Source organism: Rhizobium sp. BK418, from assembly GCF_004341105.1.
Taxonomy (GTDB): domain Bacteria; phylum Pseudomonadota; class Alphaproteobacteria; order Rhizobiales; family Rhizobiaceae; genus Rhizobium.
Window position 1 is genome coordinate 281,611 of sequence record NZ_SLZK01000001.1, and the last position, 57,671, is coordinate 339,281.

Genomic DNA, 57,671 nt, shown 5'->3' on the forward strand with positions numbered 1-57,671 from the left:
GAGAAGCCAGCCGCTCCCGACGATCTCAAGATGATCTCCGGTGTCGGTCCGAAGATCGAGGCAACGTTGCATGAGATCGGCATCTTCACCTTCGCGCAGATCGCGGGCTGGAAGAAGGCTGAACGTGAATGGGTCGATGGTTTCTTGAATTTCCGCGGCCGCATCGAGCGTGACGACTGGGTCAAGCAGGCCAAGGCGCTCGCCAAGGGCGGCGAAGCGGAATATATCAAGGTCTTCGGTAAGAAGCCGCGGTAAGAGGTGTGAGACATGCTGCAAGATAAAGACCGCATCTTTACCAACATCTACGGCCTCAAGGATAAGTCCCTGAAAGGCGCGATGAGCCGCGGCCACTGGGATGGTACCAAGCAGATCCTGGAAAAGGGCCGCGACTGGATCATCGACGAGATGAAGGCTTCCGGCCTTCGCGGTCGTGGCGGTGCAGGCTTCCCGACGGGCCTCAAGTGGTCCTTCATGCCGAAGCAGAGCGATGGCCGCCCGCATTACCTCGTCGTCAATGCCGACGAATCGGAGCCCGGCACCTGCAAGGACCGCGACATCATGCGAAACGATCCGCATACGCTGATCGAAGGCTGCGTGGTCGCAAGCTTCGCCATGGGCGCCAATGCCGCCTATATCTATGTGCGCGGCGAATATATCCGCGAGCGCGAAGCCCTGCAGGCTGCAATCGACGAATGCTATGATGCCGGTCTTCTCGGTAAGAACAACAAGCTCGGCTGGGACATGGATATCTACGTCCATCACGGCGCCGGCGCTTATATCTGCGGAGAAGAGACCGCACTGCTCGAAAGCCTTGAAGGCAAGAAGGGTCAGCCGCGCCTGAAGCCGCCGTTCCCGGCGAATATGGGTCTCTACGGCTGCCCGACGACTGTCAACAACGTCGAATCGATCGCCGTTGCTCCGACCATTCTGCGCCGTGGCGCCGGCTGGTTCTCGTCCTTCGGCCGTCCAAACAATGTCGGCACCAAGCTCTTCATGCTCTCGGGCCACGTCAACCGCCCGTGCACAGTCGAAGAAACCATGGGCATTACGTTCCGCGAACTGGTGGACAAGCACGCCGGCGGCATCCGCGGCGGTTGGGACAACCTGCTCGCCGTCATTCCGGGTGGCGCATCGTGCCCGATCGTTCCGGCCAAGGACATCATCGACTGCCCGATGGACTTCGATGGCCTGCGCGCTGTCGGCTCCTCCTTCGGTACGGCCGCCTCGATCGTCATGGACAAGTCCACCGATGTCATCAAAGCGATTGCCCGCATCTCGGCCTTCTTCAAGCATGAGAGCTGCGGTCAGTGCACACCATGCCGCGAAGGTACGGGCTGGATGTGGCGCGTGATGGAGCGTATGGCCCGCGGCAACGCGCAGAAGCGCGAAATCGACATGCTGTTCCAGGTCACCAAGCAGATCGAAGGCCACACCATCTGTGCGCTCGGCGACGCTGCCGCATGGCCGGTCCAAGGTCTGATCCGCAACTTCCGTCCGGAAATCGAAGCCCGTATCGACCAGTACACGGCCAATGCCCTCGATCATGGGGCGGTTCTGGAGGCGGCGGAGTAAGCGCATGACGACCAGCACATCCGATAGCAAGGTGAGGGAAGGGGCAGCCGATTTCGCGGCTGACTTCGGCCGACTTGCTGCCGGTATGCTGGAAAATGCGCGTGTAATGCCTATTCATCCGCTAATGGCCCACCCAGCTGCGGCATTTGCCGCGGCAACGGCGATCGGTTTCGGCCTTTCCAGACAGATGGCCGGCATTTTCTTCGGCGCGCTGCAGGGTGCACTCGAAACGGCGAACATGGCAGCCGCAGCACTCGACGAAACGCCGCCGGACGAAGAAGTGCCGGAAATCGATATCCGTCCGGAAAATATCCGCCGGCCAGCTGAGAAGACCGAGCCGGCACGCAAGGTGGCAAAGCCGAAGCTGACGGTAGTTTCCACCAAGCCTCCGGCGGAGAAGAATACCAAGCCGGTAGCGGCTGCCAAGAGCAAGCCGGCCGCAAGGTCCAGGAAGGCTGATGACCTCAAGCTGATCGCCGGCATCGGTCCGAAGCTCGAACAGGTGCTGAACGCAAGAGGTATCCGCGCCTTCGCCGATATCGCCGCCTGGAGCGATCAGGACATTGCGAGCCTGGATGCCGAACTCGGCTTCGAAGGCCGCATCCTCCGCGACGATTGGGTCGGCCAGGCGAAGGTACTGGCGACGCGGGGTCGCAGGAAGAACTAGATTTCCGGCCACATGTGACGGCCGGAGGAATGGCGGATCGATCAGTGGGGCAGGGGCTCCGGATCGCAATGCCGCTGGCGGGTTTCGGGTCTCGGAACCGGCGAAGGAAAATTTGGGCAATACCAGCGCCAGGACGGAATGAAATGACCGCCTTGGCAATATGGATGTTGCAAAAATAGGTTTGTTTGCCGGTACCCGGCGAATGGGAAACAGGACTGAGTGACGATGGTTAAACTGAAGATTGACGGCAACGAGATCGAAGTTCCGGATCATTTCACGCTGCTGCAGGCGTGCGAAGAGGCTGGTGCTGAAGTTCCGCGCTTCTGCTTCCATGAGCGCCTTTCGGTTGCCGGCAATTGCCGCATGTGCCTCGTCGAGGTTAAGGGCGGTCCGCCGAAGCCGCAGGCTTCCTGCGCCATGGGCGTGCGTGATATCCGCGGCGGCCCGAACGGCGAACTGCCGGAAGTCTTCACCAACACGCCGATGGTCAAGAAGGCCCGCGAAGGCGTGATGGAATTCCTGCTCATCAATCATCCGCTCGATTGCCCGATCTGCGACCAGGGCGGCGAATGCGACCTGCAGGACCAGGCCATGGCCTTCGGCATCGACACCTCGCGCTATCAGGAAGACAAGCGCGCCGTCGAAGACAAATATATTGGCCCGCTCGTCAAGACGGTGATGAACCGCTGCATTCACTGCACGCGCTGCGTCCGTTTCACGACAGAGGTTGCCGGCATCTCCGAGCTCGGCCTGATCGGCCGCGGCGAAGACGCCGAGATTACCACCTATCTCGAGCAGGCCATGACCTCCGAGCTGCAGGGCAACGTCGTCGACCTCTGCCCGGTCGGTGCTCTGACCTCCAAGCCCTTCGCCTTCACGGCGCGTCCGTGGGAGCTGAACAAGACCGAATCGATCGACGTTATGGACGCCGTCGGCTCCGCGATCCGCGTCGATACGCGTGGCCGCGAAGTCATGCGCATCCTGCCGCGCGTCAACGAAGCTGTGAACGAAGAGTGGATTTCCGACAAGACCCGCCACGTCTGGGACGGCCTGAAGACACAGCGCCTCGACCGTCCTTACGTCCGCAAGGACGGCCGCCTGCAGCCGGCAACCTGGAGCGAAGCCTTCGGCGCCATCAAGGCCGCCGTTTCGGCAACGTCCGGCGACAAGATCGGTGCGATCGCCGGTGACCTCGCTTCGGTCGAAGAAATGTATGCCCTTTCCGAACTGGTGAAATCGCTCGGTTCCGAGAATCTTGACTGTCGCCAGGATGGGGCGGCACTTGATCCGTCGCTCGGCCGTGCGAGCTACCTCTTCAACCCGACCATCGCGGGCATCGAACAGGCCGACGCGTTGCTCATCATCGGCGCGAACCCGCGCTTTGAAGCTGCCATCCTGAACGCCCGTATCCGCAAGCGCTACCGTCGCGGCGGCTTCCCGATCGGTGTGATCGGGGAGGGCGGCGAGATGCGCTACAAGTATGACTACCTTGGCGCTGGTCCGGATACGCTGAAGGATATTCTCGATGGCGGCCACGCCTTCGCCGAAGTCCTCTCCAAGGCTTCCAAGCCGATGATCATCATCGGCCAGGGCGCCTTGACCCGCACGGATGGCGCTGGCGTTCTCGCAACGGCTGCCAAGCTCGCCGTCAATGTCGGTGCAATCGCTGAAGGCTGGAACGGTTTTGCCGTGCTGCACACTGCTGCATCCCGCGTCGGCGGCCTTGATCTCGGTTTCGTCCCGGGCGCCAAGGGCGTCAATGCCGCCGAAATGCTGAAGGCGATGGACGTGCTCTTCCTGCTCGGTGCAGATGAGCTCGATTTCTCGGCCAAGGCTGCGAAATTCACGGTCTATATCGGTTCGCACGGCGACAATGGCGCACATGGCGCGGACGTCATTCTGCCGGCCGCTGCCTACACCGAAAAGTCCGGCACCTGGGTCAATACCGAAGGCCGCGTCCAAATGGGCAACCGCGCCGGTTTCGCACCGGGCGACGCCCGCGAGGACTGGGCTATCATTCGCGCCCTTTCCGATGTGCTCGGCAAGAAACTTTCCTTTGATTCTCTCAGCGAGTTGCGCGCCAAGCTCTATGCGGCATTCCCGCATTTTGCGGCCATCGACGAGATCGCTGAGGGCGACAGCGCCCAAATTGCCGCACTGGCGAAAAAAGCCGGTAAGATGAACAAATCCGGGTTTGCGTCGCCGGTCAAAGACTTCTATTTGACGAACCCGATAGCGCGTGCCTCGGCTGTCATGGCCGAGTGCTCGGCATTGGCCCGCAACAATTTCAAAGTCGCGGCAGAGTAAGGGCAGGAACTCATGGATTCTTTCTTCTCGACCTATGTCTGGCCGGCGATCATCATGATCGGTCAGTCGCTGCTGCTGCTCGTCTGCCTGCTGATTTTCATCGCCTACGTTCTTCTTGCCGATCGCAAGATCTGGGCCGCCGTTCAGCTGCGCCGCGGTCCGAACGTCGTCGGTCCCTTCGGCCTGTTCCAGTCCTTTGCCGACCTTCTGAAATTCGTATTCAAGGAACCGGTCATTCCGGCCGGCGCCAACAAGGCAATCTTCCTGCTCGCCCCGCTTGTCACTGTGCTCCTGGCGCTGTCGACCTGGGCAGTCGTGCCGCTCGCCGACGGATGGGTGATCGCCAATATCAACGTCGGCATTCTGTACATCTTCGCGATCTCATCGCTCGAGGTTTACGGCATCATCATGGGCGGCTGGGCTTCGAATTCGAAGTATCCGTTCCTCGGTGCGCTGCGCTCCGCCGCGCAGATGGTGTCCTACGAAGTCTCGATCGGCTTCGTCATCGTCACCGTTCTCCTCTGCGTCGGTTCGCTGAACCTGACGGATATCGTCAATGCCCAGCGCACCGGCCTCGGTACGATGATCGGCCTGCCGAACTCGTTCCTCGACTGGCACTGGCTGGCGCTGTTCCCGATGTTCGTCGTCTTCTTCATCTCGGCGCTCGCCGAGACGAACCGCCCGCCTTTCGATCTGCCGGAAGCAGAATCCGAACTCGTCGCCGGCTTCATGGTGGAATACGGCTCGGCTCCGTATATGATGTTCATGCTCGGCGAATATGCGGCCGTCGTGCTGATGTGTTCGCTGACGACGATTCTCTTCCTCGGCGGCTGGCTGCCTCCGGTCGATTTCTGGCTCATTAACTGGGTGCCTGGCATCATCTGGTTCATGCTGAAGGCGTGCCTGGTGTTCTTCATGTTCGCCATGGTCAAGGCTTTCGTGCCCCGTTACCGCTACGACCAGCTCATGCGTCTCGGCTGGAAGGTCTTCCTTCCGCTGTCGCTCGCCATGGTCGTCATCGTTGCATTCGTGCTGAAACTGACGGGATGGGCAGGCTGATGTCCAACCTCGTTTCCGGCAAAATTGGAGATTGAAGATGGGAAGCCTATCCGCCTCCATCAACTCGCTTTTCCTCAAGGAATTCGTCGGCGCCTTTTTCCTGTCGATGCGCTATTTCTTCAAGCAGAAGGCGACGATCAATTACCCGTTCGAAAAAGGTCCGGTCAGCCCGCGTTTCCGCGGCGAGCATGCTCTGCGCCGCTATCCCAACGGTGAAGAGCGCTGCATCGCCTGCAAGCTGTGCGAAGCAATCTGTCCCGCTCAGGCGATCACCATCGAAGCCGGCCCACGCCGTAATGACGGCACCCGCCGCACGGTGCGTTATGACATCGACATGGTTAAGTGCATCTACTGCGGCTTCTGCCAGGAGGCATGTCCGGTCGATGCGATTGTCGAAGGCCCGAATTTCGAATTCGCCACCGAAACTCGCGAAGAGCTCTACTTCGACAAGCAGAAGCTGCTCGACAACGGCGATCGGTGGGAGCGTGAAATCGCTCGCAATATCGCGATGGACGCGCCGTACCGTTGATTGAAATTTGAAATGCCGCGGAAGGGCGCTTTGCCCGCTGCGGTCAACATGCACCGGGGCTTTGCCGGCGTAAGCTGTGTGAAGTCCTATCGGGCAGGGAAACTCCCGGCTGCCCGGGGGAAGATGAAAAAGGCACCAACATGGGTCTGCAGGCTCTATTTTTCTATCTTTTCGCCTTTGTCGCGATAGCGTCGGCGTTCATGGTCATCTGGGCGAAGAACCCGGTTCACTCGGTTCTGTTCCTGATCCTGGTGTTCTTCAATGCGGCCGGTCTCTTCCTGTTGCTGGGTGCCGAATTCCTGGCGCTGATCCTGCTTGTCGTTTATGTGGGCGCGGTCGCGGTTCTCTTCCTCTTCGTGGTGATGATGCTCGACATCGACTTCGCCGAGCTTCGCGCCGGTGTCCTCGAATATGCGCCGATCGGCGCGCTGATCGGCCTCATTCTCGCAGCCGAACTGATCGTCGTGATCGGCGGCAGCGCGATCTCGCCCGAGGTCGCCAAGACGGTCGCCATGCCGATCCCGGCGCTCACCGAACGTACCAATACGGCCGCACTCGGCGACGTGCTCTACACGAATTACGTCTATTTCTTCCAGATCGCCGGTCTGGTCCTGCTGGTCGCCATGATCGGCGCAATCGTGCTGACGCTGAAGCACCGCACCAACATCAAGCGGCAGAATATTTCCCGCCAGGTTGCCCGTACGCCCGCGACCGCCGTCGAGGTGGTCAAGGTCAAGGCGGGCCAGGGCGTGAACTGAACCGAGAGGTCAAGGAGAAAAGAACATGGTCATCGGACTTTCCCATTATCTCACGGTCAGCGCCATCCTCTTCACCATCGGCATGTTCGGCATCTTCCTGAACCGGAAGAACATCATCGTCATCCTGATGTCGATCGAACTGATCCTGCTGTCGGTCAACATCAATATGGTCGCCTTCTCGTCGTTCCTCAACGACATCGTCGGCCAGGTGTTCGCATTGTTCATTCTGACCGTTGCTGCTGCTGAAGCGGCGATCGGTCTCGCAATTCTCGTTGTCTTCTACCGCAACCGCGGTTCGATCGCGGTCGAAGACGTCAATATGATGAAGGGCTGAGCGGCTCATGTTCCTCTATAAGGCTATCGTCTTCCTTCCCCTGATCGGCGCGATCATCGCCGGCCTCTTCGGCCGCGCGATTGGTGCCAAGGCGTCGGAATATGTCACCAGCGGCCTGATGATCATCGCCGCCGTTCTCTCCTGGGTCGTCTTCTTCACGGTTGCGCTCGGCCATCCCGAAGGCGCTATCAAGGTCGAGGTTCTGCGCTGGATCCAGTCCGGCGGGATCGACGTATCCTGGTCGCTGCGTGTCGATACGCTGACCTCGGTCATGCTGATCGTGGTCAACACGGTCTCGACGCTGGTGCACATCTACTCGATCGGTTACATGCATACCGATCCGCACCGCCCGCGCTTCTTCGCCTATCTCTCGCTCTTTACCTTCGCCATGCTGATGCTGGTGACCTCCGACAACCTTGCCCAGATGTTCTTCGGCTGGGAAGGCGTTGGTCTGGCCTCGTATCTGCTGATCGGCTTCTGGTACAAGAAACCCTCGGCATCGGCCGCGGCAATAAAAGCCTTCATCGTCAACCGCGTCGGCGATTTCGGCTTCGTGCTCGGCATCGCGACCGTCTTCGTGCTGTTCGGTTCGATCAACTTCGATACGATCTTCGCCAATGCTGCGACCTTCGCTCCAGCGGAAGGTGGCGGTGCGGCCGGTGAAGTCGTGTTGAACCTCTTCGGCATGCATCTTGACAAGGCTCATGCGCTGACAGGCGCCTGCCTGCTGCTCTTCATGGGCGCGATGGGTAAGTCGGCGCAGTTCCTGCTGCACACCTGGCTTCCGGACGCCATGGAAGGCCCGACGCCGGTTTCGGCTCTCATCCATGCCGCAACCATGGTTACCGCTGGTGTCTTCCTCGTCGCCCGCATGTCGCCGATCTTCGAACACTCGCCGGATGCGCTTGTCGTCGTGACGATCATCGGTGCGATCACTGCCTTCTTCGCCGCGACCGTCGGCCTCGTGCAGAACGACATCAAGCGCGTCATTGCCTACTCGACCTGCTCGCAGCTCGGCTACATGTTCGTTGCTCTCGGCGTCGGTGCCTATGGCGCGGCAATCTTCCACCTCTTCACCCACGCCTTCTTCAAGGCTCTGCTGTTCCTGTGCGCCGGTTCGGTCATTCACGCCGTCGATGGCGAGCAGGACATGCGCTACATGGGTGGCCTGCGTCCGCACATCAAGATGACGTTCTGGATGATGATCATCGGCACGCTGGCGATCACCGGTGTTGGCATTCCCTTCACCCCGGTCGGCTTTGCAGGCTTCTTCTCGAAGGACGTCATCATCGAGGCTGCCTACGCGTCGCATTCGCCGGCTGCAGGCTTCGCCTTCACACTGCTGGTCATTGCCGCTCTCTTCACGAGCTTCTATTCCTGGCGCCTGATCTTCATGACCTTCTATGGCCGGCCACGCGCTTCGCATGAGGTCATGCATCACGTCCACGAATCGCCGCAGGTCATGCTGGTGCCGCTCTACCTCCTCGCCATCGGCGCAGTATTTGCCGGCGTGCTCTTTGAAGGCCGCTTCTACGGCGAAGAATATGCCGAGTTCTGGAAGGGCGCGCTCTTCACTGGCGCCGAAAACGAGCTGGTGGAACAATTCCACCACGTTCCGGCCTGGGTCAGCCTCAGCCCCTTCATCGCCATGTTGCTCGGCTTCGTGACCGCCTGGTATATGTACATCCGGTCGCCCTCGACGCCGCGTAAGCTCGCTCAGCAGCATCGTGTGCTCTACCAGTTCCTGCTCAACAAGTGGTACTTCGACGAACTCTACGACTTCCTCTTCGTCCGCACGGCCAAGGCGCTCGGCAACTTCCTGTGGAAGAAGGGTGATGTCGGCGTCATCGATACCTACGGTCCGAACGGCGTCGCTGCCCGCGTGGTCAACGTGACCGATCGCGTCGTACGCCTGCAGACCGGCTACCTCTATCACTATGCCTTCGCGATGCTGATCGGCGTTGCGGCGCTCGTTACCTGGATGATGCTCGGGAGTTCCTTCTGATGACCGATTGGCCCATTCTTTCAACGGTCACCTTCCTGCCGCTCGTCGGCGTGGTGCTCCTGTTGCTGATGAACGGCGAAACCGAGAACGGCCGTAAGAACGTGCTGTGGATCTCTTTGATCACCACGGTCTTCACCTTCATCCTGTCGCTCTTCATCTGGATCGGTTTCGACAACGCCAATCCTGGCTTCCAGATGATCGAGCAGCATAACTGGCTCGGCACTGGCATCGGCTACCATGTCGGCGTCGACGGCATCTCCATGCTGTTCATCATCCTTTCGACCTTCCTGATGCCTTTCTGCGTGCTCGCAAGCTGGCTCTCGATCGAGAAGCGGGTGAAGGAATACATGATTGCCTTCCTCATCCTCGAAGTGATGATGGTCGGTGTCTTCGTCTCGCTCGATATCGTTCTCTTCTACGTCTTCTTCGAAGGCGGCCTCATTCCGATGTTCCTGATCATCGGCGTCTGGGGTGGTGCTAGCCGCGTCTATGCGAGCTACAAGTTCTTTCTCTACACGTTGCTCGGCTCCGTGTTGATGCTGCTTGCCATCATGGCCATGTACTGGCAGGCCGGCACGACGGATATCGTCCAGCTTCTGAACTACAAATTCCCGCCGGCGATGCAGACTTGGCTGTGGCTGGCCTTCTTTGCCTCCTTCGCGGTGAAGATGCCGATGTGGCCGGTTCATACCTGGCTCCCGGACGCGCACGTCCAGGCGCCGACGGCCGGTTCCGTCATCCTGGCAGGCGTACTCCTGAAGCTCGGCGGCTACGGTCTGATCCGCTTCTCGCTCGGCATGTTCCCGGTCGCATCAGACTATTTCGCGCCACTCGTCTTCGCCATGTCCGTAATCGCCATCATCTACACTTCGCTGGTTGCGATGATGCAGGACGACATCAAGAAGCTGATCGCCTATTCCTCGGTTGCCCACATGGGCTACGTGACGATGGGAGTCTTTGCGGCCAACGCACAGGGTCTGCAGGGTTCGATCTTCCAGATGCTGTCGCACGGCATTGTCTCCGCCGCGCTCTTCCTTTGCGTCGGCGTCGTCTATGACCGCACCCACACCCGCGAGATCGCGGCCTATGGCGGCCTCGTCAACAACATGCCGAAATACGCCGTCGCCTTCATGGTCTTCACCATGGCGAATGTCGGCCTGCCGGGCACTTCGGGCTTCATCGGCGAATTCCTCACCCTGATCGGCGCCTTCCGAGCCAATACCTGGGTTGCGCTCTTTGCCGCAACCGGTGTTATCCTCTCGGCCGCCTATGCGCTCTGGCTCTATCGCCGGGTTATTTTCGGCGCACTGGAGAAGGAAAAGCTGAAGGCTTTGCTCGACCTCTCGCCGCGTGAACAGATCATTCTCTACCCGATGATCGCGCTCACGATCTTCTTCGGCGTCTATCCGGCTCCGGTCTTCGATGCGACCGCAGCTTCCGTAGACCATCTGATCAACAGCTATTCGGCCGCAGTGCAGGCAGCGCAGAATGTTGCGCTGTCGATGAAATGACGGGATTTTAGGACATGACCGCTGAAACAATATCCCTGAGCCTGTACCTGTCCGCGCCGGAAATCATCCTCGCGATCGGTGCGCTCGTCCTGCTCATGATCGGCGTCTTCTCGGGCGAGCGGTCCGGTCCGCTCGTCAGCGTGCTGGCGATGATCGTGATTGCGATCTCCGGACTGTGGCTGGTCTTCGTTCCGGGCGACGGCCTCGCCTATGGCGGTGTCTACCTCGCCGACGGTTTCGCACGCTTCATGAAGGTTCTGGCGCTGATCGGCTCGTTCATCGCCCTGTTCATGTCGATGGGCCTGGCGAGGGAAAACCAGCTCGACAAGTTCGAGTTCCCGGTTCTCCTCGTGCTCTGCACGCTCGGCATCATGCTGATGATCTCGGCAAATGACCTGATTGCACTTTACCTCGGCCTCGAGCTGCAGTCTCTGGCGATCTACGTCATCGCGGCGATCAACCGTGAGAGCGTGAAGTCGACCGAAGCGGGTCTGAAATACTTCGTCCTCGGCGCCCTCTCGTCGGGCATGCTTCTCTATGGCATGTCCTTGGTCTACGGCTTCACCGGCCACACGCATTTCGCAGACGTTGCCCAGGCTCTGACTGTCGAAGGCGGAAGTTCACTCGGCCTGATCTTCGGCCTCGTCTTCATCCTGGCCGGTATCGCCTTCAAGATCTCGGCCGTTCCGTTCCACATGTGGACGCCCGACGTTTATGAAGGCGCGCCGACCCCGGTCACTGCGTTCCTCGCGAGCGCACCGAAGGTTGCCGCCATGGCGATGATGACCCGCATCGTCATCACCGCGTTCCAGCCGATACTGACCGAGTGGCAGCAGATCATTGTCTTTATCTCGATTGCCTCCATGCTGCTCGGTTCCTTTGCTGCGATCGGCCAGAAGAACATCAAGCGACTGATGGCCTATTCTTCGATCGGTCACATGGGCTATGCACTGGTCGGCCTCGCAGCCGGCAACCAGACGGGCGTCACCGGCGTCATGCTCTACATGGCGATCTACATGGTCATGACGCTCGGCTCCTTCGCAATCATCATGTCGATGCGCCGCAAGGACGGCACGGTCGTTGAAAACGTCAACGATCTTGCTGGCCTGTCGACGACGAACCCCTTCATGGCTGTGGTTCTGACCGCACTAATGTTCTCGCTCGCCGGCATTCCGCCGCTCGCAGGCTTCTTCGCGAAGTACTTCGTCTTCGTCGCCGCCATCGAGGCCAAGCTTTACGCGCTTGCCGTCATCGGCGTCCTGGCGTCGGTCGTCGGTGCTTACTATTATCTGCGCGTCATCAAGCTGATGTGGTTTGATGAGGCGACTGACGAATTCGCTCGTGTCTCCGGCTCGATGCGTCTCGTCTTCGGTCTCTCCGGTCTCTTCGTTGCCGCCTATGTTCTCATCGGCGGTCCGATCGGCGGCGCGGCCGAACTCGCTGCGGCAACGCTCTTCTGATGGCTTCCGACAAGCGGCGCCGGATATCGCTCGGCGATGTCAGGCACGAGGCCTTGTCGGAAACGTCCTCCACCAATACGGAATGCCTTGCCCGCGCGCGGGTAGGGGACCCCGGTCTCCTCTGGGTGACCGCCGAAAGGCAGACCGGCGGCCGCGGCCGCCGTGGCCGTCCCTGGGTTTCCGAGCGCGGCAATCTCTACGCTTCTCTTCTCCTCATCGACCCGGCACCGATGGAGCGCCTTGCCTCCCTGCCGCTCGCAATCGCCGTCGCGGTTCATCAGGCCGTCCGCAGCGTCTTGCCGCCGGGCGCCGAGCCGCTGGAGGTGAAGTGGCCGAACGATATCCTGATCGGACGCAAGAAGACCTGCGGTATCCTCGTCGAGGGGGAGCGGCTGGCGAATGGACGCCATGCCGTCGTGATCGGTATCGGCATCAACGTGTCCGTCATGCCCGAGAACCCACTCTATCCCGTCACTTGCCTGCGCGATCAGGGAAGTGCAGCTTCGCCTGAGGAGCTCTTCGCCCATCTCTTTGCCTCCATGACCGAGGCGCTGAATGTCTGGGACGAAGGTCGGGGCATTGCCGAGATCACTGCGCGATGGCGTGCGGTTGCCTGTGGTATTGGCGAAAAGATAACTGTGAACTTGCCCGACAGGTCGATTTCCGGGTTTTTCGCCGGAATTGATGATAATGGCCTGTTGATGCTCGATACGGGCACAGGCAGGATGATGCCGATTGCGGCCGGCGATGTATTCTTTGGATAGTGGAAAAAACAAACATTATGGCGAAACAGGACGAACTGGTATTCCTGCCTCTGGGCGGCGTCGGCGAGATCGGCATGAACCTCGCACTGTACGGTTTCGGTCCTTCCGATCATCGCCAGTGGATCATGGTGGACTGCGGCGTCACTTTTCCGGGGCCGGATCTGCCGGGCGTGGATCTCGTCTTGCCGGACATCCGCTTCCTCGCCAATGAGCGCAAGAACCTCAAGGCGATCATCATCACCCACGCCCATGAGGATCACTACGGCGCTCTCGCCGATCTCTGGCCGGGCCTCAATGTGCCGGTCTATGCCTCGCCCTTTACGGCTGGGCTCCTGGAAGCCAAGCGCAATTTCGAGAAGGATGCGATCGGCGAGGTGCCGGTGACCATCTTCAAGGCGGGCGATACGATCAATGCCGGCCCTTTCAGCATTGAGGGTGTGGCCGTCAATCATTCGATCCCCGAGCCGATGTCGCTGATGATCCGCACACCGCTCGGCAATGTCATCCACACCGGCGACTGGAAGATCGATCACGAACCGTCGCTCGGGCCGCTGACAGACGAGATACGTTTCCGTCAGCTCGGTGATGAAGGGGTGCTGGCGCTTCTCTGCGATTCCACCAATGCGCTGCGCGACGGTGTGTCGCCCTCGGAGAAGGATGTCTCGGAGAGCCTGCGCAAGATCATCGAAGATGCCGAAGGTCGCGTGGCGATCACCACCTTCTCCTCGAATGTCGGCCGTATCCGTACCATCGCCGAAGCCGCCGAAGCGGCTGGCCGCGACGTCCTGCTGCTCGGCAGCTCGCTGAAGCGCGTGTGCGATGTTGCTCAGGACATCGGCTTGATGGAGGGCATAAAGCCGTTCATTTCCGAAGAGGATTACGGCTTTATTCCGCGCGACAAGGTCGTTGTCATTCTGACCGGCAGCCAGGGCGAGCCGCGCGCCGCCCTTGCCAAGCTTTCCCGCGATGAGATGCGCAACGTGGCCTTTGCCGCCGGCGATATTGTCGTCTTCTCCTCGCGCGCCATTCCCGGCAATGAGAAGGCGATCCAGGACATCAAGAACGGACTGGTGGAGCAAGGCGTCCATGTGATCACCGATTCCGAGGCGCTGGTGCATGTCTCCGGCCATCCGCGCCGCAATGAATTGCAGAAGATGTATGAGTGGACGCGCCCGAAGATCGTTGTGCCTGTGCACGGCGAGGAGACGCACCTGACGGCACACAAGGAACTTGCCGAACAGTCCGGCATCCCGATGGTGCCGCGTGTGCGCAATGGCGATGTGCTGCGCTTGGCGCCCGGTCCTGCCGAGGTGATCGACGAGGCCCCGCACGGCCGCATCTACAAGGATGGGTCGCTGATCGGCGACTTTGATGAGATGGGGATCGGTGAGCGCAAGAAGCTTGCCTATGTCGGCCACGTCGCCGCCAGCATCGTGCTCGACAGCCGCTACGACATCATAGGCGAGCCTGATCTCGTGGCCATCGGACTGCCTGCCTATGACGATGAGGGCGAGGATATGGAAGATGCTCTGTTCGATGCCGCAATCGGCGCGATCGAAAGCATTCCACGTGCCCGCCGCAAGGATATCGACATGGTGCAGGAGGCCGTTCGCCGCGCCGTGCGTGCCGCTGCAAATCATGCCTGGGGCAAGAAGCCCGTCGTCACCGTTTTCGTCACCAGGGTCTGACCGATGCTTGGCCGGGTGAACCACATCGCTATCGCAGTGCCGGATCTTGCCGCTGCCGCTGCAAGCTATCGTGGTACGTTGGGTGCCAAGGTTTCCGCGCCGCAGGCACTGCCGGAACATGGCGTGACGGTCGTCTTCGTCGAACTGCCGAACACCAAAGTGGAATTGCTGGAACCGCTCGGCGACGCCTCGCCGATTGCCGCCTTCCTCGAGAAAAATCCTTCCGGCGGCATGCACCACATCTGCTACGAGGTGGACGATATCCTAGCCGCCCGCGATAGACTGGCGGCAGATGGAGCAAGGATCCTTGGTAACGACGAGCCGAAAATCGGTGCCCATGGCAAGCCGGTGCTTTTCCTTCATCCCAAGGACTTCTTCGGTACGCTCATCGAGCTGGAGCAGGTCTGATCGCTGCGGCAGAGTGACCTAAATTGTCCACGGCCTTTGAATTGGCCGTCATTCCCGCTTATAAGCACGCAAACGAAGCGCCAAGGCGCTATACGACGGGAACCAACATGTTTCAGGCCTTCCTCCAGGGATTCGCAGTCTATTTCATCATCTGGTGGATCACGCTTTTTGCGGTCCTGCCGATCGGCCTGCGCACTCAGGCGGATGACAATGATATCGTGCTTGGCACCGTGCCTAGCGCGCCGACCCGCTTCCGTCCGGTCTTCGTCTTCTCGCTGACGACACTGATCTCAGGCGCCATCTACGGGATCTGGTATGTCGGCTCTACCTATTTCGGTCTCGGCTTCGATGCACTTCCACAAATAGGGCCTAGCTTCTATTAGGAATGGCTTTTGCTCGAACTTTGAGCAGATGTAAATGCAACCCCGAAAAAACTTGTCATACGCACGTCATGCAAGTGAGGCAAAGAGCTTGCCTAACGGAATGCGGGCTTACCTAGGGGAAGGGCGGCTTGTTTTTCAGGGGCAGTGAGAGCCGAAAAAGCAAAAAAAAACAAGGCTAAAAGCCTTGTTTTAAGTATCGCGTGATCCTTAACCGTTGCCGGGGCAGCGACGAGCGCGCCTAAGATCTGATCCTCCCAAGACTTGACCGCGAATTCGGCAAGAATTTAGCCTTCTTGCCTGTTTTGTGAGCTAAAACTAGCTCAAAGATTGTGCTTTGTCATCAGCTTTTTTTGCATTTTTGCTACACTCGCGCAAAATTTTTCTGTTGACAAGATTTGCCTACAAGTCCTTATAAATACGCGCTTTTTCGCGCTTTCTGAATTTATGGGCGCTAACATGCGTCTGCGGGAGGCCACTCGCGCCGGTCGCGGGTTTCCTTCCTGCCGCGAAGCGGCTATGAACGCTCTCATCTTTAACAAAGACCGTCGATTCCGCTTGGGTATAAGCGGCGTCTCAACTGTACCGGAATCCGCCATGCGTCTGTCCCGCTTCTTCGTGCCCATCCTCAAGGAAAATCCCAAGGAGGCGGAAATCGTCTCCCACCGGCTGATGCTGCGCGCCGGCATGATACGTCAGCAGTCGCAGGGCATCTATTCCTGGCTGCCGCTGGGCAAAAAGGTGCTGGACAAGGTCAACAATATCATCCGCGAAGAGCAGAACCGCGCAGGCGCCATCGAGCTTCTGATGCCGACGCTGCAGTCTGCCGAGCTCTGGCAGGAGAGCGGCCGTTACGACGCCTACGGCAAAGAGATGCTTCGCATCAAGGATCGTCAGGACCGCCCGATGCTCTATGGTCCGACCAACGAGGAAATGGTGACGGATATTTTCCGTTCCTCCGTCAAGTCCTATAAGGATCTGCCGCTCAATCTCTATCATATTCAGCTGAAGTTCCGTGACGAGATCCGTCCGCGCTTCGGCACCATGCGTTCGCGCGAATTCATGATGAAGGACGCCTATTCCTTCGACCTGACGCGCGAAGGCGCTGAGCATTCCTACAACAAGATGTTCACCGCCTACCTGCGCACCTTCGATCGTCTCGGCCTGCGTGCTATCCCGATGCGCGCCGATACCGGCCCGATCGGCGGCAATCTCAGCCACGAGTTCATCATCCTTGCCGAGACCGGCGAGTCCGAAGTTTTCTGCCATAAGGATTTCGTCGATTTCGACATTCCCTCGGAGAACACGGATTTCGACAGCGTTGAAGGCCTGAAGTCGATCTTCGACAAGTGGACGTCGCTCTATGCAGCGACTTCTGAGATGCACGACGAGGCAGCCTTCAACGCCATTCCGGAAAGCGAGCGTCTTTCTGCGCGCGGCATCGAAGTCGGCCATATTTTCTACTTCGGTACGAAATATTCCGAGCCGATGGGCGCTAAGGTGCAGGGTCCTGACGGTAAGGAACATTTTGTTCACATGGGTTCCTACGGGATCGGGCCGACGCGCCTTGTTCCCGCCATCATCGAAGCATCGCATGATGAGAACGGAATCATCTGGCCGGAGTCCGTTGCGCCCTTCGATGTCGTTGTGATCAACATGAAGGCTGGCGACGAGGCCTGCGACGATACCTGCGAGCTGATCTACGCAGCGCTGACCAAGGCGGGTAAGGATGTGCTCTATGACGACACGGACGATCGCGCCGGTACCAAGTTTGCGACCGCCGACCTGATCGGCGTGCCGTATCAGATCATTGCCGGTCCGCGCGCAGTCGCGAACGGCGAAGTGGAAGTGAAGGACCGCAAGACCGGCGCCCGTGAAACGATGACCATCGAGGCGGCGATCAATAGGTTCGTGGCTTAAGAAAGACGGAGGCGAAATGGCAGAGGCAGCAGTGGACCGGAGTTCAAAATCCGGCTTGGGTCCGGCTGGCAAGCCATTCTCCACCTTCGAACGCCTCGTGGCGTGGCGCTATCTGCGCGCCCGCCGCAAGGAGGCCTTCATCTCGGTCATTGCCGGCTTTTCCTTCGTCGGTATCATGCTGGGTGTCGCGACGCTGATCATCGTCATGGCCGTGATGAACGGGTTTCGCACGGAGCTCGTCTCTCGCATCCTCGGCATCAACGGCCACATGATCATCCAGCCGGTCGATGGTCCCTTCACTGATTACGCCGATCTCGTGAAGAAATTCGAAGCCGTACCCGGCATCAAGATGGCGCTGCCCCTGGTGGAAGGCCAAGTCCTTGCTTCTTCGCAGACGGGTGGCAGCACCGGTGCTCTGGTGCGCGGCACGCGTGCCGAAGATCTGAGCAAGCTCAAGACGGTCTCCGACAACATCAAGTCCGGCGATATGGTAGGCTTTGCCGCGGGCGACGGAGTTCTCGTTGGCACGGGCATGGCCGACCAGCTCGGATTGCGCGTCGGTGACCTGATTACACTGACGTCACCGGAAGGTGATGTGACGCCGATGGGTGTCAATCCGCGCATCAAATCCTACAAGATTTCCGGCCTCTTCAAGATCGGTATGTCAGAATACGATTCCTCGATCATCTACATGCCGCTCGAGGAATCACAGCTCTATTTCAATGCCGACGGACTAGTGCAGTCGATCGAACTCTTCGTCAATAACCCTGATGACATCGACAATCTCAAGCCCAAGGTCGAAGAGGCGGCCGGCAGACAGATCCTCATTACCGACTGGCGCCAGCGAAACCAGACCTTCTTCTCCGCCCTGGAAGTGGAGCGCAACGTCATGTTCATGATCCTGACGCTGATCGTGCTCGTCGCAGCGCTCAACATCATCTCCGGCCTCATCATGCTGGTGAAGGACAAGGGCAGCGATATCGCCATCCTGCGCACCATGGGTGCAAGCGCCGGCGCCATCATGCGCATCTTCTTTATGACGGGGGCCGCAATCGGCATTGTCGGCACGATTGCCGGCGTCCTGCTCGGCGTTCTCGTCTGCGTCAACATCGAGTCGATCCGGCAGTTCTTCTCCTGGGTATCGGGCACGGTGCTCTTCGACCCGCAGCTCTATTTCCTGAGCCAGCTGCCGGCCGAAATGGATATCAGCGAAACGGTTTCCGTCGTCGTCATGGCGCTGACGCTCTCCTTCATCGCGACGATCTTCCCTGCCTGGCGCGCCTCCCGCCTCGACCCCGTCCAGGCCCTTCGTTACGAATAGGCCGGGATCCAAGGTCATGCACGATCCAAGGCCAAATCCAAGGAATGCCGCATTCATGAAACGCAACGTCGTTCTCAAGCTTTCGGGCGTCGAGCGCCATTACGGGCAGGGCGAAACGCTGCTGACCATCCTCAAGGGTGCGGATTTTTCGCTGACGAGCGGTGAGATGGTCGCGCTGGTTGCCCCCTCCGGCACAGGCAAGTCGACGCTGCTGCATGTCGCCGGCCTGCTGGAACATCCCGATGGCGGCGAGGTGACGATCAACGGCCGCCCCTGTGATGGTCTCTCTGATGAAAAGCGCACGGCGATCCGCCGCAGCGAGATTGGCTTCGTCTACCAGTTCCATCACCTGCTGCCGGAATTCTCGGCCCAGGAGAACATCATGATGCCGCAGCTCATCGCCGGCCTCTCCTGGAAAGAGGCGGGCGAACGGGCAAAGATGCTTCTGGATTATATGCGCATCGGCCATCGCGGCACGCATCGCCCGGCCGAACTCTCCGGCGGTGAGCAGCAACGTGTGGCGATCGCACGTGCCGTCGCCAATGCGCCGAGCCTGCTTCTCGCCGACGAGCCGACCGGCAATCTCGACCCGGAAACCGCAAGCTACGTCTTCGACGCGCTGGAAGCGCTGGTACGGCAGTCCGGTCTTGCTGCGCTGATCGCCACGCACAACCATGAGCTCGCCGGGCGCATGGACCGGCGTGTCACGATTTCCGACGGCAAGGTCGTGGATTTCTGATCGTCAGGCGACGATGAACCCGCCGCGATAATCGAGCTCGTAAGCCTTGCGATCATTCACGAGGATGAATTCGTGTCCACGGAAATGCGCGCAGTCGCCATCGCTCGTATCGACGTAACGTCCGAGCGCATGATCGAATACCATGCCGCCGAGAAAACGGCCCTGACTGTAGAGCTGTGACAGCGCGGCGCGAATGATGGTGCCGGCGATAGCGGCATCGATGATCTCGGGTTCAATGATCCTCCCGAAATAATTCATCGCCCAGACCGGCTTTTCCTCTAGCCACACCACTTCCTGGCCGGCAAAGTCCGTGCCGCCGAAATAGCTGTCGAGATAGCGCCAGATACCACGCTTGTAGCTAAGATCGTGGGCGCCGATCCGATAGGAAGGCTGCGCCTTCGCACCGGCGACATATGTCTGCGATTTGGCTTCGACAATGAAGCTATTGAGTTCCAGCACGTCCATCGTTCCTCAACTCCGACGTTAACCATGCCCCGCAGAAGCGGGGTGGAATCCTGTTGACAACAGAACATACATGGAACAAATTAAAAACATAAGAGCAAAGGAGAGCCAAATGACTGACATGATCCGTGATATCGCAGCATTCACCTCCATCGCAATGTTCATTGCGAGCTTCTCGCTGATCGTCATGGCAATGTAAGAATTCAGGGGATCGCATGGCAGCCATGCGGTCCCGAAGCGGGACTTTTTCTGGACAGAATCGCCTTCAATGCCGACAATACGCGCTCTTCATTGAGGTGATCTGAAAGGCATATCATGGCGGATGCGGAACAAGGTGCGATCGGCGGAAAGCCGGGCTTCGTTCATCTGAGGGTCCATTCCGCCTATTCGCTGCTCGAAGGCGCGCTGCCTCTCAAAAAGATCCTCTACAAGGCAGCCGGCGACGGGCAGCCGGCGATTGCTATTACCGATACCAACAATCTCTTCGTCGCCCTGGAGTTTTCCCAGAAAGCGATGGACGAGGGCCTGCAGCCGATCATCGGCTGCCAAGTATCGATCGATATGGAAGACGGCCTCGAAACCGAAAAACGGGGAGGTCAGCAGGCGCTGGTCAAGCTGCCTTCCATCGTGCTTCTGTCCGCCACCGACGCAGGTTACGAGCGGCTGGTCGATCTTGTCAGCCGCGCCTATCTCGGCGGCGAAGGCAACTCGACCATCCATATCCGTTCCTCCTGGCTGGATGAGGTCGGTACGGACGGTCTGATCGCCCTGACGGGGGCTGCGACCGGCCCCATCGATATGCCGCTCAAGGACGGCCATGCCGCACAGGCAGAGACACGGCTGCTGACGCTGAAACGCATCTTCGGCGACCGACTCTATGTCGAGCTGCAGCGCCACGGCACCTATGACAAGCGGCACGAACAGAAGATTATCGGTCTTGCCTATAAGCACGACCTGCCGCTGGTCGCCACCAACGAAGCCTTCTTCCTGACGCGTGATGATTACGACGCGCATGATGCACTGATGGCTGTAGCGCACAACGCCATCGTCTCTGACGACAGCCGTTTCCGCCTCTCGCCGGATCATTATCTGAAGAGCCGCGCCGAAATGGAAAAGCTCTTCGCCGATCTGCCTGAGGCACTGGAGAATACGGTTGAGATCGCCCGGCGCTGCTCCTTCGTACTGAAGACGCGCAAGCCGATCCTGCCGCGCTTCACCGGCGCCACCGCCGATCCTGAGGAGGCCGAACGCGCCGAGGCGCTCGAACTTCGCCGCCAGGCGCAGGAGGGGCTCGACATGCGTTTGGCCACGCTCGGCATGTCGGCCGGCTACGAGGAGAAGGATTATCGCGAGCGGCTGGAATTCGAGCTCAGCGTCATCGAGCGCATGAAGTTCCCAGGTTACTTCCTGATCGTTTCGGATTTCATCAAATGGGCCAAGCAGCACGATATCCCCGTCGGCCCTGGCCGCGGTTCGGGCGCAGGCTCGCTGGTCGCCTATGCACTGACCATCACCGACGTCGATCCGTTGCGCTTCTCGCTGCTCTTCGAACGCTTCCTCAATCCGGAACGCGTCTCGATGCCGGACTTCGATATCGACTTCTGCCAGGATCGCCGCGAAGAGGTGATCCGTTACGTGCAGCGCAAATATGGGCGCGAGCAGGTGGCGCAGATCATCACCTTCGGTTCGCTGCAGGCGCGCGCCGCACTGCGTGACGTCGGCCGCGTGTTGGAAATGCCCTATGGTCAGGTCGACAAGATCTGCAAGCTGGTGCCGAACAACCCGGCAAACCCGACGCCGCTCTCCAAGGCGATCGAGGAGGAGCCGAAGCTGCAGGAAGAAGCAGCCAAGGAACCGGTTGTCGCGCGTCTGCTTGATATTGCCCAGAAGATCGAAGGCCTCTATCGTCACGCCTCGACCCACGCCGCCGGCATCGTGATCGGCGACCGCCCGCTGTCAAAGCTGGTGCCGATGTATCGCGATCCGCGTTCCGACATGCCGGTCACCCAGTTCAACATGAAATGGGTGGAGCAGGCCGGCCTGGTGAAGTTCGACTTCCTCGGCCTGAAGACGCTGACCGTGTTGAAGGTCGCCGTTGACTTCTGCAAGAAGCGCGGCATCGAAGTGGATCTCGCCAAGATCCCGCTCGACGATAAGAAGACCTATGAGATGCTCTCGCGCGGCGAGACCGTCGGTGTGTTCCAAGTTGAAAGTGCCGGCATGCGCAAGGCGCTGATCGGCATGAAACCGGACTGCATCGAGGACATTATCGCGCTCGTGGCTCTTTATCGTCCAGGCCCGATGGAGAACATCCCGACTTACAACGCGCGCAAGCATGGCGACGAAGAGCTGGAATCGATCCATCCGATGATCGACCACCTGCTCAAGGAAACGCAGGGCGTTATCGTTTACCAGGAACAGGTGATGCAGATCGCCCAGGTCCTGTCGGGCTATTCGCTCGGCGAAGCCGATCTTCTGCGTCGCGCCATGGGTAAGAAGATCAAGGCGGAAATGGACCAGCAGCGCGAGCGCTTCGTCGATGGCGCGGTCAAGAACGGCGTCTCGAAGCCGCAGGCCGATAACATCTTCGAACTGCTCGCAAAGTTCGCAAACTACGGCTTCAACAAGTCGCATGCGGCGGCCTATGCGATCGTCTCTTACCAGACGGCCTACATGAAGGCGCATTATCCGGTCGAATTCTTGGCCGCCTCGATGACGCTCGATATGTCGAACACAGAAAAGGTCAACGACTTCCGGCAGGATGCCAAGCGTCTCGGCATCGAAGTCATTGCGCCCTCCGTTCAGACCTCTTTCCGCCATTTCGAGACTGGCGACAACCGCATCTATTACGCGCTTGCGGCCATCAAGGGTGTCGGCGAATCCGCCGTCGATCACATCGTTGAAGTGCGCGGCGACAAGCCCTTCGCCAGTATCGAGGATTTTTGCCTGCGCATCGATCCGCGTCAGGTCAACCGCCGCGTATTGGAAAGCCTGATCTATGCCGGCGCCTTCGATTGCTTCAATCTCGATCGCGCCCAGCTTTCCGCTGGCCTCGATCGCGTGCTCGGCTATGCACAGCGTGCCCAGGAAAACAAGCTGAGCGGTCAGTCGGATATTTTCGGCGGGGCGTTGTCCTCTGGTCCGGAAAAGATCGCCCTGCCGCCGTTCTCGCCCTGGCTTGCCTCCGAGCGCCTGCTCAAGGAGTTCCAGGTGCTGGGCTTTTACCTGACCGCCCATCCCCTCGACAGCTACAACAACATCCTCCAGAAGATGCGTGTGCAGACCTTCGCCGATTTCTCCGCCGCCGTGAAGCAGGGCGCGGCAAACGGGCGACTGGCAGGCACGGTGATTTCCAAGCAGGAGCGCAAGACGCGTACTGGCAACAAGATGGGCATCATCGTCTTCTCCGATTCCTCAGGCCAGTACGAATCCGTGCTCTTCTCGGAAATGCTGAACCAGTATCGTGATGTGCTGGAGCCTGGAAAATCCTTCGTCATTACCGCTATTGGCGAAGAGCGGCCGGAAGGTGTCAGTCTGCGTCTGCAGACCATCCAGTCGCTGGAAGAAAAATCGCTGCAGATGCAGAAGGCGCTACGCGTCTACGTCCGCGATTCCGGTCCTCTGCGCGCCGTCGCGGCGCATCTGAACGCCAGGGGTGACGGCCTCGTTTCCTTCATCGTCATCAAGGAGGAAGGCAAGCGGGAAGTCGAGGTGGTCTTGCAGGATAAGTACCGGATCACACCCGAGATCGCCGCCGCCCTGCGCGCGGCTCCCGGCGTTGTCGACGTCGAACTCGTCTGACGAACAGGGCAACCGGGACGAACCCGGTTGCCCTTCTTTTCAGCCGGCCTGCAGCCGGCACGAGGCGTCCTTACAGCGGCCTCTGCCGAAGCCCATGATGGCCATGCCGATCAGCGTCGCTCCGACCGGCACCATCAGGGCGGCCCGTAGCGCTTCCAGCCGTTCGGACGGGCTGTCGCCATCACCGAGAGCAAGCGTGCTAACGGCGCTGACGGCTGACAGGCCCAAGGCTGCGCCGAACTGGAACGAGGTGTTCACTAGGCCGCTTGCCAGCCCCTGTTCGTCTTCGGCAATACCCTCGGTCGCGATGATTGTCAGCGGTCCATAGCCGAGCGAGAAGGCGAGGCCGAGCAACACCATTGACGGCAGCATGGCCGCATAGGTCCAGTCGAGGCCCATGCCCAGGAAGAGCGCGTAGCCGGCGATAGCGAAAGCAAAGCCGCCGAGGACTACGCGTCCATTCCCGAAGCGTTCGACGAGCAAGGGCGTCAGCAGCGGGGCAAGAATGGCGTCCATGCCAATGACGATCAGTGCGAGGCTGGTTTGGAAGGACGACCAGCCGAGCAATTCCTGCAGGTACAGCGAGACGATGAACTGGAAGCCGAAGAAGGCGCCGGTAAAAAGCATTGCTCCGAGGTTCGATTGCACCAGTTCTGACGACCGGAATATCCCGAGGCGCACCAGCGGCGCACGTGAATTGCGCTCGATAAGAATGAAAGCAAGCCAGAGCGCTACGCTCGCCCCTGCCGCCGCAATCGTCCAATTCAGATTGTTGGTCGCATGCTCCAGTCGCGTCAGTGTATAGGCGGCAAGCAGCATGGCGCCGGTCAGCGTTCCCGCGCCCGCGATGTCGAATTTCTGACGTGGGGCGTCCTTCTCCTTCTTCTCCACGATCAGCTTCATGCCGATGAGAAGCAGGATGGCGGAGAAGATGACGGGCGCGAAGAACACCCAGCGCCAGCCCACGGCGGCCAAAAGCCCGCCGATGACGAGACCGAGCGAAAAGCCGGCGGAAGCGGTGCCGGCATAGATGAGCACCGCCCTATTGCGCTGCGGTCCTTCGGGAAAGCTGCCGTTAATGAGGGCGAGGCCGGCTGGCGTCATGAAGGCGGCCGCCGCGCCGGTCACGAAGCGGGCCGTCAGCAGCATCCAGCCTTCGGTCGCAAAACCGCCGAGCCCGGAGAAAAGCAGGAACACCGTGAGCGCCGTCAGGAAGACCTTGCGTTTGCCGTAGATATCGGCGACTCGCCCGCCAAGTAGCATCAGGCCGGCATAGGCAAGAACATAGGCCGAAACCACAGCGCTCAGAGTTGTGGTCGAAAGGCCGAGTTCGGCTCGGATCGAGGGCAGGGCGATGTTGAGCATGGCCGCATCGACGCCTTCGAGAAAGATCGCACCGCAAAGAACGGCGAGCATGCCGGCGGCACCGAGGCTCATTCTTCCGCTATCCGCTGCCAGAGGAGGACTTGTAGACATCATGATTTCCTTGTCCATGAAGTAGGGAAGAGCGAGAATGGTTACATATTGATCTTCGGTTCCCTATTGTAACCAGGTCTGACATAAGGCATGGTTCGAACCCATGGAAGAAGGCACTTCAAACTCACCGAGTGACTGCTGCAGCACCGACCGCGACTACGACATCCACCAGTGGGATGCGCGGGAGGAGTGCGAGGTGCGCCAGATACTCGATCGCATCGCCGACAAATGGTCGCTACTGGTCATTGCCCTGCTGGAAAAGCGCACCCTGCGTTTCACCGAATTGCGCAAGAGCATCGACGGCATCAGCCAACGAATGCTGACGACGACATTGCGCCAGCTCGAGCGCGACGGGCTGATCGTGCGGACGGTCTATCCAGTGGTGCCGCCGAGGGTCGATTACGCACTGACGGAGCTCGGCTGCACGCTGCATGATACGATCAAGGCGCTCGTTGCCTGGACGGAGGCGAACCAGACAAAGATCATCGCCGCTCGCCGAGACTACGACGAACGCGCCAGCGAGAAGCTCTGGTAGGTCAGCTTTCGCGGGTGATCGTGATGAATTCGGTGCCTTCGGTAGTCTCGGGACCAAGGCCCATATCCGAGATCGTCAGCGTCGAGCCGGGCGAGATCAGCGCGTCGATCCGGTGACGAACGTCCTCTGATATCGAGATGCGACTGAGCGCCGTCGCGATGGGACGGCCGCTGATAATGGAACTTTCCTGATTGGTAATGCCCAGCCGCTTCATCGCCTCACGGGACAGGTTGTTTTCTAGCGTCACGCCCAGCCAGTCGGCCGTGCCGGCCGCCTCGTCGACGGCATGCAGCGAGAAGAAATGTGTACCAAGCGCGAGGCCGGGATCGGTAATCGTAACGGGCGCCTCGAAAAGCGGCTTGAAATCCTGGCGCACCATGATGACGCCGTTTGGTGGTTCGCCTTTACCTGCCGCGGCGTAAACTTCTCTAATCAGAGCGTCGGTGATGAAGCCCTTATCACGGGCGAATTCCTTCGGCCGGAGCGCCTTGAAGGCGTTGATGGCCTGAACGGTCGCAGGGCCAGCCAGCCCGTCAGGCTCGCCGGCGGCAAAGCCGAGCTGGTTCAGGAGGGTCTGGATGTCCGTGACATTTTCACGCTGTGTGCGGCGCGTGATTAGCATGCTGATGGGCGAGGTTTCCGCAGCGGGTGCCGGTGCCTGGATCAGCGGTATCGGCAGGGCCACCGTCGTCTCGTTCATGGCAACCTGCACCTGCGTCTTCGCATAGCCGATGGCTGGGCGTAGCTCCACGTCGGAAAGCAGCGGCGCCGGCTCGGGCCGATCCGGTCGGAAAAGTGTCGGATGATCGATTGGCTCGGGCGTCAGCTCGCTGCCGGTGATGATGACGGGCACGCCCATCTCGGTCATCTTGTAGAGCGATTTTGCGAAATCGCCGGGCATGCGCACGCAGCCATGCGAGGCCGGATAACGCGGCACGGAATTGGATTCGTGCAGTGCGATGCCGGACCATGTCAGCCGCTGCATGAAGGGCATCGGCGCATTCGAATAGATATTGGATTCGTGGTACTTCTGCTTCTCGATGACGGAGAAGATGCCGCTCGGAGTGGTATGCCCGTCCTTGCCGCTCGATATCTTGGAGGTCGCGACGATCTCCGCGCCATCATAGACGGCGAGCGACTGCTTATCCTTGGAGACGAATATCTGCAGCGTGCGTGGATCGGCCGCATATGCCGGATGAACGAGAGCGGTTGCCGACAGCAACCCGATAAGGACGCTTACACGCACAGACATGACGCAATACACCACATGCACAAAAACGCCTGGAGTTAAGCACGCGAAGTTTAACGAAGGCTTGAATGGGCGATCGCGCGGCGATCACAAGATCGTGGAATATTCGAGCATGGCATGATCAGGCGGTAAAGAATTGCAATGCCGCGTTGCTGGAAGCGGAGACTGTGCCGGCCTGAAGCAAAGGGCTACCGGTTGCCCTTGCCGCCGAACGTATAGCCGGTTTCGACCGTGCCTTTGCCAAACTTGTCACGCAGTTTGTCCATGGCGGCTTCCGCCGCGGCGCGCCGGCCGGATTGATGGTCGATGAGGTCGGGCGGATCGGCGCGGCCGGCATCGCCGAGATCCGTTACGCCGATACCGATCAAACGGAATTTCGTACCGTCCGTTTCCTTTTCCAGAAGCTCGACCCCGGTTCGGAAGATCTTGTCGGCAAGCTGAGTCGGATCTTCCAGGCGGCGGTTGCGGGTACGCGATTTGAAATCGGCCGTTTTCATCTTCAGTACGACCGTCTGCCCGGCAATGCCGCTTTTCTTCAGCCGCCAGGAGACTTTCTCGGAGAGATTGCGCAGGATCGGCACGAGATCGTCGTAACGCGAAATATCGTCGAAGAAGGTGGTTTCGGCTGAAACGCTCTTGGCGGGATCGTTGATATGCACCTCGCGGTCGTCGATGCCACGAGACAGACGGGAGAGGCGCTGGCCGATACTGCCATAGCGGCGCATCAGGTCGTTCTCTTCCATCCCCTGCAACTGACCGATTATGCGAATACCATCAGCTTCGAGCGTCGCCGCGAGGGCCTTGCCGACGCCCCAGATGGTCGTCACCGGACGAGGTGCCAGGAACTCTACGGCTTCCTCCCGCCCGATGACGGAAAAGCCACGCGGCTTCTGCAGATCGGAGGCGACTTTGGCGAGGAACTTGCAATAGGAGAGCCCGACCGAGACGGTGATGCCGATCTCCTTTTCGACTCGGCGGGCGAACTTCGCCAGCGTGCGTGAGGGCGGATCATGATGCAGGCGTTCGGTACCGCCTAGCTCCAGGAAGGCTTCGTCGATGGAGAGCGGCTGAACGAGCGGCGTCAGTTCCTGCATCAGCGCGCGGACCTCCCGGCCGACCTTTACATATTTCTCCATGTCGGGAGGGATGACGATCGCCTGCGGACAGGCTTCCAGCGCCTTGAACATCGGCATGGCCGAGCGAACACCGTGAATGCGGGCGATGTAGCAGGCGGTGGAGACGACACCGCGCTTTCCGCCGCCGATGATCACCGGCTTGTCGGCGAGCTCCGGGTTGTCGCGCTTCTCCACGGCCGCATAGAAAGCATCACAATCGATATGCGCGAGCGTCAGGTCATAGAGCTCCTTGTGGCGCACAAGACGGGGACTGCCGCAGGCATGGCAACGGCGCACCTCTCCCTTCTGCTCGGCAAGGCAGTCGCGACAGAAGCCGGGTGTCTTGTCAGATGCAGGCGCCATGGCGGGAACAAAGGTTGAACATCGGAACATTACGCCCTAAGCTTTTGAGTCTCAAGAGAGGGAGGAGAGCTTGGCCGTGGATATCGATTTTCGTTTCGAGCCTGTCACGGCCGAACGCTGGGGCGACTTCGAGACGCTGTTCGGCCCGCAGGGCGCCTTCTATAATTGCTGGTGCGTCGCGCTGCGCCTTCCGCATGCCGTCCGCACCAGGATGGAGCCCGCTGAGCGTAGGGCCCATATGCAGGAGCGCATTGCGGCCGGGCCGCCGCCCGGCATTCTTTGCTATTCTGAAGGAGAGCCGGTCGCCTGGGTACAGGTCGGGCCGCGTCATGACGTGCCCCAGTTCAATTCGTCGCGCACAGTTTCGCGGCCCGTCGATGAAGGTGATGCGCATGATCCCTCGATCTGGGCGATCAGCTGTTTCTTCCTGCTGCCGAAGCTACGCGGAAAGGGCTTGAGCCACCGGATGCTTGCCGGCGCGGTCGAATACGCCCGCCGCGAGGGCGCACGCCTGCTGGATGCCTGTCCCATCGACCATGTGAAGCAGTCGAAATCGGTGACGCTCTGCATCGGCTCGACAGCGATCTTTGACGCTGCCGGTTTTGAGACGATTGCGCGGCGTAAGGATGGCCGGCCGCTTATGCGGCTGGATTTGCACGTTTGATGGAGTCTGCCGCAAGATGCCGGTCGATCAGCTCGGCCGCATGCGCCCAGTCTCGCGCTCGCGCGATGTCCTCGGAGGCAGGTGGCGCAAAACGGTGCACGGGTGAATCCGGCATGAGGTGGATGAGCAGGCAATCCTCTACATGCTCCTTCACCGAACGCAGGTTGTGCGCCATATCATCGATGAAGACGACTGGAAGGTCGCGGCCGCCGTGCAACGCCTGCACGACCGGTCCCTTCGGCTGTTCGCTGGCAAGCATCGGGAACGCTAGGCCGGTGCTATCGAGCAGGCGGCGGCGGTGGGCGGAAAACTGCGGCGGCATCGCGGTGAGGAACAGGATGTCGGCATTCCTGGACAGCTGCTCAAGGATGGACACGACCGGATCGAAGGGTGTCTGCCAGCTCTCCTGGGCCTCGAAGAATTCCGCGATCAGCCGGCTGACGTGCTGATCCTCAAGCACCTGCCCGTCGGCCAGCGAGACGATATTGCCGTGAAGATGAAAGGAGCGCGGCAGGAATTCGTGGCCGAGGCTCTGCAGATACAACTGAAAGGGATCGATGAATTGCAGTACGACATCATCGACGTCGCAGACGATGAGCGGCCTGTCGCCGAGCCGGATATGCGAGATGCCGAGTTCGGCGCTGTCGTTCACGATCAGTATTCTCCGGAATCGAGGCCGGGTGGAGAGAAGTGGCGCCATGCAGCCGTCAGCGCTTCCGGCGTCGTGCCTGTCGCCTCACAGAAGGCGATCGCGGTCGGCTCGTGGTTCATGAGGAAATCCAGCATGCCGCCGAGAAAGCCGGAATCGTTGATAGCGTTGCGCACTTGGCTCGGCTCGACGCCGGTCAGCGCCAGGAAGCGGCCGAAGAGATCCGGATCGTTTGCCAGCCAACCGAGGACGGCGATAGCCGTTTCTTGCGGATCGGCTGCCGCCGCAAGTTGTTTCGAAGTCTTGAAATTGCTTTGCATTGCGGCGGTCGAGTTACCTTTTTTTCAACCAAATACCGGTAGCTTGCACTATCGGTTTCATGGAGCCATTTGTCAGCTGATGTCTTGTCATGGGACATCTGGCTTCAAGAGCGGACGTAGGGACAGCTTGTCATGCCCAAACAGGTAATGATTGTAGAAGATAACGAGCTCAACATGAAGCTCTTTCGGGACCTCATCGAGGCCTCGGGTTATACTACGATCCAGACCCGCAACGGTATGGAAGCGCTTGATCTTGCACGCAAGCACCGCCCCGATCTTATTCTTATGGATATTCAGCTTCCGGAAGTGTCCGGTCTCGAAGTCACCAAATGGCTGAAAGAAGATGATGAACTGCATGCGATCCCGGTCATTGCAGTCACCGCTTTCGCCATGAAGGGCGACGAGGAACGGATTCGCCAGGGCGGCTGCGAGGCATATGTCTCGAAGCCGATCTCCGTTCCGAAATTCATTGAGACGATCAAGACTTATTTGGGCGACGCCTGAGCATCGGAAAGATTAATGACCGCGCGAATACTGGTAGTTGACGATATTCCGGCGAATGTGAAACTGCTCGAAGCGCGGTTGCTGGCCGAATATTTCGACGTGCTGACAGCCGCCGACGGCTACGAGGCGCTGGCGATCTGCGACCGTAACCAGGTAGACCTCATTCTTCTCGACATCATGATGCCCGGCATCGATGGCTTCGAAGTGTGCGAGCGGCTGAAGGCCAATCCTAAGACCTCGCATATTCCCGTCGTCATGGTCACCGCGCTCGACCAGTCGGCCGACCGTGTGCGCGGCCTGAAGGCCGGTGCAGATGACTTCTTGACCAAGCCCGTCAACGATCTGCAGCTGATCTCCCGCGTGAAGAGCCTGCTGCGCCTGAAGACGCTGAGCGACGAACTGCGCACGCGCGCCGAGACCGCTCAGACGATGGGCATGGATGAGCTGATGCATGCTGGCGACGAACGCTCAGACGAAGCGGGCCAGGTATTGTTGGTCGACAGCCGTGCCAACTCGCAGGAGCGCATCATCAAGACGCTGAAGCCTGTCGCCGATGTGGTTGCCATTTCAGATCCACAGGCTGCCCTTTTCGAAGCGGCCGAGAGCACTTTCGAACTCGTTATCGTCAACGCCAATTTCGATGATTACGACCCGCTGCGGCTCTGCTCGCAGTTCCGTTCGCTGGAGCGGACCCGTTTCCTGCCGATCCTGATCATCACCGAGCAGGGCGCCGACAACATGGTCATCCGGGCACTCGATCTTGGCGTCAACGACTATATCGTGCGCCCCGTCGATCCGAACGAACTGGTCGCCCGCAGCCTGACGCAGATTCGGCGCAAGCGCTACAACGACCGCCTGCGCGCCAATGTCAAGCAGACGATCGAGCTCGCAGTCACCGATCCGCTGACCGGCCTCAACAATCGCCGTTACCTCGACAATCATCTCAATGTGCTGTTCAACCGTTCGATGGCCCGCGGCCGGCCGCTCTCGGTTCTGATCACGGATATCGACCGCTTCAAACAGGTCAACGATACCTATGGCCACGACGGCGGCGATCAGGTGCTGAAGGAATTTGCAAACCGCGTGCGCTCGACCGTCCGCGGTGCCGATCTCGCCTGCCGTTACGGCGGGGAGGAATTTGTCGTCGTCATGCCGGACACCTCGCCCGAAGTCGCCGCGGCCGTTGCCGAGCGCCTGCGCATGGCCGTTGAAAGCACGCCCTTCCTGCTGAAGTCGTCGGGCGAAACGCTGAATATTACGGCCTCTTTCGGCATATCTTCGCGTATTGCTTCGGTCATAACGCCCGACCAACTCATGAAGCAGGCAGACCTTGCACTCTATGAGGCGAAGAACACCGGACGCAACCGCGTCGTGGCCTCAGCCGCCTGACGACAGGATGTTTCATAACATTCCGCGTTCGGTTATCCACTGGGCTAGCTGAACCTTACGAACATTTAATGTTGATGGCTGCAACAAGGCCGCTTATTTTTCAACCCGATAGCCCCAAAATGGACTTTAAAGCGCGTTTCTTTTGATAACACGTATCGCCTGCTCGCGAAAACCAGAGGCAGGAATTGAGCAAAGAAGAGCGGACTATAAGTGCATCCCGAGCAATCTGTCCGCGTCAATCGTATTTCAGCAGATGTAACGCCGTCCCTTTACGTAAGGGCAGGTATGATGGCGTTATTGCAATATATTTGTAAAATTCTTGGTAAAATTAAATATTGTCCGATTGGTAAAAGAGAATTGCACGGTTCTTTACACGTGCCAAAATTGGACTTTTAACCATAGAATCATGCCTTGAAATTTTATCATTAAGAATTTGTTGATTTTCTTTCATTTTTGCGCAAATTATCGCCTCAGAACAGAAAGCGCTCCGGTGGAGGAGCTGTCGATACCCCATGATGCTCAGGTCCGCCGCATCTCCTGGGTCGTGGGGTCGGTCGGCTGGTACGCAACTTTAAACGGTTCCTCGTGCCGTTTTGCTTGCTGGCCGACCCCCTTTTCATAAAAACGCCGTCCCTTCCCGAAGATGGAAGGGCGGCGTTTTTCTGTTTGCGCTAACATTGACCTTACGTGAGCCCGGCATAAACAAAAAGCGCGCAACCCGAAGGCGCGCGCTTTTTTTAAAAAAACGTGAGATCCAGTAATTACTTGATCTTGGTTTCCTTGAACTCGACATGCTTCTTAGCAATCGGGTCATACTTGGTCTTCGTCATCTTGTCCGTCATCGTACGGCTATTCTTCGTCGTGACGTAGAAGAAACCGGTGTCGGCCGTCGACAGAAGCTTGATCTTGATAGTGGTAGCCTTGGCCATGGTCGTCCTGCCTTTAAGAAAATGAAAGCCGTGGAAAGCCGGATAGGCTCCACGGCAAATTCTGGCGCGAAACTACGAATCTTGCCCGAAAAGTCAAGCCCGCTTTCCGAGGAAAAGCAGTCTTATGCCCGCGAGAAGAGCATAAAGCCCGAAGAAGCAAGCAATTGACCAGGCAAAGCCGTTGTTTCCTGCAACGTCGATGGCTGCGCCGATCACCTGCGGACCGGCAACGGTGCCAACGGCATAGCAGAAAACGAAGGCCGCATTGGCCGCCGCAAGATCGGAACCTGTCAGTCGCGAGCCGAGATGGCTCAGTCCAACAGTGTAGAGACCGGAGACGCAACCGCCCCAGAAAACCAGAAGCCCGGCCATGAGAAGCCAGTTGTTGACGAGGATCGGCAGCATCATCGTGCCGGTGAAGCCGGTAAGCGCCATGAGCACGAGCAGGGGACGCTTGTCCTTGATGCTATCGGAAAGCAACCCGAGCGGGATTTGGAAGATGACGTTGCCGACACCCATCATGGTCAGAAGCAGGGCGGCCTGCGATTCGGTGAAATGCGCCCGCACGGCAAAGATCGGAAAGAGCGAGAGGCCGCCGGCTTCGACCGCACCGAAAATAAAGACGGCTGCTGTCGCGGTCGGCACTAGGAAGACGTAGCGCATGAAATGCAACTCCGGCTTTTCGTCCAGGACCGGGCTCTCATGCCGGGCGATGAAAATCGGGATCGCAGCGAGCAGGATCGCGAAGGCGCCGACTAGGAAGGGCAGGATGCCCTCGCTGCCGAGCAGCGAGAAGATCAGCGGCCCGGCGGCAAAGCCGAGTGAAAGAACCGTTGCGTAGATGCCGAGCACGAAGCCGCGTTTGGAAGGTGGCGAGGCAGCGTTGATCCAGAATTCCGACAGGATGAAGAGCGTGGTCGTAGCACCATGGAAGGCGAAGCGCAGCGGAAACCACATCCAGAAATCCTGCGCATAATAGAATCCGAGCGCACTCAGCGCCGAGATCAGCACCGCCCACAGCATGGTGGGTGCGACGCCATACTGATGCGCGAGCTTTGTCGTGATCGGCGCTGCCGCCATCGCCGCGATACCGGCCATCGCGGTATTGAGACCGATAAGGGTGGAAGAGATGCCGCGCTTTTCGAGAATGATGCTGAGAAGAGGCAGTCCCAGGCCTATCGCTATGCCGACAGCGGAAATGGAAGAGACGGCTGCCACCAGAGAAGGCCAATGGATTTCCTCGACATCGCCCGGTGTGCCGTTCTTCGGCTGAGACATTTATCCATCCTTAGAGAAGTATGCGGACGAATCGTCCGTCTGGTGTCACATAGAAAGACATAGGCGTGCCAAATCCAAGTGACGGGCAGGGTTTCATAGTATTTCCGGCGTCTCCCGACGAGTTCTTGAGTTCCCCGTACAAGAAATGATTACCGTGACGATGTACTGCAGATAGTCGGCTACAGGCCACGGCGCTCTGGCCGCTGCCACTACACGCGAAATATGTCTGTAAGGTGAAGGTGTTCAAGCTTGGCGGCCGGGTGCGTCGTGATCGTCCGGTTCGTCGTCGTCACCGCCGAAACCATGCATCCTCAACGCCCATTGCAGGCCGATGACGCCACCCTTTATCGGCTGGATCGAGACGAGCGCGGTGATGACGGTGATCGGTGCCCAGATGGCGAGATGCACCCAGACTGGCAGCACGAACGTCATGTCCGTCAACATGAAGCCGCCGACGACGACATGGCCGAGCACGAGGATGACGAGATAGGGCGGCAGATCGTCGGCGCGGTGGTGGTACATCGCCTCGCCGCAGGCGGCGCAATGATCGACGGGTTTGAGAAAGGCACGAAATAGCTTGCCGCTGCCACAGGCCGGACAGCGATTCAAGAAGCCTCGCGTGATGGAGCGTCCGAGCGGCCGCTCGGCACCGGACGTATCCCCGTAGCGAACGATCTCGTCTGCCGGTGTGCTCATGGTTCTTCCCTTTCCGGAACTAACGCCTACCGCGCGGGGGCCTCGTTCCGACTTTTTTGCGAGCGCGGCTTGCGTCGCGCCGTCCCGCCTTGTGGAAGGAGCGCACAGCCGTCGGCATCTTGCGTCCCTCGCTCAGCATTTCAAATCGCAGGGCCCCCGCAAGCGGGATCGCCTCTGCCAACCGCACCGTCACATCGTCGCCGAGACGATAGCCGAGCCCGGTTTTCTCCCCGGTCAGCGCCTGATGCGCCTCGTCATAGATGAAATAGTCGGTGCCGAGCGTAGATATAGGGATGAAACCATCAGCGCCATAGTCCGGAAGCAAGATAAACAGACCGGATTTGGTGACGCCTGAAACGCGTCCGTCGAATTCCTGGCCGATGCGACCAGCAAGATGGTGGGCGATCAGGCGATCGACCGTCTCTCGCTCGGCGGCCATGGCGCGGCGTTCGAAGGTGGAGATCTCGGCAGCGATATCGTCGAGTGTTGCCTCCTCATCCGGCGTGATGCCGCCTTCGCCGAAGCCGAGCGCACCGACCAGCGCCCGATGCACGATGAGGTCGGCATAACGGCGGATCGGCGAAGTGAAGTGCGCATACTTCATCAGGTTCAGGCCGAAGTGACCGATATTGTCAGGGCTGTAGATTGCCTGGCTCTGCGAACGCAGCACCATTTCGTTCACCATGGTCTGGTGCGGCGTGCCATCAGCCTTGGCGAGAATACCGTTGAAGCTGTTGGCGCGCACATTGCCGCCCTTGGCAAGCGAGATGCCGAGGGTAGCGAGGAACTCCCGCAGCACTTCCTGCTTGGCAAGCGTCGGGGAGTCGTGAATGCGGTAGATCAGCGCCTGGCGCTTTTTCTCCAGCGTCTCGGCAGCTGCGACGTTCGCTTGGATCATCATCTCTTCGATCAGCTTGTGTGCATCGAGGCGCGGCGGCACGAAGACACGATCGACGGTGCCGTCGGGTTTCAGCAGGATCTTGCGCTCGGGCATGTCGAGTTCGAGCGGCTGGCGCCGCTCGCGACCGCGCTTCATCGTCTCGTAGGCGTGCCAGAGCGGCTTCAGGATCGGCTCTAGCATCGGGCCGGTCTTGTCGTCGGGCTTGCCGTCGATAGCCGCCTGCGCCTGCTGATAGGAGAGCTTGGCAGCGCTCTTCATCATGATGCGGTGGAAGGTGTGGCCGATTTTGCGGCCTTCCTTCGAAAAGACCATGCGCACGGCAAGGGCAGGGCGGTCAACGCCTTCCTTCAGCGAGCAGAGATCGTTGGAGATGCGCTCCGGCAGCATCGGCACGACACGATCAGGGAAATAGACCGAATTGCCGCGCTTCAGTGCTTCGCGGTCGAGCGGCGAGTTGGGTCGCACATACCAGGAGACGTCGGCAATCGCGACGGTGACGATAACGCCGCCGGCATTGTCCTCGGATGGATCGTCCTCGGCATAGACGGCATCGTCATGATCCTTCGCATCGGCCGGGTCGATAGTGATCAGCGGTATGTCGCGCCAGTCTTCCCGATGCGACATGGTGGCAGGCTTGGCGTCATCGGCTTCTGCAACGACCGCCGGCGGAAAGACATGCGGAATGCCATGCGCATGAATGGCGATCATCGAGATCGCCTTTTCCGAACCGACGGAACCGATGACCGACAGCACCTTGGCGCGGGCGAGTCCGAAGCGGCCAAGGCGGGCGATTTCCACCTCGACCAGATCGCCATCCTTGGCATCGCCCTTGTAATCGGGGTCGATCACCATTTCTTCGCCGCGCCGATCGATGGGCAGCAGGCGTCCGGCACCACCCGGCACATCCTTGAAGACGCCCATGGTCGCGCCGCGCCGCTTGTCGATTACCTTGATGATGCGGGCCGTATAGGCCGGGCCGCCACGGTCAACGGCCGGGAATATCTTGGCGAGGATCCGGTCGCCGATGCCGGCAACAGGCGCCTTGCCCTTGCCTTGACGGCCGGCAGGCGATTGCTGACGGATGGCGACGGCCGGCGCCACACCCTGATCCTCAGGCCATTCGGCCGGGCGGCCGATCAGCTCGCCGTCCTTATCGCGCGTGGTAATGTCGAGCACGGTGACGGGCGGCAGGGCACCCGGCCGGATCAGCGATTTGCGGCTCTTCTGCAGCATACCTTCCTGCTCCAGCTCCTGAAGCAGATGCTTGAGCTCGACGCGGCCTTCCCCCTTCAGCCCGAAGGCCTTTGCGAGTTCGCGTTTGGAAGCCTTCTGCGGATGCTCGGCAATGAAGCGCAGGATAACCTCGCGCGGCGGCAGGGCGCCATGCACGATATTCAGCGGCTCGGGCGCGGCTTCTCTGCTCGCGCGTCCGAACTTTCCCGGGCGCTTGCCCGTGGCTCTCGTAGTCTCGCGCGGTTCTCTGGCCACTCTCAGCTCTTTTTCGTTTTCGCCGCTGCTTTTGCCTTGGCTGCCTTCGGCTTTGCGGCAGTCTTCGTCGTCTTGGCTTCGGCTGCCGCAGTCTTCGGCTTCGCGACTGGTTTGGCCTTAGCAGCCGTCTTAGCCTTGGTCTTGGCAGCGGGCGTCTTACCGGCCTTTTCCGCAATCAGCGCCAGCGCTTCTTCGACGGTGATGGTCTGCGGATCCTTGCCTTTGGGTAGCGTCGCATTGACCTTGCCCCAGTTGACATAGGGACCATAGCGGCCGTCGCGAACGGTGATCGCACCACCGTCAGGATGATCGCCCAGCTCCTTCAACGCGGCCGGCGTTCCGCGGTTGCCGCCCGGCGCCTTAGCCTGCTTTTCGGCAATCAGCGTCACGGCGCGGTTGAGGCCGACCGAGAAGACGTCCTCGATGCTCTCCAGATTGGCATAGGTGCCGTCATGCAGCAGGAACGGCCCATAGCGGCCGAGCCCGGAAGAGATCATCTTGCCGGTTTCCGGATGTTTGCCGATATCGCGCGGCAGTGAAATCAGCGCCATCGCCTTCTCGTAGTCAATATCTTCTGGTTTCCAGCCCTTGGGCAGCGAGGAGCGCTTGGCATCCTTGCCGTCGCCGCGCTGTATATAAGGTCCGAAACGCCCCGAACGCAGCGTGAGTTCCTCGCCGGTGGTCGGATCGGTGCCGAGGCTCTTTGGCTCGTTCAGTGCAACCCCTTCGGCCTCGCCGCCATTCTCGGAGGAGAGCTGGCGGGTGTAATTGCATTCCGGGTAATTCGAGCAGCCGACGAAGGCGCCGTATTTGCCGAGCTTCAGCGATAGGTTGCCGGTGCCGCAGACCTGGCAGATGCGCGGATCGCTGCCGTCTTCACGCTTGGGAAAAACGAGGGGCGCCAGCGCTTCGTTGAGCGAGTCCAGAACGTTGGTGACGCGCAGTTCCTTGGTATCTTCGATCTGCGAGAAGAAATCCTTCCAGAAGTCGCGAAGAACCTGCTTCCAATTGAGTTCGCCAGCCGAAATCCGGTCGAGCTTCTCTTCGAGATCTGCCGTGAAGTCGTACTCCACGTACTTCGTGAAGAAGCTTTCGAGGAAGGCGGTGACGAGACGCCCCTTGGCTTGCGGGATCAGCTTGCGCTTGTCGATCGTCACATAATCGCGGTCGCGCAGTGTCGCGAGCGTCGCGGCATAGGTGGATGGACGCCCGATACCGAGTTCTTCCATCTTCTTGATGAGCGAAGCTTCGGAGTAACGCGGCGGCGGTTCGGTGAAATGCTGCGTGGAATTGATCTTCTGCTTCGCGAGGTTCTCGCGCGCATTGATCTCCGGCAGGCGGCCATCCTCGTCGTCAGCGTCGTCGCTCTGCTCGCCATCCTCCTTCTGGTCGGTATAGGCGGCAATGAAGCCGTCGAAGCGGATAACGGAGCCAACGGCACGCAGGCCGGCCTTCTGACCATTATTGTCGGCGATGATTTCGGCCGTCGTACGCTCGATCTCGGCCGATGCCATCTGGCTGGCGATGCCGCGCTTCCAGATCAGGTCGTAGAGGCGGATCTGGTCGGCATCCAGGAATTTGCGCACGCGATCGGGTGAGCGGTTGAAATCCGTCGGACGAATCGCTTCGTGTGCTTCCTGGGCGTTCTTCGCCTTGGTCGAGTAGAAACGGGCCTTTTCCGGCAGATAACGATCGCCGAACTGCTCGCCGATGGCGCGCCGCGCTGCATCAATCGCCTCGGGTGCCATCTGCACGCCGTCCGTACGCATATAGGTAATGAGACCGACAGTTTCGCCGCCTATATCGACGCCCTCGTAGAGCTTCTGCGCGATCTGCATAGTACGTGATGCCGAGAAGCCGAGTTTGGAGGAGGCGGCCTGCTGCAGCGTGGAAGTCGTAAACGGCGGTGCCGGATTGCGCTTGACGGGCTTTGCCTCGACGCTTTCGACGACATAGCTTGCGCCCTCTAGCAGAGCCTTCAGCTTGCCGGCTTCTTCGCCATTGCCGATCGAGCGCGGCTGCAGCCGCTTGCCGTTGGCGGCAACGAGCCTGGCTTCGAACTCGTCGCCGCGCGGTGTCTTCAGGAGCGCAGAGAGGTTCCAGTATTCTTCGGAAATGAAGCGCTCGATCTCGGATTCACGGTCGCAGACGAGGCGCAGCGCCACCGACTGCACGCGGCCGGCCGAACGCGCGCCGGGCAGCTTGCGCCAAAGAACTGGCGAGAGGTTGAAACCGACGAGATAGTCGAGTGCGCGGCGCGCCAGATAGGCGTCGACCAGAGAGACGTCGATATCGCGCGGATCGGCCATCGCATCGAGCACGGCCTTTTTGGTGATGGCGTTGAAGACGACGCGCTTGACGGGCTTGCCATTGATGACGCGCTTCTTGTTCAGAAGGTCGAGAACATGCCAGGAGATCGCTTCGCCTTCGCGATCAGGGTCGGTCGCAAGGATGAGGCCGTCGGAGGATTTCACCGCGTCGGCAATATCCTTCATGCGCTTTGACGAGGCACCATCCACCTCCCAAAGCATCTCGAAATCCTGATCCGGAAGAACTGATCCATCCTTGGCAGGCAGATCGCGCACATGGCCGAAAGAGGCGAGCACCTTGTATCCTGGACCCAGATACTTGTTGATCGTCTTGGCCTTGGCAGGCGATTCCACCACTACAACATTCATGATGATTCTCTAAAAAAGATGTCAATCCGGCAATCAGGCAGGCGCAACACGTACTGCAATATGAATACCGGCCCTCCGACATGGACAGGGAATTCGCTGTGGTCAAGAGGTTTGCTGCAATTTTACCTCTTTGCCGGGCATCGCAACCAATGAGAGACTTTGAAACTATTGCAATTCAGGATGGATGCGCTATCGTTTTTGAAAGGTGGTTCGGCTCCTTGTAAGGCAGCCTTCTCCGATTTCACAGAGACAATCATGGCGCTGAACGTTGCAGAAAAAGACATCGATCGCGCGGCGTCGCTCGAGAACGTTGCTTTCATCCGTCAGATGCTTGGAGAACTGCACCAGATGGCAGAGCGCGAACAGGCGGAGATGCTGTGTTATCTCATCGAAATGGCCTATGTCGAGGCTGGGGACCTGCAGTCGCGCATGCATGGCGGCTCAGTCGGTCATGGAAATTGAAATCAATCCGCCGGCATGACGGTGAAGCCGGCCTGCCATATCCAGCTCCAGGAGAACGAGATAGACGGCGGAAGCCGAAAGACCGGTGTGACGGATGATGTCGTCGACCTCCACTGGTGTCGGACCGAGTGCATCGATGATGAGCGAGCGATCCGTTTCATCGGGCGGAAGCGATATTTTGCCGCCCTCACGTCTTGGTTCCTCGGCTGATGGCAGAGAGAAGAGATCGGGCTGGGAAAGCGGCGCCAAGGCCTCGACGACGTCCTCGGGTGAGGTGACGATCATTGCCCCGTCTTTTAAAAGCCCGTTCGTGCCCTGACAGCGCGGGTCGAGCGGCGAGCCCGGCACGGCAAAGACCAGACGCCCGAATTCGCCTGCCATTCGTGCCGTGATCAGCGAGCCGGAACGAACCGCTGCTTCCACGATCACGACGCCAAGCGCAATGCCTGATATCAGGCGGTTTCGACGGGGGAAATCGCGGGCACGCGGTTCCCAGCCGAAAGGCATCTCGCTGACGGCAAGGCCATTGCCATTCCATATCTCGTCCAGCAAACCGACATTTTCAGGTGGGTAGGGTTGATCCAGCCCGCCGGCCATGGCGGCTATGGTGCCGGTGCCAAGACTTGCCCGATGGGCGGCCGTATCGATGCCGCGGGCAAGCCCGGAGACGATGACGTAGCCGGCCCGACCGCAGTCGCGCGCAATCATCGCCGCGAATTTCGAGCCGCTGATGGAGGCATTGCGCGACCCGACGATGCCGATGGCCGGCCGATTTGCCGCGGAAAGATCGCCCTTGACCGCCAAGAGCGGCGGCGCGCCATCGATCTGGCGCAAAGCATGCGGATATTCAGGCTCGCCAATGCCGACGAAACGGGCGCCGAAGCGCTGTGCCGCATCCAGTTCGCGATAGGCCTCGGCTTCCGTTGCGATGCGGATGGAGCGTGTGGCACCGCCCCGCGCCGAAAGCTCCGGCAGCATGGAAAGTGCCGCTTCCGCCGAGCCGAAATGATTGATGAGATCGCGAAAGGTTGCAGGGCCGACATTGTCGGAACGGATCAGCCGCAGCCAGGCGATCCTCTGCTTGTCGGTCAGCGCAACTCCCTTTGGCTTTGCGCTGAGCGCGTCCATTATCCCTTAGCCCCGATCTTGCTTTCCGTGCCATTCATCAGGCGGGAAATATTGGCCTTGTGCTTCCAATAGGAGATGACGGTCATGATCGCCATGATCGCCGCAACCTTTTCGTCGCCCAATATCCACAATGCAACCGGAATGACAAGCATGGCGATCAGCGCGGAAAGCGAGGAGTAGCGCGTGATAAAGGCGGTTCCCAGCCAGACGGCGGCAAAGAGCAGGACCATGAGCGGTGCAACACCGAGAAGTGTGCCGATATAGGTGGCGACACCCTTACCGCCCTTGAAGCCGATCCAGACGGGGAAGAGATGGCCGATGAAAGCGAAGAAACCGGCGATGATGCCCGCTTCCTCACCCGCGAAATAGGCCATGATCCAGGCGGCTACGGCAGCCTTCAACGCGTCGAGCAGCAGCGTTGCAGCCGCAAGCTTCTTGTTGCCTGTGCGCAGGACATTTGTGGCGCCGATATTGCCGGAGCCGATGCTTCGCACATCGCCGAGGCCGGCGGCACGCGTCAGGATGAGGCCGAACGGGATGGAGCCGAGCAGGTAGCCCACGACGATCGCGGCAAGCGCCAGTGGCAGCGTTATCTGCCAGGTGACAAGATCAGATATCATTTTGTTCCCCAATCCTCTGCCGAAAGGCCACCTGCAAGCGCTGGGCGGCCCTCAGCCCTGCAATGTGTGAACCAGCTTGCCACTGACATAGGTTGCCACGGCTCGCCCGCTGAAACGTGCATCCTCGAACGGCGTGTTCTTCGAGTGAGAAAGAAGCATGTCCTTGGCGACAAGCCAAGGTTCTTCGAGATCAATCAGCGCGATATCGGCTCTGGCACCAGGTTTCAGGGTGCCGGCATCGAGACCGAAGATTTGCGCCGGCCGCGTCGACATCGCATCGATCAGCCGCATCAGGCTGACCTGCTCGCTGTGATAGAGCCGCAAGGCTGCGGCGAGCATGGTTTCGAGGCCCACTGCGCCATCTTCGGCCTCGCCGAAGGGCAGTCGCTTGGTATCGACATCCTGCGGATCGTGCGAGGAGACGATGATATCGATCGCGCCCCTGGCCAGCGCATCCACCATCGCCACCCGGTCATCCTCGGAGCGCAGCGGCGGATAGAGCTTGAAGAAGGTCCGATATTCGCCGATGTCGTTCTCGTTAAGCGCCAGGTTGTTGATCGATATACCGCAGGTTACTTTCGCGCCGCGCGAGCGGGCAAGTTCGATCGCCTCGACCGATTCCGGAACGGAGATCATCGCAGCGTGATAGTTGCCGCGGGTCAACTGGGCGATGCGCAGGTCGCGCTCCAGCGGGATCAGCTCCGCTTCCTTCGGAATGCCCGAAAGGCCGAGCCAGCTTGCGAGCAGGCCTTCATGCATGACGCCATTGGCGCCGAGATATTTGTCACGCGTGGCGCAGGAAATGACGGCGCCGAATTCGCGTGCATAGGTCATCACCCGGCGCAGCACCTGTGTATCGGATATGGTGGCCTGCGCGTCGGTGAAGGCGACGGCGCCAGCCTCCATCAATAGGCCGATTTCCGTCATCTCTTCGCCGGCGAGCCCCTTGGTGATGGCCGCTGCCGGATAGACGTTGACGACGGCCGTATCCCGCGCTGTCTTCTTGACGAACTCGACGAGCGCAATGTCGTCGATAACGGGGTGTGTGTCGGGCATCATAATGATCGAGGTCACACCGCCCGCCGCCGCAGCGCGGCTTGCCGAGGCAATGGTCTCGCGATACTCACCGCCCGGTTCGCCGATATGGACTCGGGCGTCGACGAGACCGGGCGTTGCGACGAGGCCGGTGCAATCGCGCACGGTAGCCCCTGAGGGAGTGCCCTGGTTTTGTGCATCCTTGCCGGCCGCGACGATGCGACCGTCCTTGACGATGACAGTGCCGATCTCATCGAGATTGCGGGAGGGGTCGATTATGCGGACGTTCTTGAGGACGAGATTGCTCATGCGCCCACTCCATCGGTGCGGGGTCCCTGGTTTTGGGAAACGAGCAGCGCTTCCATGACGGCCATGCGCACGGCGACCCCCATCTCCACCTGTTCGGCGATTACGCTCTGCGGACCATCGGCGACCTCGGAGGCGATTTCTACGCCACGGTTCATCGGTCCCGGATGCATGACCAGCGCATCCTCCTTCGCTGCCTTCAGCGTTTCCGCGTCGAGGCCGTAGAAGTGATAGTATTCGCGCACCGACGGCACGAAGGCGCCCGACATGCGCTCGCGCTGCAGCCGCAGCATCATGACAACGTCGGCGTCCTTCAGCCCTTCCTTCATCGAATGAAAGACCTCGACACCCATTTCTGCGATGCCGGCCGGCAGCAGCGTCGCCGGCGCAACGACACGCACACGCGCGCCCATTGCATTCAAAAGCAGAATATTGGAGCGCGCCACGCGCGAATGCAGCACGTCACCGCAGATCGCCACGATGATGCGCGACAGCCGGCCCTTGGCGCGGCGGATCGTCAGCGCATCGAGCAGCGCCTGTGTCGGATGTTCATGCTGGCCATCGCCGGCATTGACGACGGAGCAGGAGACCTTCTGGGCAAGAAGCGCAGCAGCACCGGCGCTAGAGTGGCGGATGATTAGCACATCAGGCCGCATCGCATTCAGCGTCATCGCCGTATCGATCAGCGTTTCGCCCTTCTTCACCGAGGAGTTGCCGACCGACATATTCATCACGTCGGCGCCAAGACGCTTGCCGGCAAGTTCGAAGGAAGCTTGCGTGCGCGTCGACGCCTCGAAGAAGAGGTTGATCTGCGTCAGCCCCCGGAGGGTCGACGTCTTCTTCTCTCGCTGTCGGCTGATCTTGACCGCTTCGTCGGCCTTGTCGAGAAGATAGGTTATATCCTGCTCGGTGAGGCCCTTGATGCCAATGAGGTGGCGGTGGGGGAAAAAGACCATGACCCTGCCTCTTCTTGTCTTCGCGGGGTCTATAAAGAGTGTGGGGGGAAGGGGCAAGCGCGTCCTATACGCAAATCCCTATGTTCCCCATGCATTTTCCGTCGAATCTCGTTACTGCATGATTCCTTAAATCGGAATCGATTTAAGGATAAAACTATGCAGCAATTTAAAGTGCTACAGGGTCCTCTACGCGTCTGAAAAGACGCGCGGCGCTGTAGAGCAGAAATCTGCGAATCACGAACTTCCGGTTTCCCTTTGCCGGGCTCATGAAATAGAAGCGAACAATGACATCCGCAAACCGGACCGAAGATAAACTCGCCGAACTCAACCAGCCGAGCCTCTGGTCGGGAATCAACGCCTATCGATCCGATCCGCTGATCGTCGACCTGACCGCCTCGCTGCCGCGCGCCATCCGTGAAGACCTTGAAAACATGGGCCGCTTCGTCACCTCGCCGGAAGCGCAGGAACTGGCGCGCATGGCAAACCAGGGCACGCCGCAGCTGCGCACTCACGGCCCGCGCGGCGAGCGATTGGACATCGTCGAATTCCACCCAGCCTGGCATGCGCTGATGCGCCGTTCGATGGCGTCGGGCCTGCATTCCTCGGTCTGGGACCCGCAGGCCGATACGGAGGCCAAGGATCAGGCCCATCATATTCGCGCAGCCCGTTTCTATCTGACCGCGCAGCTCGAATCCGGCCATCTTTGCCCGCTGACGATGACGAGCGCATCCGTTGCCGCCCTTTCGGCTTCACCGGCAGTCCAGAAGGACTGGGCACCGAAGATCCTCTCGCGCAAATACGACTCGTCCAACCGTCCGGCCATGCAGAAATCCGCCGTGACGATCGGCATGGGCATGACGGAAAAGCAGGGCGGCACTGATGTCCGTGCCAACACGACCGCGGCCGAGAAGGTGAGCGAGGGCATTTACCGGCTCTCCGGCCACAAGTGGTTCATGTCCGCGCCGATGAGCGACGCCTTCATCATGCTGGCGCAGACCAAGGAGGGCATGGGTTGCTTCCTGGTGCCGCGTCTGCTCGAGGACGGTTCTGCCAACGGTCTGCAATTCCAGCGGCTGAAGGACAAGGTCGGCAACCGCTCCAACGCGTCTTCCGAAGTAGAGTTCACGGATACGTTCGGCTTCCTGCTCGGTGGTCCCGATGCCGGCATCCGCACTATTCTCGACATGGTAACGCTGACACGGCTCGACTGCGCTCTGGCCTCTTCCGGCATCATGCGCGCTTCGCTCGCCGAGGCCGTTCACCATACCCGTGGTCGTAGCGTCTTTGGAAAGATGCTGGTCAACCAGCCGATCATGACCCGCGTGCTCGCCGATATGGCGCTCGATGTTGCTGCCGCCACGGCTCTTTCCTTCCGCTTGGCCGATGCCTTCGACAAGGCGCGCGGCAATGCGGAAGATGCCGCCTATGCCCGCGTCATGACGCCTGTCGCCAAATATTGGTGCTGCAAGATCGCCCCGTCGCTGATCTATGAGGCGATGGAGTGCATCGGGGGTAGCGGCTATATCGAGGAGCGCCCGATCGCGCGCCATTATCGCGAGGCCCCGGTCAATGCGATCTGGGAAGGCTCGGGCAACGTGATGGCGCTCGATGTGTTGCGCGTACTCAACCGCGGCAAGGATCTCTTCGAGACGGTCTTTGCAGGCTTTGCGCGTGATCTCGGCCCCGCCGGCAAGAAGACGATCGATGTGCTGCGCGCAGCAATCGCGTTGTGTGAACAGGATGAAGGCGCTGCTCGCCTTCTCGTCGAGCAGCTGGCGCTCGTTGCCGGCGCCGCCGAGCTTTATCGCCTTGGAGCAGGGCGCATCGCCGACGCTTTCATTGAGACCCGTCTTGCGGGTGGCTGGCGCTCCACCTATGGCATGCTCGATTCCCGTTTCGACGCGAGCTACATCGTCGACCTGCTCTATCCGCCGGCAGCGTGAATGCTGCCGATCCGCAACGCGCGGCAGGACGATCCTGATCAGATCTACGCCATCTCGTTTGCGACCGGTGATGGCGGGCAGGATCGAGCCATCTCTATCGCGACACAAGGCTAATCGGCCACAGCTATTCTGCGCCCTAGGTGGTGTTGAGCCCCGAAGCGACTGTCGTCGTGGAGGACGGGCAGGGCATTGCCGGCTATATCGTTGGCGCCTATGACACGCCGCCTTCGAAGCACGGCTGGAACGCGAATGGTGGCCAGTTCTGCGTGCCCGATATGCTGGCTGGCGTGAGCGGCATTCATCTCGGGGTTAATGACGGAAATCACGGCGGCCCGCTTCTGGTCCTCGCGCGGCTTCACGCGTCTCGTCCCGCCATTAGTGTCGCCATCCGAAACCACTGTCTGGTTCGGCCGTACACTCTAGCCCCAGGCATTCTTCCGATCGGCTACCAGGGTAAGGCACGTCATTCCAATGGACAAAAAAATCCGGCCGCGTTGCCGCAGCCGGATCGTGTCACTTATCGCCAAAAAACAGCTTTCAGAAGAAGCCGCGGCGCTGCCACCAGCCTGCCTTCTTCGGCTTGCCTTCGCCCTCCGCTTCCGCGCTCTCGGTGCGGGTCGAGGTAACGGTCGGCTCGGACGACGAGACATTGGATCCGCGGTTGGCGCGGACTGGCTTTGCCTCTTCCTGTGCCGGGGTTGCAAGATCTGCAGACGCTTCCGCTGCTTCCGGCTCGGCTTCGGTCGTGGTCTCGGCGACCGGCACTTCGATCACGGGCTCTTCGACCGGTGAAGGTGCAGCAGCAGCCTTGCGGCGGCCGCGGCCGCGTGCTGGCTTGACCTCTTCGACGACACTTTCGCCAGCTTCGACAGCGGCCATTGCCGGCTGATCTTCAACCGCTTCGGCCGCGACGGCTTCGATGACTTCTACCGTGGTCTCGGAAGTCTCGTCGGCTGCACTGTCGTCGCCTTCGTCAGCGTGATCACCTTCGGAAACGGCGCCGGCTTCAGCGCCTTCTTCACCGCGGTTGCGGCGGCCACCGCGCTTGCCGCGACGGCGGCGCTTGCGGCGCTGGGAGTCGTCACCTTCGGCGCGAGCCTCGGCCGGTGTTTCCACGGCATCGCTATCACCTTCGCTGCCGTCTTCCTCGCCTTCATCGCTGTCGTCAGCCTCGCCGGACACGGCGTCGGCGGCGATCTGCTGTTCGGCATTGCCGTTGCGGCCACGGCGGCGACGACGGCGCTTGCGCTTGCGTCCACCTTCGCCTTCGCTCTCCGCACGAGCAGCAGGGCGCTCGGCAACGGCAGGTTTTTCTTCCAGTTCTTCGTCTTCCTCCTCGTCATGCTCGATAACGACATCGTCGTCATCGTCATCCGGGATGGCTGCGAAATTGAAGAGGCTTTCGATCTTGACCGGGTTTTCCACCGGCTCGCCGCGATCGATCGCGAAATGCTGCGCACCGACAGAGCCATCTGCATCGATGATGATCGCCACACCGAAGCGGCTTTCATAATCGACGATCGTCTGGCGCTTGTGGTTCAGCAGATAAAGCGCGATGTCGGGCGTCGTGCGCACGGTGATATTGTGCGTCGTGTTCTTGAGTAGATATTCCTCGATGCCGCGCAGCACATGCAGGGCGACAGAAGACTGCGAACGGACGTGACCGGTGCCGCCGCAATGCGAGCAGACCTGCGTCGTCGATTCGAGAACGGAAGCGCGGATGCGCTGGCGCGACATTTCCAGAAGGCCGAAATGCGAGATGCGGCCGACCTGGATACGGGCACGGTCGTTCTTCAGGCATTCCTTCAGCTTCTTCTCGACAGCGCGGTTGTTGCGCTTTTCTTCCATGTCGATGAAGTCGATGACGATCAGGCCTGCAAGGTCGCGCAGGCGAAGCTGACGGGCGATTTCTTCCGCTGCTTCAAGGTTCGTCTGGAGCGCCGTATCCTCGATCGAATGCTCGCGGGTTGAGCGGCCGGAGTTGACGTCGATCGAAACCAGAGCTTCCGTCTGGTTCATGATCAGGTAGCCGCCCGACTTCAACGTCACCTGTGGCTGCAGCATACGGTCGAGCTGAGCCTCGATGCCGGAGCGCGAAAAGATCGGATGGATGTCGCGATAGGGCTGAACCACCTTGGCGTGGCTCGGCATCAACATCTTCATGAAGTCTTTCGCTTCACGATAGCCTTCTTCGCCGGCAACGATGATCTCGCTGATATCCTTGTTGTAGAGATCGCGGATCGAGCGCTTGATGAGCGAGCCTTCCTCGTAAACGAGGCAAGGAGCGGTGGAAGCGAGCGTCAGTGTGCGGACGTTCTCCCACAGGCGCATCAGGTATTCGAAGTCGCGTTTGACCTCAACCTTGGTGCGGTTCGCACCGGCGGTGCGCAAGATCACACCCATGCCATGCGGCACCTCCAGCATGCGGGCGATTTCCTTCAGCCGCTTGCGGTCCTGCGGGTTGGTGATCTTGCGGGAAATGCCGCCGCCGCGTGCCGTGTTCGGCATCAGGACCGAGTAACGGCCGGCGAGCGAGAGATAAGTGGTGAGAGCAGCACCCTTATTGCCGCGCTCTTCCTTGGCAACCTGCACCAGCAGGATCTGGCGGCGCTTGATGACTTCCTGGATACGGTACTGCTTGCGCAGCTTGCGCTGCACCCGGTCCGGAACTTCTTCCATCGCATCTTCAGCGCCGACCGATTCGATGACTTCCTCTTCGCCATGGTCGTCGTGATCATCGTCGTCGTCATCATCGTGACGACGCTTGGAGACGTCGACGTCTTCGGAAATGGAGTCGGTTTCGACCATCGCGGCCATTTCGCCGCCGGAGGAACCTTCGTCGTCATTGTCAGCAACAGATGCCTCGGATGCTTCCGGTGCCGCTGCTTCTTCGGCGACCGGTTCGGCTACCTTCTTGCGGCTGCGGCGGGCGCGGGGCTTCTTGGCAGGGGCTTCTTCAGCAACGGGCGCTTGTTCTTCAGCTGCGGCAGCTTCCACTTCCGGAGCGGCTGTTTCGGGCTGCTCGATTGGAACGATACCGATATCGGGCTGTTCCTGTGTCGACAGATCGACCAGCGGAGCAGTTTCGACATGCTCGACATCTTCGTCGCGGCGATGCTCTTCGGCTTCGGCGCGAAGCAGGGCCTGACGATCGGCTAGCGGAATCTGATAATAATCGGGATGAATTTCGGCGAAGGCCAGGAAACCGTGCCGGTTGCCGCCGTAATCGACGAAGGCGGCCTGCAGCGAGGGTTCGACCCTCGTCACTTTTGCAAGATAAATGTTGCCGCGGATTTGCTTCTTGTGCTGCGACTCGAAATCAAATTCTTCTATGCGGTTCCCGCGAACGACAACGACGCGCGTCTCTTCCTCGTGAGACGCATCGATAAGCATTTTGTCTGCCATGTAAGCTGAGCTCCTCGGCGAGGCCGCGAGAGCGCATTCCCGACTGCTATTGACACAGGAAGAATGCGGTCCGCCGTGGCCGCGCCGGATAATGAAAGTCGCGATTGGTGCGAGGGGGAGGGCAGCAGCCAGACAGCAGCCGGAACCGTTTCGTTCCGGGGCCTGTACACTTCAGATAAAACCTGCTGCGAAACCATCAACAACCAAGCGTGATCGACAATGACGAAGACCCAGTTCGGGTCCGATGAGTTTGCTCCCTGAGAGCGTGGTGGCTGATCCACCGATGAAATCCCAGCATGAAGCCGGAAAATCAGGATCCAGTTCTCGGGCGGAAATGCATTAGACGGCGGACGATTACCGGTTGTGGCGCCAGGTCCGGGGGCGGCTGGCTGCCTCGCGGCGACTCTATCCCGTCAACACTTCTACCCTAAAATTCGTTGTATGTTTTCTCTGTCACAATAGCAAGGGAAAAGCCAAATGTGCCATAATATTGATGGATTTCGCATCGCATAAACGCTCGGGGACAAGCGACCCTGATTCGCGCCTCGGCGCATGCGTGCTCGACTTCAGCGGGTGTCGGCGGGGACGATGTCGAGTCCATCGCGGAAATATATAGGGTGTGGCGGGCTATTGTTTAAGAGGTTGCGGATCGCGGCGGAATTGTCCGCAGGGCGAAAACTGAGTTTTGCGGCGTGTCTTTTCGCTTTGGCGGCGCTTTGCGCAGTTCCGGGCAGTGCCGCCGATATAAAGGATCCCCTGCTGGCTTACGGGGCGCGCATCGTTGGCGACGATGCCAGAACCCGTATCGTCATTGATTTCGACCGTGAGCCGCGTTTCTCCGTCCACTATATCGCCAATCCCGAGCGCATCGTCGTCGACCTGCCGGCAACAGCTTTCGGCTTTCCGGCCAAGGACCTCGCAGCACGCGGCCTGTTCAAGGATATTCGTTATGGCGCCATGGAAGAAGGAAGCGCGCGCATCGTGTTGACGGCAGCGCGCCCGGTTCAACTCGCGATGGCCGAGGTGCAGACGGATGAGAACGGCAACAGCCACCGGCTGGTGCTCGATGCCGAGATGATCGACAAACAGAAGTTCGCCGAACTGGTGAAAACCCAGTCCTGGACCGACGAGGCTGATGCGGCGCAGACGACGAGCGCCATTCCACAGCCGGAAAACAGCGCGCCTGGAGATTTCGTCATTGCTGTGGATGCCGGCCACGGCGGTATCGACACGGGCGCCATCGGCGTCGATACGAAGACCGCAGAAAAGCAGGTAACGCTTGCTTTCGCCAAGGCCCTGGCCGATCGCTTGAACAGGGAGCCGGGCATCAAGGCCTTCCTCACGCGCGATGACGACGAGTTCCTCTCGCTCTCGCAGCGTGTGCTGATCGCCCGTCAAAACCACGCCGGTCTCTTTATTTCCCTTCATGCCGATACGTTGAAACAGAAGGACATTCGCGGCTCGACCGTCTACACGATTTCCGACAAGGCCTCGGACAAGCTCGCCGCCGATCTTGCCGAACGTGAAAACCTGTCCGATCAGATCGCCGGCAAGGAAACGGTCGCCGAGCCGCCGGAAGTCGCCGATATCCTTCTCGACCTGACGCGACGGGAGACGCAGGCCTTCTCGATCTCGCTCGCCGAAAATGTACTCGCTTCCTTCAAGGATCAGGTGGGCACGATCAACAATCCACATCGTCATGCCGGTTTTCGTGTGCTGCAGGCGCCGGACGTTCCTTCCATCCTGCTCGAACTCGGCTTCCTCTCCAATGTCGATGACGAGAAGCTCCTGCTTGACGACAACTGGCGCAGAAAGATGGCCGATCTGTTGACGGATGCAGTGAAGCGTTATCGCGCGGGCCTTATGGCTAACGGCGGCTAGATCAGGCGTGGCCCGGAAGTGACACCCGGGCCGAAACCGAACCTCGCGCCGGTAGGGAAGGGGAAAGTGGCGGATCGAGCCCTATTTTGCTCACATTCGCGCCGTTACTCCGGTCTATATGTTTCGCACAAGCAAGACGAAATCGGCTTGTGGCGCCAACGCGCATGGAGTAAGCCGCGCAGCGTGCAAAGAGATATGATCTGTGCGATTGTGCGGCTGCGCCGATCTAATGATTAGAAATACCGGTAGCTGAAAAAATATGGTTAGACTTCTTGGATATTTCTTCGGAATAGCGTGTGTCGGTTTCCTGGCCGCTGCGGCTGTCGTCGGCGTTTACCTTGCCGGCGTCACGAAGGATCTTCCGGATTATGCTGTATTGAGCAGCTACGAGCCGCCGGTCACCACGCGTGTCCATGCCGGCAACGGCGCGCTGATGGCCGAATATGCCAAGCAGCGGCGCCTGTTCCTGCCAATCCAGGCCGTGCCCGACCGCGTGAAGGCGGCCTTTCTTTCTGCCGAAGACAAGAATTTCTACCAGCATCCGGGTATCGATATCACCGGATTTATGCGCGCCGTGGTTGCCTATTTGACCGGCGGTCCGACGCAAGGCGGCTCGACCATCACCCAGCAGGTGGCCAAGAACTTCCTTCTGTCCAGCGAACAGACCATGGAGCGCAAGGCCAAGGAAGCGATCCTGTCCTTCCGCATCGAACAGGCATACAGCAAGGACAAGATTCTCGAGCTTTATCTAAACGAGATTTTCTTTGGCCTGAATTCCTACGGCGTTGCCAGCGCTTCGCTCACCTATTTCAATAAGTCCGTCAGCGAGCTGAGCATTGCCGAGGCAGCCTATCTCGCCTCGCTGCCGAAGGGGCCGGCGAATTACCATCCCTTCCGTCATCCCGATGCCGCCATCACGCGCCGCAACTGGGTCATCGATCGCATGGTCGAAAATGGCTATGTCAGCCAGAGCGACGGCGAGGACGCCAAGAAGCAGCCGCTCGGCGTCACCGCCCGCAACAGCGGCCCATCCCTTTTTGCCTCCGATTACTTCGCCGAAGCCGTCCGTCGCCAGCTCATCGACCAATATGGCGAGAAGGCGCTCTATGAGGGCGGTCTTTCGGTGCGAACTTCGCTCGATCCGCAGATGCAGCTTGCGGCCCGAAAGGCGCTGCAGGACGGTCTGATCAATTATGACGAGCGTCGCGGTTTCCACGGCCCGATCAAGCAGATCGCCATGTCGGGTGACTGGGGACCGGCGCTCGCTGACATCCCGGCCCTTTCCGACGTGCCTGAATGGCGCTTGGCGGTCGTACTCGCCGTCTCCAGCGATAGCGTCGATATCGGCCTCCAGCCGCCAAAGGATGGCGGCGGCAAAGTTTCGAACGTACGTGAGCGGGGCTCGATTGCCGCCAAGGACATGCAATGGGCATTCCGCTCCGCCACAGGCGACCGCAAGACGACGAAATCGCCGGTCGGCGTCGTCTCGGCAGGCGATGTCGTGTATGTCGAGCGGATCGGTGGTGACGGTTCGAGCTCCTATCGTTTGCGCCAGCCGCCGAAGGTGCAGGGCGGCCTCGTCGCCATGGACCCGAAGACCGGCCGCGTTCTTGCCATGGTCGGCGGCTTCTCCTACGCCCAGTCGGAATTCAACCGTGCCACGCAGGCCATGCGTCAGCCGGGCTCCTCCTTCAAGCCCTTCGTCTACGCTGCCGCCATGGACAACGGCTACACGCCGGCCTCGGTCATCATGGACGCGCCGATCGAGATCGTTTCGGGCGGCCAGGTCTGGAAGCCGGAAAACTACGGTGGCGAAGTCGCCGGCCCCTCGACACTGCGTTCGGGCATCGAAAATTCGCGCAACCTGATGACGGTGCGCCTCGCCAACGATCTCGGCATGAATATCGTTGCCGAATATGCCGAACGCTTCGGCATCTACGATAAAATGCCGCCGCTGCTTGCCATGTCGCTCGGCTCGGGCGAGACGACGGTGCTGCGCATGGTCTCGGCTTACTCGGTCATCGCCAATGGCGGCAAACAGATCAAGCCGACCCTGATCGACCGCATTCAGGACCGCTACGGCAAGACGATCTTCAGGCATGAAGAACGTCTTTGCGAAGGCTGCAATGCCGGTGACTGGCAGAGCCAGGAAGAACCCAATATCGTCGATAACCGTGAGCAGGTTCTCGATCCGATGACCTCTTACCAGATCACCTCGATGATGCAGGGCGTCATCCAGCGCGGTACGGCTGCCGGCAAGGTCAATCTCGACGGCCGTGACGTTGCCGGCAAGACCGGCACGACCAACGATGAGAAGGATGCCTGGTTCGTCGGCTTCACGCCCGATTTGGTCGCAGGCCTCTACATGGGGTTCGATACGCCAGCTCCGCTCGGTCGCGGCGGCACCGGCGGCGTCCTCTCGGCGCCGATCTTCAACGAATTCATGCAGGCTGCCGTCAAGGACATGCCGGAATCGAAATTCGTCGTCCCGGCCGGCATGAACATGGTTGCGATCAACCGCAAGACCGGCATGGCCGCGGTCGACGGCGAACCGGGCACCATCATCGAAGCCTTCAAGCCCGGCACCGGCCCCGCCACCAGCCTCTCGGTCATCGGAATGGATGGCACGATGGCGCCGGAGGAAATCCTGCGCACGTCGCCGCAGGCAAACCAGGCGGTTCAGACCAACACGCCCGGCCTTTTCTGATCACGACCGATCTCCATTGCGCCAGCCACGGCTCTTTACATCCGTGGCTGGCGTCTCTATGTCACCAGCCTGACAGAATACCGAGGCAAAGAAGCAGGAAAATGCGAGCGGAAATCCAGAACGTAGTCGATGAAACCAAGCAGGCTATCACCCTGCTGAGGAGGCATCTTTGACTGGGACCAGGCGGTAAGACGACTGGACTGGTTGAACAACAAGGCAGAGGACCCCAACCTCTGGAACGATGCGCAGGAAGCTCAAAAGCTGATGCGCGAGCGCCAGCAGCTCGATGACGGCATCAATGGCGTCAGGACGTTGGAACGGCAGCTCTCCGACAACATCGAGCTCATCGAACTCGGGGAAGAGGAAGGCGATGAGAGCGTCGTCAAGGAAGCCGAGGACACACTGAAAAGCCTGCAGGCCGAGGCTGCTCGCCGACAGGTCGAAGCGATGCTGTCAGGCGAGGCCGATGGCAACGACACCTATCTGGAAGTTCACTCCGGCGCGGGTGGCACGGAAAGTCAGGACTGGGCGAACATGCTGCTGCGCATGTACACCCGCTGGGCCGAGCGGCAGCGCTTCAAGGTTGAACTGATGGAAGTGCATGACGGCGAAGAAGCCGGCATCAAGTCCGCGACCCTGCTGATCAAGGGTCACAATGCCTATGGTTGGCTGAAGACGGAATCGGGCGTACACCGCCTCGTGCGTATCTCGCCTTACGACAGCAACGCGCGCCGCCATACGTCCTTCTCGTCGATTTGGGTCTATCCGGTCGTCGACGACTCGATCAATATCGAGATTAACGAAAGCGATTGCCGTATCGATACCTACCGTTCGTCAGGCGCCGGCGGTCAGCACGTCAACACGACGGACTCGGCGGTGCGTATCACGCATATTCCGACCGGTATCGTCGTAGCCTGTCAGCAGGAGCGTTCGCAGCACAAGAACCGCGCCAAGGCGTGGGAAATGCTGCGTGCGCGTATGTATGAAGCCGAGCTGAAGAAGCGCGAAGAGGCCGCCAATGCCGAAGCCGCCTCGAAGACGGACATCGGCTGGGGTCATCAGATCCGTTCCTACGTCCTGCAGCCCTATCAGCTCGTCAAGGACCTGCGCACCGGCGTTGCGAGCACGGCTCCCGACGACGTGCTCGACGGCGACCTGAACGAATTTATGGAAGCAGCACTCGCTCACCGCATCAGCGGCGCAGCCGATGCCGTCGTGGATGACATCGACTGAGCAGCAGAGACAGCCTGACACAGGGAGCCCCGGAGACGGGGCTCTTCTTTTTTCAGGCGTCTGCGGAAATATCGATGTCGTGAAAGAACGCCCCCGCCAAATTGGCGATCTTCTCGTGGACATCGGCGCGTTCTATCCCGGCCGGATCAGTAAACAAGTGCTCCGCAAAGGAAAGTCCCAATGCCGTGCCTTCCGGCAGGAAGACATAATGTCCAAGGCCACCCGGCAGGATTTTCAAGGCGCTTCGGTGAAGGCGCGCATGCAGCCACGACGAACATTCTTCCACTGGGGCCGTATTGTCGGCATCGCCCACCAGAATAAGCTGAGGTCTACGGATGGCTTTCAGGCTCTCCTCGCTGAAGCCGCGGACGGAGCGACCCGGCGCGCAGACTAACGCACCCCTGATCCTGTCGTCGCGATAGGATTGCGACATGCGTGACCAAGATTGGCGAAATACCGTGCTCGTGCGAAGCAGCGACGGAATATGATCCGCGAGGTCGGGAAACTCCATCGGACCGCGCGGCCCTCCCGGCTTCAGCCTCGATTGTTCGAATTGCGAGAACTGCGCGACAGCGCCGAGGAGCAGCATCACCGTATAGGCGCCAGCTGAAAATCCGGCGGCGAACACGCTGTCGGTGTCGAAATGCCCGGCGAGATCATCCTGCCAGTCTTTTTGGCGATTGAGCATGAGGCTCAAGTCGGGCGCACGCTCCCAGAGGCAGGCAAAACCCTCGGCGCGATAAGGCTCGCCGCCGGTATTGCCGTGATGGTTGACGCCGAGCGCGATAAACTCCTGCCTGACCAGGCGGCGAGCAAGCCACTCCAGCCCGGCGGCTGAGCCGCCGGTCCCATGCGACAGCAGGACCAGCGGATAGGGTTTTGCCGCCGGCCGAATGGGCGCATCACGGGCGACCGCAACCCTCCGGAACCAGCTTCGTCCCGGAATCTCGGTTTCAACCGCCTCTTCGGCTGCCGGGTACCAGAGAGACCAGCGGACAGGTCTCGGGCCGGTCCCCTCCCAATCCGGGCGTGTCTCGTCATGGAGAACACCTTCGCGAAAGCCGAGTTTCATGGCCTGGCCTTGATGATCGTCCCGCGACGCTCAGTTGGTCGCTTTCTCCACGGTAATATCGCCGAACTCATCGATCAGCACCGTCCAGCCGTCGGATTCAGCTGCAGGATCAGTCTTGAGGAAAACTGTGGCGAAAAGGCCCGGCTCCTTAATCATGCCGCTCGAATTCTCGGGCCGGATGTCCGTGACGTAGGGCTTGAGATCATTGATTTCCTGCAGTTCGACCGTCGAGATGATAGTAGGCCCGGCCTCACTCAGTTCGGTCTGTTGCAGATAGACCTTGGAGGTTTTGTCAGGCTGGCGCACGGCGAAGAGCTTGTAGTAGCCGTGCCGCTGCTGCGGCTTGGCATCTTCGGTGCTGACGCTCTGCGTGGTTGTCGGCGCGCGCTCCACCGGCAGAGAGTTCCCGTCATCTTCCCAATAGCCGGTGCTGGTCGCAAAGATGATCGATGCCGGCAGGATGTCGTCGTGAACGGGCTGCGCCCCGGCAGTTGCGGCCGTTCCCGTCATACTACCAGCCAGAATGAGCGTCGCCATGAATGCTCGCCGCATCGCCATCGTCTCAGTCCTCGAATTGTTCTGCCAGAATCCGGTCCGACCAGGAGCGGTCGGGGTCGGAAAGGATGCGCGCCGTCATGTCTTCGGACTGGGCGATGCGCACATGCAGTACGGATTTGACCTCCGTATTATCAGCCACGGCATTTACCGGCCGCTTGTCGGCTTCCAATATGCCAATATCGACAGTCACCCGGTTGGGAAGCAACGCTCCGCGCCAGCGTCGCGGACGGAAGGCGCTGACCGGCGTCATAGCAAGCAGGGGAGCCTCCAGCGGCAGAATCGGGCCATGGGCCGAAAGATTATAGGCGGTGGAGCCGGCCGGGGTTGCCACCATCAGGCCGTCGCAGATGAGCTCCTCCAGCCGCACATGTCCATCGATTTCCACGCGGAGCTTCGCCGCCTGATACGACTGGCGGAAAAGATAGACCTCGTTGATCGCAAGCGCA

47 protein-coding genes (2 of these 47 only partly in view) are annotated in these 57,671 nt (G+C 60.0%); 28 read left to right on the forward strand and 19 right to left on the reverse strand.

The annotated features are described in order from the left end of the window. The 18 genes from EV281_RS01390 to EV281_RS01480 all read left to right on the forward strand — a co-directional run. Nucleotides 1–255, forward strand: the 3' portion of a protein-coding gene (locus EV281_RS01390) for an NADH-quinone oxidoreductase subunit E (protein WP_132651183.1). Its footprint begins 891 nt before the window's first position; only the last 255 of its 1,146 coding nucleotides appear in the window; the start codon falls outside the window, past its left edge; the stop codon is at nucleotides 253–255. Between the two features lie 12 nt (nucleotides 256–267). Then, nucleotides 268–1,572 carry an NADH-quinone oxidoreductase subunit NuoF gene (nuoF, locus tag EV281_RS01395; protein WP_132651184.1) on the forward strand — a complete coding sequence of 435 codons (1,305 nt, stop codon included), beginning with the start codon at nucleotides 268–270 and terminating at the stop codon, nucleotides 1,570–1,572. 4 nt (nucleotides 1,573–1,576) lie between these two features. Then, entirely contained in the window at nucleotides 1,577–2,239 is a 663-nt protein-coding gene (locus tag EV281_RS01400) for a 5' DNA nuclease (protein ID WP_132651185.1), read from the forward strand. A gap of 225 nt (nucleotides 2,240–2,464) precedes the next feature. Next, nucleotides 2,465–4,546 carry an NADH-quinone oxidoreductase subunit NuoG gene (nuoG, locus tag EV281_RS01405; RefSeq protein ID WP_132651975.1) on the forward strand — a complete coding sequence of 694 codons (2,082 nt, stop codon included), beginning with the start codon at nucleotides 2,465–2,467 and terminating at the stop codon, nucleotides 4,544–4,546. Nucleotides 4,547–4,558: 12 nt separating this feature from the next. Beyond that, on the forward strand, nucleotides 4,559–5,605 hold the full coding sequence (gene nuoH, locus EV281_RS01410; protein ID WP_132651186.1) for an NADH-quinone oxidoreductase subunit NuoH: 1,047 nt from the start codon (nucleotides 4,559–4,561) through the stop codon (nucleotides 5,603–5,605). A 37-nt stretch (nucleotides 5,606–5,642) separates the two neighbouring features. Further along, the gene (gene nuoI, locus EV281_RS01415; RefSeq protein ID WP_132651187.1) at nucleotides 5,643–6,134 is read left to right on the forward strand and encodes an NADH-quinone oxidoreductase subunit NuoI; all 492 of its coding nucleotides are present in this window, start codon (nucleotides 5,643–5,645) and stop codon (nucleotides 6,132–6,134) included. A gap of 140 nt (nucleotides 6,135–6,274) precedes the next feature. Further along, a complete protein-coding gene (locus EV281_RS01420; RefSeq protein ID WP_132651188.1) occupies nucleotides 6,275–6,892 on the forward strand; it encodes an NADH-quinone oxidoreductase subunit J in 618 nt (205 codons plus the stop codon). 25 nt (nucleotides 6,893–6,917) lie between these two features. Next, entirely contained in the window at nucleotides 6,918–7,226 is a 309-nt protein-coding gene (gene nuoK / locus EV281_RS01425; RefSeq protein ID WP_132651189.1) for an NADH-quinone oxidoreductase subunit NuoK, read from the forward strand. A gap of 7 nt (nucleotides 7,227–7,233) precedes the next feature. Then, nucleotides 7,234–9,231, forward strand: a complete 1,998-nt coding sequence (nuoL, locus tag EV281_RS01430) for an NADH-quinone oxidoreductase subunit L (protein WP_132651190.1) — start codon at nucleotides 7,234–7,236, stop codon at nucleotides 9,229–9,231. Next, complete coding sequence (locus tag EV281_RS01435; RefSeq protein WP_132651191.1) at nucleotides 9,231–10,742, forward strand: NADH-quinone oxidoreductase subunit M; 1,512 nt, start codon at nucleotides 9,231–9,233, stop codon at nucleotides 10,740–10,742. The genes nuoL and EV281_RS01435 overlap by 1 nt, the downstream gene beginning before the upstream one ends. Nucleotides 10,743–10,756: 14 nt before the next feature. Next, nucleotides 10,757–12,202, forward strand: a complete 1,446-nt coding sequence (gene nuoN, locus EV281_RS01440) for an NADH-quinone oxidoreductase subunit NuoN (protein WP_132651192.1) — start codon at nucleotides 10,757–10,759, stop codon at nucleotides 12,200–12,202. Beyond that, entirely contained in the window at nucleotides 12,202–12,966 is a 765-nt protein-coding gene (locus EV281_RS01445; RefSeq protein WP_132651193.1) for a biotin--[acetyl-CoA-carboxylase] ligase, read from the forward strand. The genes nuoN and EV281_RS01445 overlap by 1 nt, the downstream gene beginning before the upstream one ends. Before the next feature lie 17 nt (nucleotides 12,967–12,983). Next, complete coding sequence (locus EV281_RS01450) at nucleotides 12,984–14,654, forward strand: ribonuclease J (RefSeq protein WP_132651194.1); 1,671 nt, start codon at nucleotides 12,984–12,986, stop codon at nucleotides 14,652–14,654. Between the two features lie 3 nt (nucleotides 14,655–14,657). Next, nucleotides 14,658–15,062, forward strand: a complete 405-nt coding sequence (mce, locus tag EV281_RS01455) for a methylmalonyl-CoA epimerase (RefSeq protein ID WP_132651195.1) — start codon at nucleotides 14,658–14,660, stop codon at nucleotides 15,060–15,062. Nucleotides 15,063–15,169: 107 nt separating this feature from the next. Then, a complete protein-coding gene (locus EV281_RS01460) occupies nucleotides 15,170–15,445 on the forward strand; it encodes a DUF1467 family protein (protein ID WP_132651196.1) in 276 nt (91 codons plus the stop codon). Nucleotides 15,446–16,039: 594 nt separating this feature from the next. Next, complete coding sequence (gene proS / locus EV281_RS01470) at nucleotides 16,040–17,362, forward strand: proline--tRNA ligase (protein WP_132651197.1); 1,323 nt, start codon at nucleotides 16,040–16,042, stop codon at nucleotides 17,360–17,362. Nucleotides 17,363–17,378: 16 nt separating this feature from the next. After that, nucleotides 17,379–18,683 carry a lipoprotein-releasing ABC transporter permease subunit gene (locus tag EV281_RS01475; protein ID WP_132651198.1) on the forward strand — a complete coding sequence of 435 codons (1,305 nt, stop codon included), beginning with the start codon at nucleotides 17,379–17,381 and terminating at the stop codon, nucleotides 18,681–18,683. 55 nt (nucleotides 18,684–18,738) lie between these two features. Then, nucleotides 18,739–19,422, forward strand: coding sequence for an ABC transporter ATP-binding protein (locus EV281_RS01480; protein ID WP_132651199.1), 684 nt, complete (start codon nucleotides 18,739–18,741; stop codon nucleotides 19,420–19,422). Between the two features lie 3 nt (nucleotides 19,423–19,425). Here the strand turns inward: EV281_RS01480 and EV281_RS01485 are convergent, their stop codons facing one another. Then, a complete protein-coding gene (locus tag EV281_RS01485; RefSeq protein ID WP_132651200.1) occupies nucleotides 19,426–19,887 on the reverse strand; it encodes a DUF5680 domain-containing protein in 462 nt (153 codons plus the stop codon). A gap of 312 nt (nucleotides 19,888–20,199) precedes the next feature. Between EV281_RS01485 and dnaE the strand changes: the two genes are divergently transcribed. Beyond that, a complete protein-coding gene (gene dnaE, locus EV281_RS01490) occupies nucleotides 20,200–23,685 on the forward strand; it encodes a DNA polymerase III subunit alpha (protein ID WP_132651201.1) in 3,486 nt (1,161 codons plus the stop codon). A gap of 39 nt (nucleotides 23,686–23,724) precedes the next feature. On the opposite strand, the gene EV281_RS01495 is transcribed toward dnaE, so the two are convergent. Next, entirely contained in the window at nucleotides 23,725–25,122 is a 1,398-nt protein-coding gene (locus EV281_RS01495; RefSeq protein WP_245508201.1) for an MFS transporter, read from the reverse strand. 142 nt (nucleotides 25,123–25,264) lie between these two features. On the opposite strand from EV281_RS01495, the gene EV281_RS01500 reads away from it, so the two are divergent. Next, the gene (locus EV281_RS01500) at nucleotides 25,265–25,696 is read left to right on the forward strand and encodes a helix-turn-helix domain-containing protein (protein ID WP_132651202.1); all 432 of its coding nucleotides are present in this window, start codon (nucleotides 25,265–25,267) and stop codon (nucleotides 25,694–25,696) included. A 1-nt stretch (nucleotide 25,697) separates the two neighbouring features. Here the strand turns inward: EV281_RS01500 and EV281_RS01505 are convergent, their stop codons facing one another. Then, nucleotides 25,698–26,948 (reverse strand): L,D-transpeptidase family protein, encoded by a 1,251-nt coding sequence (locus tag EV281_RS01505; RefSeq protein WP_132651203.1) that lies wholly within the window; start codon nucleotides 26,946–26,948, stop codon nucleotides 25,698–25,700. Nucleotides 26,949–27,133: 185 nt separating this feature from the next. Next, nucleotides 27,134–28,423 carry a DNA polymerase IV gene (locus tag EV281_RS01510; RefSeq protein WP_132651204.1) on the reverse strand — a complete coding sequence of 430 codons (1,290 nt, stop codon included), beginning with the start codon at nucleotides 28,421–28,423 and terminating at the stop codon, nucleotides 27,134–27,136. 76 nt (nucleotides 28,424–28,499) lie between these two features. Here EV281_RS01510 and EV281_RS01515 point away from each other — a divergent pair, with 76 nt between their 5' ends. After that, a complete protein-coding gene (locus EV281_RS01515) occupies nucleotides 28,500–29,087 on the forward strand; it encodes a GNAT family N-acetyltransferase (protein WP_132651205.1) in 588 nt (195 codons plus the stop codon). Here EV281_RS01515 and EV281_RS01520 read toward each other — a convergent pair. Together EV281_RS01520 and EV281_RS01525 are read right to left on the reverse strand one after the other, a co-directional pair. Further along, entirely contained in the window at nucleotides 29,062–29,739 is a 678-nt protein-coding gene (locus EV281_RS01520; protein ID WP_132651206.1) for a hypothetical protein, read from the reverse strand. The two genes, EV281_RS01515 and EV281_RS01520, sit on opposite strands and share 26 nt — an antisense overlap. Before the next feature lie 2 nt (nucleotides 29,740–29,741). After that, nucleotides 29,742–30,056 carry a DUF3572 domain-containing protein gene (locus EV281_RS01525; RefSeq protein ID WP_132651207.1) on the reverse strand — a complete coding sequence of 105 codons (315 nt, stop codon included), beginning with the start codon at nucleotides 30,054–30,056 and terminating at the stop codon, nucleotides 29,742–29,744. Nucleotides 30,057–30,188: 132 nt separating this feature from the next. Between EV281_RS01525 and EV281_RS01530 the strand changes: the two genes are divergently transcribed. Then, nucleotides 30,189–30,560: a response regulator gene (locus EV281_RS01530; RefSeq protein WP_132651208.1), complete on the forward strand. Its 372-nt coding sequence runs from the start codon at nucleotides 30,189–30,191 to the stop codon at nucleotides 30,558–30,560. A 15-nt stretch (nucleotides 30,561–30,575) separates the two neighbouring features. After that, a complete protein-coding gene (locus EV281_RS01535) occupies nucleotides 30,576–31,949 on the forward strand; it encodes a PleD family two-component system response regulator (protein ID WP_132651209.1) in 1,374 nt (457 codons plus the stop codon). 761 nt (nucleotides 31,950–32,710) lie between these two features. Here the strand turns inward: EV281_RS01535 and rpmG are convergent. From rpmG to topA, 5 genes are all read right to left on the reverse strand, one after another. Beyond that, nucleotides 32,711–32,878, reverse strand: coding sequence for a 50S ribosomal protein L33 (gene rpmG, locus EV281_RS01540; RefSeq protein WP_003587245.1), 168 nt, complete (start codon nucleotides 32,876–32,878; stop codon nucleotides 32,711–32,713). Nucleotides 32,879–32,971: 93 nt separating this feature from the next. Further along, nucleotides 32,972–34,156, reverse strand: a complete 1,185-nt coding sequence (locus EV281_RS01545; protein ID WP_132651210.1) for an MFS transporter — start codon at nucleotides 34,154–34,156, stop codon at nucleotides 32,972–32,974. A 243-nt stretch (nucleotides 34,157–34,399) separates the two neighbouring features. Further along, nucleotides 34,400–34,852 carry a DUF983 domain-containing protein gene (locus EV281_RS01550; protein ID WP_132651211.1) on the reverse strand — a complete coding sequence of 151 codons (453 nt, stop codon included), beginning with the start codon at nucleotides 34,850–34,852 and terminating at the stop codon, nucleotides 34,400–34,402. 19 nt (nucleotides 34,853–34,871) lie between these two features. Next, nucleotides 34,872–37,241: a ribonuclease R gene (gene rnr, locus EV281_RS01555; RefSeq protein WP_132651212.1), complete on the reverse strand. Its 2,370-nt coding sequence runs from the start codon at nucleotides 37,239–37,241 to the stop codon at nucleotides 34,872–34,874. 2 nt (nucleotides 37,242–37,243) lie between these two features. After that, nucleotides 37,244–39,919, reverse strand: coding sequence for a type I DNA topoisomerase (gene topA, locus EV281_RS01560; protein ID WP_132651213.1), 2,676 nt, complete (start codon nucleotides 39,917–39,919; stop codon nucleotides 37,244–37,246). Between the two features lie 255 nt (nucleotides 39,920–40,174). Between topA and EV281_RS01565 the strand changes: the two genes are divergently transcribed. Continuing rightward, nucleotides 40,175–40,381, forward strand: a complete 207-nt coding sequence (locus tag EV281_RS01565; protein WP_132651977.1) for a hypothetical protein — start codon at nucleotides 40,175–40,177, stop codon at nucleotides 40,379–40,381. On the opposite strand, the gene dprA is transcribed toward EV281_RS01565, so the two are convergent. Genes dprA through EV281_RS01585 form a run of 4 tightly spaced genes read right to left on the reverse strand, consistent with a single transcriptional unit; the run spans nucleotide 40,361 to nucleotide 44,426 of the window. Further along, nucleotides 40,361–41,509 (reverse strand): DNA-processing protein DprA, encoded by a 1,149-nt coding sequence (dprA, locus tag EV281_RS01570; RefSeq protein WP_132651214.1) that lies wholly within the window; start codon nucleotides 41,507–41,509, stop codon nucleotides 40,361–40,363. The two genes, EV281_RS01565 and dprA, sit on opposite strands and share 21 nt — an antisense overlap. Further along, nucleotides 41,509–42,129: a glycerol-3-phosphate 1-O-acyltransferase PlsY gene (plsY, locus tag EV281_RS01575; protein WP_132651215.1), complete on the reverse strand. Its 621-nt coding sequence runs from the start codon at nucleotides 42,127–42,129 to the stop codon at nucleotides 41,509–41,511. The genes dprA and plsY overlap by 1 nt, the downstream gene beginning before the upstream one ends. Nucleotides 42,130–42,180: 51 nt before the next feature. Further along, nucleotides 42,181–43,473, reverse strand: coding sequence for a dihydroorotase (locus EV281_RS01580; RefSeq protein ID WP_132651216.1), 1,293 nt, complete (start codon nucleotides 43,471–43,473; stop codon nucleotides 42,181–42,183). Continuing rightward, nucleotides 43,470–44,426: an aspartate carbamoyltransferase catalytic subunit gene (locus EV281_RS01585; protein WP_037096295.1), complete on the reverse strand. Its 957-nt coding sequence runs from the start codon at nucleotides 44,424–44,426 to the stop codon at nucleotides 43,470–43,472. Before EV281_RS01585 ends, EV281_RS01580 begins: the two co-directional genes overlap by 4 nt. 284 nt (nucleotides 44,427–44,710) lie before the next feature. On the opposite strand from EV281_RS01585, the gene EV281_RS01595 reads away from it, so the two are divergent. Next, a complete protein-coding gene (locus tag EV281_RS01595) occupies nucleotides 44,711–46,369 on the forward strand; it encodes an acyl-CoA dehydrogenase family protein (RefSeq protein WP_132651218.1) in 1,659 nt (552 codons plus the stop codon). A gap of 537 nt (nucleotides 46,370–46,906) precedes the next feature. Here EV281_RS01595 and EV281_RS01605 read toward each other — a convergent pair. After that, entirely contained in the window at nucleotides 46,907–49,774 is a 2,868-nt protein-coding gene (locus tag EV281_RS01605) for a ribonuclease E/G (protein ID WP_132651219.1), read from the reverse strand. Nucleotides 49,775–50,404: 630 nt separating this feature from the next. Between EV281_RS01605 and EV281_RS01610 the strand changes: the two genes are divergently transcribed. From EV281_RS01610 to prfB, 3 genes are all read left to right on the forward strand, one after another. Then, nucleotides 50,405–51,655 (forward strand): N-acetylmuramoyl-L-alanine amidase, encoded by a 1,251-nt coding sequence (locus EV281_RS01610; protein WP_132651220.1) that lies wholly within the window; start codon nucleotides 50,405–50,407, stop codon nucleotides 51,653–51,655. Nucleotides 51,656–51,914: 259 nt separating this feature from the next. Then, nucleotides 51,915–54,362, forward strand: a complete 2,448-nt coding sequence (locus EV281_RS01615; RefSeq protein WP_132651221.1) for a penicillin-binding protein 1A — start codon at nucleotides 51,915–51,917, stop codon at nucleotides 54,360–54,362. Nucleotides 54,363–54,463: 101 nt separating this feature from the next. After that, nucleotides 54,464–55,595 (forward strand): peptide chain release factor 2 gene (gene prfB, locus EV281_RS01620; protein ID WP_165911820.1). Its coding sequence is split into 2 segments (ribosomal slippage): nucleotides 54,464–54,532 and nucleotides 54,534–55,595, totalling 1,131 coding nucleotides; the frame shifts between segments, so codons are not numbered across the junction. A gap of 52 nt (nucleotides 55,596–55,647) precedes the next feature. On the opposite strand, the gene EV281_RS01625 is transcribed toward prfB, so the two are convergent. The 3 genes in view from EV281_RS01625 to EV281_RS01635 are tightly spaced (at most 30 nt apart) and all read right to left on the reverse strand, a layout consistent with a single transcriptional unit that may run on beyond the window. Beyond that, nucleotides 55,648–56,667, reverse strand: coding sequence for a dienelactone hydrolase (locus EV281_RS01625; protein WP_132651223.1), 1,020 nt, complete (start codon nucleotides 56,665–56,667; stop codon nucleotides 55,648–55,650). A 30-nt stretch (nucleotides 56,668–56,697) separates the two neighbouring features. Then, nucleotides 56,698–57,225: a hypothetical protein gene (locus EV281_RS01630; protein WP_132651224.1), complete on the reverse strand. Its 528-nt coding sequence runs from the start codon at nucleotides 57,223–57,225 to the stop codon at nucleotides 56,698–56,700. A 4-nt stretch (nucleotides 57,226–57,229) separates the two neighbouring features. Beyond that, nucleotides 57,230–57,671, reverse strand: the 3' portion of a protein-coding gene (locus EV281_RS01635; protein WP_132651225.1) for an NAD kinase. The gene runs 332 nt beyond the window's last position; the window shows 442 of its 774 coding nt (coding positions 333–774); the start codon falls outside the window, past its right edge; its stop codon occupies nucleotides 57,230–57,232.

Excerpts from the sequence above, each read along its gene's own strand:
- EV281_RS01530 (WP_132651208.1), top strand. The coding sequence starts at position 30,189 with ATGCCCAAACAGGTAATGATTGTAGAAGATAACGAGCTCAACATGAAG.
- EV281_RS01630 (WP_132651224.1), bottom strand. The coding sequence starts at position 57,225 with ATGGCGATGCGGCGAGCATTCATGGCGACGCTCATTCTGGCTGGTAGT.
- mce (WP_132651195.1), top strand. The coding sequence starts at position 14,658 with ATGCTTGGCCGGGTGAACCACATCGCTATCGCAGTGCCGGATCTTGCC.
- nuoK (WP_132651189.1), top strand. The coding sequence starts at position 6,918 with ATGGTCATCGGACTTTCCCATTATCTCACGGTCAGCGCCATCCTCTTC.
- EV281_RS01565 (WP_132651977.1), top strand. The coding sequence starts at position 40,175 with ATGGCGCTGAACGTTGCAGAAAAAGACATCGATCGCGCGGCGTCGCTC.
- EV281_RS01480 (WP_132651199.1), top strand. The coding sequence starts at position 18,739 with ATGAAACGCAACGTCGTTCTCAAGCTTTCGGGCGTCGAGCGCCATTAC.
- EV281_RS01485 (WP_132651200.1), bottom strand. The coding sequence starts at position 19,887 with ATGGACGTGCTGGAACTCAATAGCTTCATTGTCGAAGCCAAATCGCAG.
- proS (WP_132651197.1), top strand. The coding sequence starts at position 16,040 with ATGCGTCTGTCCCGCTTCTTCGTGCCCATCCTCAAGGAAAATCCCAAG.
- EV281_RS01595 (WP_132651218.1), top strand. The coding sequence starts at position 44,711 with ATGACATCCGCAAACCGGACCGAAGATAAACTCGCCGAACTCAACCAG.
- nuoI (WP_132651187.1), top strand. The coding sequence starts at position 5,643 with ATGGGAAGCCTATCCGCCTCCATCAACTCGCTTTTCCTCAAGGAATTC.
- EV281_RS01435 (WP_132651191.1), top strand. The coding sequence starts at position 9,231 with ATGACCGATTGGCCCATTCTTTCAACGGTCACCTTCCTGCCGCTCGTC.
- topA (WP_132651213.1), bottom strand. The coding sequence starts at position 39,919 with ATGAATGTTGTAGTGGTGGAATCGCCTGCCAAGGCCAAGACGATCAAC.
- plsY (WP_132651215.1), bottom strand. The coding sequence starts at position 42,129 with ATGATATCTGATCTTGTCACCTGGCAGATAACGCTGCCACTGGCGCTT.
- EV281_RS01580 (WP_132651216.1), bottom strand. The coding sequence starts at position 43,473 with ATGAGCAATCTCGTCCTCAAGAACGTCCGCATAATCGACCCCTCCCGC.
- EV281_RS01535 (WP_132651209.1), top strand. The coding sequence starts at position 30,576 with ATGACCGCGCGAATACTGGTAGTTGACGATATTCCGGCGAATGTGAAA.
- nuoN (WP_132651192.1), top strand. The coding sequence starts at position 10,757 with ATGACCGCTGAAACAATATCCCTGAGCCTGTACCTGTCCGCGCCGGAA.
- rpmG (WP_003587245.1), bottom strand. The coding sequence starts at position 32,878 with ATGGCCAAGGCTACCACTATCAAGATCAAGCTTCTGTCGACGGCCGAC.
- EV281_RS01615 (WP_132651221.1), top strand. The coding sequence starts at position 51,915 with ATGGTTAGACTTCTTGGATATTTCTTCGGAATAGCGTGTGTCGGTTTC.
- EV281_RS01400 (WP_132651185.1), top strand. The coding sequence starts at position 1,577 with ATGACGACCAGCACATCCGATAGCAAGGTGAGGGAAGGGGCAGCCGAT.
- EV281_RS01510 (WP_132651204.1), bottom strand. The coding sequence starts at position 28,423 with ATGGCGCCTGCATCTGACAAGACACCCGGCTTCTGTCGCGACTGCCTT.
- EV281_RS01545 (WP_132651210.1), bottom strand. The coding sequence starts at position 34,156 with ATGTCTCAGCCGAAGAACGGCACACCGGGCGATGTCGAGGAAATCCAT.
- EV281_RS01495 (WP_245508201.1), bottom strand. The coding sequence starts at position 25,122 with ATGAGCCTCGGTGCCGCCGGCATGCTCGCCGTTCTTTGCGGTGCGATC.
- EV281_RS01475 (WP_132651198.1), top strand. The coding sequence starts at position 17,379 with ATGGCAGAGGCAGCAGTGGACCGGAGTTCAAAATCCGGCTTGGGTCCG.
- nuoL (WP_132651190.1), top strand. The coding sequence starts at position 7,234 with ATGTTCCTCTATAAGGCTATCGTCTTCCTTCCCCTGATCGGCGCGATC.
- EV281_RS01585 (WP_037096295.1), bottom strand. The coding sequence starts at position 44,426 with ATGGTCTTTTTCCCCCACCGCCACCTCATTGGCATCAAGGGCCTCACC.
- EV281_RS01500 (WP_132651202.1), top strand. The coding sequence starts at position 25,265 with ATGGAAGAAGGCACTTCAAACTCACCGAGTGACTGCTGCAGCACCGAC.
- dnaE (WP_132651201.1), top strand. The coding sequence starts at position 20,200 with ATGGCGGATGCGGAACAAGGTGCGATCGGCGGAAAGCCGGGCTTCGTT.
- EV281_RS01460 (WP_132651196.1), top strand. The coding sequence starts at position 15,170 with ATGTTTCAGGCCTTCCTCCAGGGATTCGCAGTCTATTTCATCATCTGG.
- EV281_RS01525 (WP_132651207.1), bottom strand. The coding sequence starts at position 30,056 with ATGCAAAGCAATTTCAAGACTTCGAAACAACTTGCGGCGGCAGCCGAT.
- EV281_RS01445 (WP_132651193.1), top strand. The coding sequence starts at position 12,202 with ATGGCTTCCGACAAGCGGCGCCGGATATCGCTCGGCGATGTCAGGCAC.
- nuoF (WP_132651184.1), top strand. The coding sequence starts at position 268 with ATGCTGCAAGATAAAGACCGCATCTTTACCAACATCTACGGCCTCAAG.
- EV281_RS01605 (WP_132651219.1), bottom strand. The coding sequence starts at position 49,774 with ATGGCAGACAAAATGCTTATCGATGCGTCTCACGAGGAAGAGACGCGC.
- EV281_RS01625 (WP_132651223.1), bottom strand. The coding sequence starts at position 56,667 with ATGAAACTCGGCTTTCGCGAAGGTGTTCTCCATGACGAGACACGCCCG.
- dprA (WP_132651214.1), bottom strand. The coding sequence starts at position 41,509 with ATGGACGCGCTCAGCGCAAAGCCAAAGGGAGTTGCGCTGACCGACAAG.
- EV281_RS01505 (WP_132651203.1), bottom strand. The coding sequence starts at position 26,948 with ATGTCTGTGCGTGTAAGCGTCCTTATCGGGTTGCTGTCGGCAACCGCT.
- nuoH (WP_132651186.1), top strand. The coding sequence starts at position 4,559 with ATGGATTCTTTCTTCTCGACCTATGTCTGGCCGGCGATCATCATGATC.
- nuoG (WP_132651975.1), top strand. The coding sequence starts at position 2,465 with ATGGTTAAACTGAAGATTGACGGCAACGAGATCGAAGTTCCGGATCAT.
- EV281_RS01450 (WP_132651194.1), top strand. The coding sequence starts at position 12,984 with ATGGCGAAACAGGACGAACTGGTATTCCTGCCTCTGGGCGGCGTCGGC.
- EV281_RS01420 (WP_132651188.1), top strand. The coding sequence starts at position 6,275 with ATGGGTCTGCAGGCTCTATTTTTCTATCTTTTCGCCTTTGTCGCGATA.
- EV281_RS01550 (WP_132651211.1), bottom strand. The coding sequence starts at position 34,852 with ATGAGCACACCGGCAGACGAGATCGTTCGCTACGGGGATACGTCCGGT.